The 43,956-nt window shown below is 70.6% G+C and carries 31 protein-coding genes and 9 pseudogenes; 18 read left to right on the top strand and 22 right to left on the bottom strand.

Annotation, left to right across the window (positions count from 1 at the left end; all coding sequences use genetic code 11):
* Positions 1–359: 359 nt before the first annotated feature.
* Entirely contained in the window at positions 360–908 is a 549-nt protein-coding gene (locus ACZ5DS_RS34670; RefSeq protein ID WP_468246516.1) for a ferritin-like domain-containing protein, read from the top strand.
* A 48-nt stretch (positions 909–956) separates the two neighbouring features.
* Here ACZ5DS_RS34670 and ACZ5DS_RS34665 read toward each other — a convergent pair whose 3' ends face one another.
* The 3 genes from ACZ5DS_RS34665 to ACZ5DS_RS34655 are packed head-to-tail and all read right to left on the bottom strand — an operon-like array spanning position 957 to position 6,976.
* Positions 957–2,066 carry an enolase C-terminal domain-like protein gene (locus tag ACZ5DS_RS34665; RefSeq protein ID WP_468246513.1) on the bottom strand — a complete coding sequence of 370 codons (1,110 nt, stop codon included), beginning with the start codon at positions 2,064–2,066 and terminating at the stop codon, positions 957–959.
* Positions 2,063–3,868 carry a thiamine pyrophosphate-requiring protein gene (locus ACZ5DS_RS34660; RefSeq protein WP_468246511.1) on the bottom strand — a complete coding sequence of 602 codons (1,806 nt, stop codon included), beginning with the start codon at positions 3,866–3,868 and terminating at the stop codon, positions 2,063–2,065. The genes ACZ5DS_RS34665 and ACZ5DS_RS34660 overlap by 4 nt, the downstream gene beginning before the upstream one ends.
* Before the next feature lie 42 nt (positions 3,869–3,910).
* Positions 3,911–6,976, bottom strand: coding sequence for an FAD-binding and (Fe-S)-binding domain-containing protein (locus tag ACZ5DS_RS34655; RefSeq protein ID WP_468246508.1), 3,066 nt, complete (start codon positions 6,974–6,976; stop codon positions 3,911–3,913).
* Between the two features lie 296 nt (positions 6,977–7,272).
* Here ACZ5DS_RS34655 and ACZ5DS_RS34650 point away from each other — a divergent pair, with 296 nt between their 5' ends.
* Positions 7,273–7,812 (top strand): DUF6328 family protein, encoded by a 540-nt coding sequence (locus ACZ5DS_RS34650; protein WP_468246506.1) that lies wholly within the window; start codon positions 7,273–7,275, stop codon positions 7,810–7,812.
* On the opposite strand, the gene ACZ5DS_RS34645 is transcribed toward ACZ5DS_RS34650, so the two are convergent.
* Positions 7,732–8,757, bottom strand: a complete 1,026-nt coding sequence (locus ACZ5DS_RS34645; RefSeq protein ID WP_468246504.1) for a cation diffusion facilitator family transporter — start codon at positions 8,755–8,757, stop codon at positions 7,732–7,734. The genes ACZ5DS_RS34650 and ACZ5DS_RS34645 overlap by 81 nt on opposite strands.
* Before the next feature lie 272 nt (positions 8,758–9,029).
* Between ACZ5DS_RS34645 and ACZ5DS_RS34640 the strand changes: the two genes are divergently transcribed.
* Positions 9,030–11,300, top strand: a complete 2,271-nt coding sequence (locus tag ACZ5DS_RS34640) for a SpoIIE family protein phosphatase (protein ID WP_468246501.1) — start codon at positions 9,030–9,032, stop codon at positions 11,298–11,300.
* A gap of 75 nt (positions 11,301–11,375) precedes the next feature.
* Here the strand turns inward: ACZ5DS_RS34640 and ACZ5DS_RS34635 are convergent.
* Positions 11,376–14,331 (bottom strand): annotated as a pseudogene (locus tag ACZ5DS_RS34635) (HAMP domain-containing protein).
* A 330-nt stretch (positions 14,332–14,661) separates the two neighbouring features.
* A pseudogene (locus tag ACZ5DS_RS34630) lies at positions 14,662–14,759 on the bottom strand (LLM class F420-dependent oxidoreductase); the annotation flags it as partial.
* A 990-nt stretch (positions 14,760–15,749) separates the two neighbouring features.
* On the opposite strand from ACZ5DS_RS34630, the gene ACZ5DS_RS34625 reads away from it, so the two are divergent.
* The 5 genes and pseudogenes from ACZ5DS_RS34625 to ACZ5DS_RS34605 all read left to right on the top strand — a co-directional run bounded on the left by ACZ5DS_RS34625 (position 15,750) and on the right by ACZ5DS_RS34605 (position 19,393).
* Complete coding sequence (locus tag ACZ5DS_RS34625) at positions 15,750–16,169, top strand: CBS domain-containing protein (RefSeq protein WP_468246499.1); 420 nt, start codon at positions 15,750–15,752, stop codon at positions 16,167–16,169.
* A gap of 121 nt (positions 16,170–16,290) precedes the next feature.
* Positions 16,291–17,079, top strand: coding sequence for an alpha/beta fold hydrolase (locus ACZ5DS_RS34620; RefSeq protein ID WP_468246497.1), 789 nt, complete (start codon positions 16,291–16,293; stop codon positions 17,077–17,079).
* Positions 17,076–18,470, top strand: coding sequence for a hypothetical protein (locus tag ACZ5DS_RS34615; protein WP_468246494.1), 1,395 nt, complete (start codon positions 17,076–17,078; stop codon positions 18,468–18,470). The genes ACZ5DS_RS34620 and ACZ5DS_RS34615 overlap by 4 nt, the downstream gene beginning before the upstream one ends.
* 159 nt (positions 18,471–18,629) lie before the next feature.
* Positions 18,630–19,028: pseudogene (locus ACZ5DS_RS34610) on the top strand (uracil-DNA glycosylase family protein); the annotation flags it as partial.
* A complete protein-coding gene (locus ACZ5DS_RS34605) occupies positions 19,025–19,393 on the top strand; it encodes a low affinity iron permease family protein (RefSeq protein ID WP_468246492.1) in 369 nt (122 codons plus the stop codon). The pseudogene ACZ5DS_RS34610 and the gene ACZ5DS_RS34605, both read left to right, overlap by 4 nt.
* 119 nt (positions 19,394–19,512) lie before the next feature.
* Here ACZ5DS_RS34605 and ACZ5DS_RS34600 read toward each other — a convergent pair whose 3' ends face one another.
* The 5 genes from ACZ5DS_RS34600 to ACZ5DS_RS34580 form a co-directional block, all read right to left on the bottom strand.
* The gene (locus tag ACZ5DS_RS34600) at positions 19,513–20,397 is read right to left on the bottom strand and encodes a universal stress protein (protein WP_468246490.1); all 885 of its coding nucleotides are present in this window, start codon (positions 20,395–20,397) and stop codon (positions 19,513–19,515) included.
* 107 nt (positions 20,398–20,504) lie between these two features.
* On the bottom strand, positions 20,505–20,714 hold the full coding sequence (locus ACZ5DS_RS34595) for a hypothetical protein (RefSeq protein WP_468246488.1): 210 nt from the start codon (positions 20,712–20,714) through the stop codon (positions 20,505–20,507).
* A 546-nt stretch (positions 20,715–21,260) separates the two neighbouring features.
* Entirely contained in the window at positions 21,261–21,416 is a 156-nt protein-coding gene (locus ACZ5DS_RS34590) for a hypothetical protein (protein WP_468246486.1), read from the bottom strand.
* Positions 21,417–21,612: 196 nt separating this feature from the next.
* The gene (locus ACZ5DS_RS34585) at positions 21,613–21,939 is read right to left on the bottom strand and encodes a zinc metalloprotease (protein ID WP_468246484.1); all 327 of its coding nucleotides are present in this window, start codon (positions 21,937–21,939) and stop codon (positions 21,613–21,615) included.
* Complete coding sequence (locus ACZ5DS_RS34580) at positions 21,933–22,160, bottom strand: hypothetical protein (protein ID WP_468246483.1); 228 nt, start codon at positions 22,158–22,160, stop codon at positions 21,933–21,935. Before ACZ5DS_RS34580 ends, ACZ5DS_RS34585 begins: the two co-directional genes overlap by 7 nt.
* A 228-nt stretch (positions 22,161–22,388) precedes the next feature.
* On the opposite strand from ACZ5DS_RS34580, the gene ACZ5DS_RS34575 reads away from it, so the two are divergent.
* From ACZ5DS_RS34575 to ACZ5DS_RS34545, 7 genes and pseudogenes are all read left to right on the top strand, one after another.
* The gene (locus tag ACZ5DS_RS34575; RefSeq protein ID WP_468246721.1) at positions 22,389–25,100 is read left to right on the top strand and encodes a SpoIIE family protein phosphatase; all 2,712 of its coding nucleotides are present in this window, start codon (positions 22,389–22,391) and stop codon (positions 25,098–25,100) included.
* 315 nt (positions 25,101–25,415) lie between these two features.
* Positions 25,416–26,555 carry an ABC transporter substrate-binding protein gene (locus ACZ5DS_RS34570; protein ID WP_468246480.1) on the top strand — a complete coding sequence of 380 codons (1,140 nt, stop codon included), beginning with the start codon at positions 25,416–25,418 and terminating at the stop codon, positions 26,553–26,555.
* A 497-nt stretch (positions 26,556–27,052) separates the two neighbouring features.
* Positions 27,053–27,811: a hypothetical protein gene (locus ACZ5DS_RS34565; protein WP_468246479.1), complete on the top strand. Its 759-nt coding sequence runs from the start codon at positions 27,053–27,055 to the stop codon at positions 27,809–27,811.
* Entirely contained in the window at positions 27,801–28,385 is a 585-nt protein-coding gene (locus ACZ5DS_RS34560) for a DinB family protein (RefSeq protein WP_468246478.1), read from the top strand. The genes ACZ5DS_RS34565 and ACZ5DS_RS34560 overlap by 11 nt, the downstream gene beginning before the upstream one ends.
* Positions 28,386–28,421: 36 nt before the next feature.
* Positions 28,422–29,229 (top strand): annotated as a pseudogene (locus tag ACZ5DS_RS34555) (IS5 family transposase); the annotation flags it as partial.
* 330 nt (positions 29,230–29,559) lie between these two features.
* A pseudogene (locus tag ACZ5DS_RS34550) lies at positions 29,560–29,805 on the top strand (ergot alkaloid biosynthesis protein); the annotation flags it as partial.
* 118 nt (positions 29,806–29,923) lie between these two features.
* Positions 29,924–30,344: pseudogene (locus ACZ5DS_RS34545) on the top strand (transposase); the annotation flags it as partial.
* 120 nt (positions 30,345–30,464) lie between these two features.
* Here ACZ5DS_RS34545 and ACZ5DS_RS34540 read toward each other — a convergent pair.
* From ACZ5DS_RS34540 to ACZ5DS_RS34525, 4 genes and pseudogenes are all read right to left on the bottom strand, one after another.
* A complete protein-coding gene (locus ACZ5DS_RS34540) occupies positions 30,465–31,370 on the bottom strand; it encodes a poly-gamma-glutamate hydrolase family protein (RefSeq protein ID WP_468246476.1) in 906 nt (301 codons plus the stop codon).
* Between the two features lie 81 nt (positions 31,371–31,451).
* A pseudogene (locus ACZ5DS_RS34535) lies at positions 31,452–31,989 on the bottom strand (GNAT family N-acetyltransferase); the annotation flags it as partial.
* 65 nt (positions 31,990–32,054) lie between these two features.
* Positions 32,055–32,633, bottom strand: a complete 579-nt coding sequence (locus ACZ5DS_RS34530) for a class F sortase (RefSeq protein WP_468246473.1) — start codon at positions 32,631–32,633, stop codon at positions 32,055–32,057.
* 220 nt (positions 32,634–32,853) lie between these two features.
* On the bottom strand, positions 32,854–33,345 hold the full coding sequence (locus tag ACZ5DS_RS34525) for a sortase (protein WP_468246471.1): 492 nt from the start codon (positions 33,343–33,345) through the stop codon (positions 32,854–32,856).
* A 686-nt stretch (positions 33,346–34,031) separates the two neighbouring features.
* On the opposite strand from ACZ5DS_RS34525, the pseudogene ACZ5DS_RS34520 reads away from it, so the two are divergent.
* Positions 34,032–34,379, top strand: a pseudogene (locus tag ACZ5DS_RS34520) (DDE-type integrase/transposase/recombinase); the annotation flags it as partial.
* A gap of 164 nt (positions 34,380–34,543) precedes the next feature.
* Here ACZ5DS_RS34520 and ACZ5DS_RS34515 read toward each other — a convergent pair.
* From ACZ5DS_RS34515 to ACZ5DS_RS34505, 3 genes are all read right to left on the bottom strand, one after another.
* A complete protein-coding gene (locus ACZ5DS_RS34515; RefSeq protein ID WP_468246468.1) occupies positions 34,544–35,062 on the bottom strand; it encodes an RICIN domain-containing protein in 519 nt (172 codons plus the stop codon).
* Positions 35,063–35,427: 365 nt separating this feature from the next.
* A complete protein-coding gene (locus ACZ5DS_RS34510) occupies positions 35,428–36,411 on the bottom strand; it encodes a TIGR01777 family oxidoreductase (RefSeq protein ID WP_468246718.1) in 984 nt (327 codons plus the stop codon).
* A gap of 1,197 nt (positions 36,412–37,608) precedes the next feature.
* Positions 37,609–38,544, bottom strand: coding sequence for a LysR family transcriptional regulator (locus ACZ5DS_RS34505; RefSeq protein WP_468246466.1), 936 nt, complete (start codon positions 38,542–38,544; stop codon positions 37,609–37,611).
* A gap of 140 nt (positions 38,545–38,684) precedes the next feature.
* Here ACZ5DS_RS34505 and ACZ5DS_RS34500 point away from each other — a divergent pair, with 140 nt between their 5' ends.
* Both ACZ5DS_RS34500 and ACZ5DS_RS34495 read left to right on the top strand, forming a co-directional pair.
* Positions 38,685–39,989: an MFS transporter gene (locus tag ACZ5DS_RS34500; protein ID WP_468246464.1), complete on the top strand. Its 1,305-nt coding sequence runs from the start codon at positions 38,685–38,687 to the stop codon at positions 39,987–39,989.
* Positions 39,990–40,149: 160 nt separating this feature from the next.
* The gene (locus ACZ5DS_RS34495) at positions 40,150–41,226 is read left to right on the top strand and encodes a hypothetical protein (RefSeq protein ID WP_468246461.1); all 1,077 of its coding nucleotides are present in this window, start codon (positions 40,150–40,152) and stop codon (positions 41,224–41,226) included.
* Positions 41,227–41,764: 538 nt separating this feature from the next.
* Here ACZ5DS_RS34495 and ACZ5DS_RS34490 read toward each other — a convergent pair.
* The 4 genes and pseudogenes from ACZ5DS_RS34490 to ACZ5DS_RS34475 form a co-directional block, all read right to left on the bottom strand.
* Positions 41,765–42,655, bottom strand: a complete 891-nt coding sequence (locus ACZ5DS_RS34490) for a hypothetical protein (RefSeq protein ID WP_468246459.1) — start codon at positions 42,653–42,655, stop codon at positions 41,765–41,767.
* 409 nt (positions 42,656–43,064) lie between these two features.
* The gene (locus ACZ5DS_RS34485; RefSeq protein WP_468246457.1) at positions 43,065–43,355 is read right to left on the bottom strand and encodes a hypothetical protein; all 291 of its coding nucleotides are present in this window, start codon (positions 43,353–43,355) and stop codon (positions 43,065–43,067) included.
* 89 nt (positions 43,356–43,444) lie between these two features.
* The gene (locus tag ACZ5DS_RS34480) at positions 43,445–43,798 is read right to left on the bottom strand and encodes a helicase associated domain-containing protein (RefSeq protein WP_468246455.1); all 354 of its coding nucleotides are present in this window, start codon (positions 43,796–43,798) and stop codon (positions 43,445–43,447) included.
* 80 nt (positions 43,799–43,878) lie between these two features.
* A pseudogene (locus ACZ5DS_RS34475) lies at positions 43,879–43,956 on the bottom strand (dihydroxy-acid dehydratase domain-containing protein); the annotation flags it as partial.

Raw genomic sequence — 43,956 nt, 5'->3', positions numbered from 1 at the left:
AGAGAGAGGGCGGCGTACCCCAGGGCCGGGTGGGACAACTTTGTGGGGGAGGAGAAGGGGAGCGGGGTCCCCCCCCCCCCCCCCCCTCCCCCACCCCCTCCCCCCCCCCCCCCCCCCCCCCCGCTCCCTCCGGGGCGACATGGTTCCGATCGTGTTCAGTATTTCGTGGCCGGCCCTGCTCACCATGCTGCCGCCAGGGACTTGCCGCACCACTGAGGCTGCCATCTGCAGGGGCACGGTGAGGGTCGAGGACGACTTCTGCTCAGCCATGGCCCGCATGCGCACCGAGGGCTGCATCGAACCGGTCATTTCCAGCCAGCGGCCGTGCCTTCGCGCGACAAGCAGGGCAGATCCTCCCCATGAGCGATTCATTCGTCCTGGACGTCACCAGGATTCGCGAAGAAGCCAAGCGCAAGATGGAGGAAGGACCGGTCACCGGTAGCTACGGACTCGACAAGGACCGTGTCATCGCTGTCCTCAACGATGTGATCGCGACCGAGGTGGTGTGCTGGCTGCGGTACACCCGTCACGCGATCTCCGCGATCGGCATCGACCGCGCCCAGGTGTCGGCGGAGTTCACCGAACACGCGGCCGCTGAGATGCACCATGCCATGTTGGCCGCGGAGCGGGTTTCTCAGCTTGGTGGCGACCCGGACTTCGACCCGGCGACCCTGGCCGAGCGCGCTCATACCGACTACACCGCACCGACCCCCGACGACCTCAAGGCGATGCTGGAGCACAACCTGCTCGCCGAACGGATCGTGATCGCCAGCTACCAGGAGATCATCCGCTGGCTCGGAGACCAGGACCCCACCACCCGCCGCATCATGGAGTCGATCCTGGAAGAGGAAGAAGAACACGCCGACGACATCATGGATCTGCTCGGCACACAGGCACCATCTCAGTGACACCGCGACGAGGGTGATGTCGGCACCACCCCGGGCGAACCGCTGCGGTCACTGGGTCCGGAAGGGCTGCCCGCGCTCGGTGTTGACGCTCAGCCCCAGTCCCGGTGGTGCATCGGTGCCCGGGGTGATGACGCCTCCGCCGGGATCAAGGGCGCCGTCGAAGAGGAGGCGTTCGATGCGGACGTGGTCGTGGAACCACTCCAGGTGCCGCAGGTTGGGGACGGCGGCCGCAGCGTGGGCATGGGCGTGCGGGGCGCAGTGTCCGGAGATGTCCAGGCCGTATGCCTGGGCGAGGGCTGCGACGCGCAGCCATACGGTGATGCCGCCACAGCGGGTGACGTCGGCCTGCAGACAGTCGACAGCACCGGCGGCCAGCATGTGCTGGAAGTAGGGCAGGGTGTAGCCGTACTCCCCGGCGGTGACGTCGGCGGTGATCTGGCTGCGTATCGCGGCGAGCGTGCGCAGGTGGTCGGAGGAAACGGGTTCCTCGAACCACGTCACGCCGTGATCGGCGAGCTCGGCGGCCACCCGGACGGCTTGGTGGGCGCTGTAGCCGCCGTTGGCGTCCACGTACAGCTCGGCGGCCTCGCCGATGCTGGCGCGGGCCCGTGCCACGCGTTGCAGGTCGCGGGTTTCCTGCCGGCCCCAGGATTCCCCGATCTTGATCTTGACGCGGGGAATGCCGTCCTTCTCGACCCAGCCCCGTAGTTGCCTGTCCTGCTGCTGGTCGTCGTACGTGGTGAAGCCGCCGCTGCCGTAGACGGGCACGTGGTCGCGTGCGGCGCCCAGGAGCTGGACGAGGGGCAGGCCGAGCAGGTGGGCCTTGGCGTCCCACAGGGCGATGTCGACGGCGGAGATCGCCTGTGCGCAGACGCCGGGCAGGCCGGCGTTGCGTACCGCGCGTTGCATGGCCTCGTTCTGGCGCGGCACGTCGAAGGCGGTCGTGCCGGTGACCACGTCGGCCAGCAGGTCGTCGATGACGTGGGCCGCCGCCGCGGGGGCATAGGTGTAGCCGAGCCCGGTGACGTCACCGCAGTGGACGGTGGCCAGGACGAGCGTGGTGCTGTCCCAGGCGAGGGTGCCGTCCGCTTCGGGTGCGTCGGTCGGAACGGTGTAGACGGCGCTGTCCACGCCATCCACCAGCTTCCCGTCGGTCACCGATGCTCCTCGCGGTGACGGCGGCCGGGCAGGAACTCCTGGACCTTGGCCCTGAACCCCTGCCGGACCATGGCGGCGCGGTCGCTGTCACCCTTGAGGACACTCGCCGCGGCGGCCTCGATCTGGTCGAGGGTGGCGTGCGGCGGGATGGGGGGCACCGCCGGGTCGGTGACGAAGTCGAGCACGCAGGGCCGGTCGGCGGCCAGCGCGGTCTCCCAGGCACCCTCCACGTCGACGGGCTTCTCGACACGCATGCCGTGCAGACCGAGCGAGCGGGCGAAGTCGGCGTAGGCGACATCGGGGATCGACTGGGAGGGCAGGAACTGAGGTGCGCCCTCCATGGCGCGCATCTCCCAGGTGACCTGGTTGAGGTCCTGGTTGTTGAAGACGGCGACGACCAGCCGCGGATCCTCCCACTCCTGCCAGTACTTGGCGACGGTGATCAGCTCGGCCATGCCGTTCATCTGCATCGCCCCGTCGCCCACGAGAGCGATGGCCGGCCGGTCGCCGTACGCGAACTTGGCGCCGATGGCATACGGGACCCCCGGTCCCATGGTGGCGAGCGTGCCCGACAGCGAGCCGCGCATCGCGCCGCGCAGCTTGAGGTGGCGGGCGTACCAGTTGGCGGCCGAGCCGGAATCCGCACTGAGGATCACGTTCTCGGGCAGCAGGTCGCCGAGCGCGTGGGTGACGTACTCCGGATTGATCGGGTCGGCCTCGACGGTGGCGCGTCGCTGCATGACCTCCCACCAGCGGGCGACGTTGTCCTCGATCGTCTGGCGCCAGCCGCGGCTTGTGCTCTGCTCCAGCAGCGGCAGCAGCCGGCGCAGCGTCCGGGCGGCGTCGCCGACGAGGTTGACCTCGAAGGGATAGCGCAGGCCGACCATGTGCGCGTCGATGTCGATCTGCACGGCCCGCGCCTTGCCGAACTCCGGCAGGAACTGGGTGTACGGGAAGGACGACCCGACGACGAGGAGGGTGTCGCAGTCGCGCATCATCTCGTACGAGGGCCGGGTACCCAGCAGACCGATGGCGCCGGTGACGTAGGGCAGGTCGTCGTCGAGGGCGTCCTTGCCCAGCAGTGCCTTGGCCACGCCGGCACCCAGCCGGTCGGCGGTGTCCATGACCTCCGGCCGGGCTCCTCGCGCGCCCTGACCGATGAGCAGGGCGACCTTCTCCCCGGCGTTGAGGACCTCGGCCGCCCGCGCGAGGTCCTCGTCGTCCGGCACCGGCGCGAAGTGCGGCATGCCGAGGCTGGAGGGCACCATCTTGAAGGCGTGCTCGGGCGGGGAGTAGTCCAGTTCCTGGACGTCGGCGGGGATGATGACGGCGGTGACCGAGCGCCTTGTCACGGCGGTGCGCAGGGCCCGGTCGAGCACGTTCGGGAGCTGTTCGGGGACGGTGACCATCGCGCAGAAGTCCGAGGCGACGTCCTTGTACAGGCTCAGCAGATCGACCTCTTGCTGGTAGGAGCCGCCCATGGCGCTGCGGTTGGTCTGGCCCACGATCGCGACCACGGGCACGTGGTCGAGCTTGGCGTCGTACAGCCCGTTGAGGAGGTGGATGGCGCCGGGTCCGGACGTCGCGGCACAGACGCCGACCCGACCCGAGAACTTGGCGTAGCCGACCGCTTCGAAGGCGGACATCTCCTCGTGCCGCGACTGGATGAACCGAGGGTCGTTCTCCGCGCGGCCCCAGGCGGCGAGCAGGCCGTTGATGCCGTCGCCCGGGTAGGCGAAGACCAGCCCCACCTCCCACTCGCGCAGCCGCTGGAGGACGTAGTCGGAGACCTTCGTCGACATGTCTTGGATCCTTTCCGGCGTGGGCTGACTGCCTGTGCCTGGTCAGGGATGGCGCAGGTGCCGTACGACGCCCAGCCCCGTGCCGGCCGTCAGGGCGGCGGCCCCCGCGGTCGCTGCCCATCGGGCCGCGGGGGAGGGGACGGCAGGTCGCCGGGCCAGGCGCTCGGGGTGTTCGCTCGGCAGCGGGCCGTCGAGACCGAGGGCCAGGGCCTCGGCGAGGTGCAGGGCGCGCCGCCCGGTGTCACCCTGCTCGATCTGGGTGCGGCAGCTGAAGCCGTCGGCGAGCAGCAGACTGTCGGGGGCGGCTGCGCGGACGGCGGGCAGGACGCCCTGTTCGGCCACGGCCATGGAGACCTCGTGATGACCGCGTTCGAAGCCGAAGTTGCCGGCGAGACCGCAGCAGCCCTCGTCGAGGACGTCGGCGGTCAGGTGAGCGCGGCGCATGAGCTCCCGGTCCGCGTCGAACTTCATGATCGCGTGCTGGTGGCAGTGAATCTGCACCGTCGCCCGCCGCGCCAGCCGGGGCGGCCGCCAGTCCTTGCGGGCGTGGTGGGCGAGTTGTTCGGCGAAGGTGCGCACCTGCCCGGCCAGCCGCCGCACATCCTCGTCGTCCGGCAGCAACTCGGGTGCGTCGGCGCGGAAGACGGCGGTGCAGGAGGGTTCCAGGCCGACAACGGGTGTGCCCGCGTCCAAGTAGGGACGCAGCACGCGCAGCGTACGGCGCACGACCCGCTGGGCGACGGTCAGCTGGCCGGTGGAGATCCACGTCAGGCCGCAGCAGACCGGCGCGTCGGGTACGGCGACTCGGAAGCCGGCGTCCTCCAGAACCCGTACGGCTGAGATCGCCACCGATGGGTGGAAGAAGGTGCTGAAGGTGTCCGGCCACAGCACCACCGCGGCCGGATCCACCGGATCCGGCTGCACGCTCCCGCGAGCGCGCCACCACTGGAGGAAGGACTCCCGGGCGAACACCGGCGCCGGCCGGGCGCCGTCCACCCCGGCCAGCCGCTTTCCCGCCCGAGCGAGGACCGGTGCATGCAGCACGCTGTTGACCAGCCCCGGTGCCGGACGCGACAGCCGCGCCCATACCGGCAGCCAGCCCATCGAGTAGTGGGCGGCAGGACGCAGCCGCCCCGCGTAGTGGTGGGCGAGGAACTCGGCCTTGTACGTGGCCATGTCCACCCCAGTCGGACAGTCCGACTTGCAGCCCTTGCACGCCAGGCAGAGGTCGAGCGCGTCGCGCACCTCGGTCGAGCGCCATCCGTCGGTGACCGGCGAGTCGGCGTGGCCGTCGAGCATCTCGAAGAGCAGCCGCGCGCGCCCGCGCGTGGAGTGCTCCTCCTCCTTCGTGGCCCGGTACGACGGACACATCACGCCTCCCCGGTGGCTACGGCAGTTTCCGATACCCACGCAGCGCAGCACCGCCCGGTCGAAGGAGTGGTCGTCCCCCGGGTAGCCGAAGTAGGTGTCGGATGCGGTCGGCCGCCACGTGGGGCCGAGCCGAAGTTGACCGTCGACCGGATTCGGGTCGACGACCTTGCCGGGGTTCATCCGGTTGCCCGGGTCGAACACCGCCTTCAGCTCGCCGAAGGCGGCCACAAGCCGCTCGCCGAACATTCGGGCCAGCAGCTCGCCCCGGGCCTGGCCGTCCCCGTGCTCGCCCGACAGCGAACCGCCGTAGGAGATGACGAGGTCCGCAGCCTGCTCCAGGAAGCGGCGGAAGTCCGCAAGCCCCTCCGCCGTCCTCAGCTCGAAGGGGATGCGTGTGTGCACACAGCCCTGTCCGAAATGGCCGTACAGCGAAGGGTGGTCGTAGTCGAACTCCACGAACAGCCGCTTGAGGTCGCGCAGATAGTCGCCCAGGCGCTCGGGCGGGACGGCGGAGTCCTCCCACCCTTCCCAGGTCTCCCGGTCGTCCGGCGGACGCGCGGTCACACCCAGCCCGGCCTCGCGGGCCCTGAGCATCGTGTGCTCCCGCTCGGGATCGTCGGAGAAGGCGACCGAAGCGTCCTTCTCGTCACGGCCGATCGACTTCAGCAGTTCGTGCGCCTGCTCGTCCACGTCCTCCTGACTGTCGCCGGCGAACGCCAGCAGCAGCCAACTGTCGCCCTCGGGAAGGGTGTTGAGGGAGTCGAGGTAGGCGTGCTCCTCGCGCATCAGCTGGGCCATACGCCCGTCCAGGGCCTCCAACTGGCCGGGGGAGCACCGTTCCAACAGCCGGGGTACGTCGTCGGCGGCGCGGCAGATGTCGTCGTATCCGAGGACCAGCAGTGACTGGCTGGGCGGCACCGCAACGAGGTCGAGTTCGGCACGCAGGACGGTCACCAGGGTGCCCTCGCTGCCGACCAGGGCCTTGGCGAGATCGAAGTCGTTCTCCGGCAGCAGGGAGTCGAGGTTGTAGCCGGACACCCTGCGTGGGATCTTGGGGTAGCCGCGCCGGATGTCCGCCAGATACTCGGTGACGATGCGATCCAGGCCTGCGTAGATCCCGGCCCGGCGGCCGCCCTCGGCGGCGATCCTCGCACGCTCGGCCCGGGACGTCGGCCCCACCCACATGCGCAGGCCGTCGTAGGTGAGGACCTCCAGCCGCCGCACGTTGTCCACCGTCTTGCCGTACGCCTGCGCGGACGCCCCGCACGAGTTGTTGCCGATCATGCCGCCCAGGGCGCAGTGGCTGTGGGTCGAGGGTTTCGGGCCGAACTGCAGGCCGTGGTCGGACAGCCGCCGGTTGAGTTCGTCCAGGACGATGCCCGGCTCCACCACACAGGTCCGGGTCTCCGGGGCGACCGAGACGAGGGCGTGGCAGTACTTGCTCCAGTCGACCACCACGGCCGCATTCGTCGTCTGGCCGGCCAGGCTCGTGCCTCCGCCTCGCGACAGGACAGGAGCCTGGAAGCGTGCACATACCTCGATCGCGTGGGCGCCGGCCTCGACACTGCGCGGAAGCACGACGCCGATCGGCACCTGCCGGTAGTTGGAGCCGTCCGTGGAGTAGGCGCCCCGGGTGCCCGGGTCGAAACGGACCTCGGCATCGGTCTCGTGCTGCAGAGCCGCGGCCAGACCAGCCGTGTCCACCGTGACCGTCCGTCGTGCAGGCGCGGTGGTCATCGACACGACCAGCCCGTCACTCCGGTGCATTCCTCGTCGGCACGCTTGCTCATCATCGGTCTCCAGTCCTCGTACCGGCGCCCCTCCGCCGACTCGGCCCTCGGGTACCCCGGCACCACGGAGGTAACAGCGATGAGCCGGTGTGCCGGGCGCGCGGACGAGGAGGGGGCCTTGCTCGACAGAACTCGACGGAAGCCGAGGAACCCCTTGGCAGCCGAGCCTGCGCGAGGTGTCCGCCCGCATACGCATGTTCGCCCGATGATGGTGTATGACGCGGGGACCAAGGAGGGAATGCGGTGGAGCGACGCACGGATTCCGTTGTACGGGGTCGCCATGAGACCGAGGAGGAGAGGGCGGACCGGCGGTGGGGCGAGCTGCTCCAGGAAGTGCGAGTGGCTCAGACCGGCGTCCAGATCCTCTTCGGCTTCCTGCTCACGGTGGTCTTCCAGTCGCGTTTCGCCGCGCTGTCGGACACCGACCGGACCGTCTATCTGGTGACGGTGGTGTGCGGAGCGGCCGCGACCGGCGCTCTCATCGGGCCGGTCGCCGTGCACCGCATCCTGGCCGGTCTGCATCTCAAGGCACAGACCGTGGACTGGGCCGCCCGGCTGGCCATGACGGGCCTGCTCCTGCTGCTGTGCACGATGGCGAGTGCCCTGCTCCTGATCCTTCGGGTGGCAGGCCTCGGCGCGGCGGCGGGCTGGATCGTCGCCGCGATGGTCCTCTGGTTCGTGCTGTGCTGGTTCGCCATCCCGCTATGGGCCCGGGCTCGCGCCGCCGCGACCGAGGATGCGGGAGAGCCGGCTGCCCGTGACAGGGGCGGTGACAGGGGATGAGGGTGGGCCCTCCTCAGGTCCGGGCGCCTCGGTGATGTCCAGGAACACGTGGTCGGCCTGCGGCCACCGCGCGGTGATCCGCCGCTTGAGCCGGACACAGACCAGCTCGACCTCCTCGCTGTCGAGCCCCGGCGTCAGGTCGACGCGGGCGGCGACCAGCATCGAGTCCAGTCCCAGTCGCATCGTCAGCAGCGCGGCGACCTTGTCGATCTCGTCCTGCGACGAGAGGAAGTCACCGATCCGGTCACGCAGCTCCGTCTCGACCGCCTCGCCGATCAGCTGGTCCCGCGCCTCCCAGGCCAGCCGATAGGCCACGCACACCAGCAGGAGTCCGATCCCCATGGAAGCGCCGGCCTCCCAGGCCACCTGCCCGGTCACCAGGTGCAGCGCGATACCGACCCCCGCGAGGAGCACACCGGCCACGGCTGTCGAGTCCTCCGCGATCACCGTGCGCAGAGCCGGGTCGGCCGCGCCTTCCCGGTGCCGATGCGCCTGGTGCAGGGCGCGGACCAGGGAGACACCGTCGGCCAGCAGCGCCACCCCGAGCACCGCGAGCCCCGCCAGGTAGCCCTTCAGCGACTCCTGCTGGTCCGTTCGCAAAGCGTGCACGCCCTGGTACACCGAGAAGCAGCCGCCCATGACGAAGATCCCCACCGCGGCCAGCAGCGCCCAGAAGTAGCGCTCCTTGCCGTAGCCGAACGGATGACGCTCGTCGGCGGGGAGCTTGCTGCGGCGTACCGCGATGAGCAGGAACACCTCGTTCAGGCTGTCCGCGACCGAGTGCGCCGCCTCCGAGAGCAGCGCGGGCGATCCCGTGAAGAGCCCGGCGACCGCTTTGGCCGCGGCGATCACGAGGTTGGCTGCGAGGGCGACGAGGACGGTGACCCGCGTGCGTACGTCCCGGGCCGTGGAGCCCCGAGCGCGCTGCCCTTCCGTGCCCGTCACCAGCGCAGCCCTCCAGCCTGCCGTGCGGTCCTCGGGTTCCGCGTCGCTCCAGGGACGTGGGGCGACCCGGCGGAGGTCCGGGCCCTCCGCTTCGGCGAGGATCCGGCGCCGGACGCCAGGGACCCGGCGTCGGCCTCTCGTCGGCGAGTGCCCCGGTGAGCGCCGGTCATGCGGGTCACGGAGCGCCTCGGTGGGCAGCTCGGGCGGGTAAAATCCGGAGACGTACGAGCGCCTGCTCCGGACGCCCGCGCGACGGCGGAACGGAGATCGCCGTGACCCTTTCTGCAAGGCCCCTCGGGGCGTCCGCCGACCGGGCCGATTCCGGATTCGCCGGCCTCGCCGCGGAGAACGAGCGGCTCCGGGCCGACTACGCGCGCCGCCACCTGATCGATCTGGCCACGGGCGTTCTCGCCGTCCAGCTCGGGGTCTCCACCGCCGACGCGTCCGCCCACCTCGAAGCGCTGGCCCAGGCGACCGGACTCTCGCCCGCGGATCTCGCCGCGGACGTCGTGAACTCGGTCGCGGCGCCGGGCGACCCGCCTGTCGTCCCGAGCCCTGTCCCGCCGTTCCAGGCCCGGCACCAGCGCCGCACCGTCGCGGCCGCCGAGGCGACGGACAGGGTCGGTGACGCGGCCCGCACGCTTCTGGAGGGAGCCCTCGGCCCGCTCGGGGCCGACAGCCTGTGGCTGTGGCGATCGGCCGCCTCCGGCAGCCTGAGCCTCGCCGGGCACGCCGGGGTCGGGGCCTCGGAGGCCGCGTCCTGGCGGTGGATCTCGCCGGCCTGTCCCGAGCCGTTTCGCACCGCCCTTGCCGACAGCGTTCCCCTGTGGCTGGAGAACGGGCCGGCCCAAGGCTGCCCGTTGCCCGGCGCACGGGCGGACGCGGCGAGGGCCTTGCTGCCCCTGAGACGGCAGGGCGAGACGGTCGGACTGGCGCTGGTGGGCTGGCCGGGGCCCACACCGCTCGACACGACGGTACGGCGCGCTGTAACCGACTTGATGGGCATGGCGGTCACCGTCCTGGACCGCCCGGACACCGCACTGCCGTCCGTGCCGGTGCTGGTCGATCTCCTCGACGCCCTCACCCACCCTGCGGCACTGCTGCGGACGAGCGACACGACCGGGGCCGTGATCGTCGAACACGTCAACGGGGAGGCCGTCGCCGCCGTCGGGGGTGCGCTCTCGGCCGACGAGAGGCACCTGTCGCATGTCTTTCCGCTGACCCACCAGGCCCTCACCCGGCTGGTCAGGCAGGCCCTGCGCAGCAGCCGTCCGCAGCAGGCCGCCCGGTTGCCCGCGATCGCCCGCACCGAGCCGGGCGAGGCGCCCGCACCGCTGGTGGACGTCCGGGTCCTGCCGGCCGGGAACGAGCGCTCCGTGCTTCTGTGGAACACCGTGACCGAATCCGGCCTCGCGACCGGTCGAGCGGTTTCCCGGCTGCAGAGCGTCGCCACCTTCCGTGACAGCCTGACCGGCGGCGGGACCGTGTGGTCCGAGCAGGCCTACGGCATGTTCGGCCTGGAACGGGGTGACGCCCCGGTGCCCCTGCTGGCGCTTCGGGGACGGATCCACCGAGAGGACGACGGCGCGCTCACGGAACTGCTTCGCTCCCTCATGGAAGGCAGGACGGGCGCGCAGTCCGTGCTGCGCATCGTGCGCCCGGACGGGTCCGTGCGACATGTCCGGGTGGCTGCGGAGCCGCTGCTCGACGGGACGATGGTCACCGGTTTCGTCGGGGTGTACCAGGACGAGTCGGCGATCCACCGCACGGAACTCGCGCTCAGTGCGACCTTCGACCGCCTGACCGTGGTCCGCGGCCAAGCGGAGCTGCGGCACCGCCTGGCTCTCCAGCTCCAGCAGGCCATCGTTCCCGAAGTGCCCGGTTTCCAGGAGCTGCCCGGTGGCCTGGTCGTCGCCGCTCGCTACCGTCCGGCGGCGGAGGAGTACCGGGTCGGAGGCGACTGGTACGACGTGCTGCCGCTGCCGGACGGCAAGGTGCTGCTGGCCGTCGGCGACATCGCCGGGCACGGGATCGACTCCGTCACCGGCATGGTCGCGCTGCGCAATGCCCAGCGGGCGCTCGCCTTCACCGGCCGGCCGCCCGGACAGCTGATGGGCTGGCTCAACGAGGTCACGCTGCACACGGGGGGCGGGATCACGGCGACAGCGGTGTGCGCCCTGTACGACCCGGACGCCAGGGACCTCGCCTGGTCGAGTGCCGGGCACCTTCCGCTCCTGCTGCTCCGGGACGGCCGGGCGCGACTGGTGGAGACCGCTCACGACACTCTGCTCGGCGCGGTGCCGTCGTTCCGCTATCAGGAGCGCCACATCGCGCTGCGGCGGGGGGACACGCTGCTTCTGTACACGGACGGACTGATCGAGCGGCGGCACGACGGGCTGGACTCCGGGCTCGCCCGCCTCGTCGAGGCGGTGGAGGAACTCGCGGCCGGCGGGCGTCTGGGGCTGCTGGTCGACGGACTGCTCGGGCTGGCCGTGGGGGACACGGACGACGACACGTGCATCGTCGCGGTCGGGGTGCGGTGACCCGCGGACGGTCCCGGGGGCGCGACCGGGCGCCGGAGAGCTCGAGGACGAGGGACCGCGCAGCCACGGGTGCCTTCACCTCGCCAGCCGGAGACGGACCATCGAGAGCAGTTCCGCCTCGTCGACCGGCTTGGCCAGGTAGTCGTCGGCGCCGGCCTCCAGAGCCCGGGCACGATCGCCGGGCATCGCCTTCGCGGTGACCACGATGACCGGGAGATTGGCCCGGCCCGGGAGCTTGCGGATCTTTTCGATCGCCTCGTACCCGTCCATCCCGGCCATCATGACGTCCATCAGCACGAGCGCGATCTCGTCGTGCTCGTTCAGCACCTCGATGGCCCGGCGTCCTCCGTCGGCGGTCAGGACCTGCAGTCCGTCGGTCTTCAGAACCTCTGTGAGAGCGAAGACGTTGCGGTGGTCGTCGTCCACGACCAGCACGGCCACGCCCGGGGGCGCCGCGGAGACGATGGGGCCGGCAGGCTCCGGGAGCATGCTCTCCCGGGCACGAGGGGCCTTGCTCGCGGCAGTCGTGGCCGGTGTGAGCAGTGGCTCCGTGCGCTCCGGGAGGTAGAGGGTGAAGCGGCTGCCGCGGCCCGGTGCGCTCTCGACCCCGATGGCGCCGCCGATGAGCGTGGCGACCTCCCGGCTGATGGAGAGACCCAGTCCGGTGCCGCCGTAGCGGCGCGCGGTGGTGCCGTCGCCCTGCTGGAAGGCCTCGAAGATGTGCCGGAGACGTTTCGCGGGGATGCCGATTCCGGTGTCGGTGACGCGGAAGGCGAGTACCGGTTCGGCACCGCGCAGATCGGCAGGCGTCTCGGTCGCGTCGGCGTGTTCGACCGTGAGCGTGACGCTCCCTTCGTCGGTGAACTTCAGCGCGTTGGAGAACAGGTTGCCCAGCACCTGACGCAGCCGCGCCTCGTCGGTGGTGAGGCGCTCGGGTACGTCTTGCGCCATGGAGACGGTGAAGTCGAGCCCGCGTTCCTCCGCGACGGGACCGAAGGTCGTCTTCAGATGCTCCAGGAGGTGGGACAGGGCGAACGGCTCTGGTCGGACCTCCATCTTGCCGGCTTCCACCTTGGACAGATCCAGGATGTCGTTGATCAGCTGGAGCAGATCGGAACCCGCCGAGTGGATGACCTGGGCGTAGTCGACCTGCTTCTGTGTCAGGTTGCCTTCGGGGTTGTGGGCGAGGAGACGTGCCAGGGTCAGCAGGCTGTTCAGTGGCGTCCGCAGTTCGTGACTCATGTTGGCCAGGAATTCGGACTTGTACATCGACGTACGCGACAACTGCTGGGCGCGGGCCTCCAGTTCCTGCCGGGCCTGCTCGATGACCTGGTTCTTCGCCTCGATGTCCTTGTTGCGTTCGGCGAGGAGCGCGGCCTGCTCCTGCAGTTCGGCGTTGGACCGCTGGAGTTCCTGCTGCCGGGCCTGCAACTCCTCGGTCTTGGAGCGGAGTTCGTCGGCGAGATTCCTCGACTGGGCGAGCAGTTCGTCGGTACGCAGATTGGCCACCAGTGAGCTGAGCACGGCTCCGGCACTGACGACGAACCGGTCGAGGAAGTCGCGGTGCAGGGCGGTGAAGCTGTGCAGGGCGGCGAGTTCGACGGCGCCGAGCACCAGGTCCTCGACCACGATCGGGAGCACGATGAGCGCCGTCGGCTCTGCCGAGCCGACGGCGGAGGAGACGGTGGCGTACCCAGGGGGCACCGGATCGACGAGGAGGGCTCGTCTGTCGTGGGCGGCCTGGCCCACCAGGCCCTGGCCGACGCGGAACCGTCGCGGCGAGCCGGAGCCGGGTGGCTCCGGGAGCCCGTACCCGGCTGCCATGACCAGTTCTGGTCCGTGCGCGCCCTCTTCGGCCACGTAGAAGGCGCCGTACTGGGCCGATACGAGCGGCGGCACCTCCGCCATGATCAGTTCGGCGATCTCGGGCAGGCTGCGGGTGCCCTGGAGCAGTCCTCGCCAGATTCGTCTGCAGCCATTGCTGCTCCTGGTTGGCGCGGGTCGTCGCGCGCAGCGACTCGACCATCGCGTTGATGTTGTCGCGCAGTTCGCCCACCTCGCCGGGGGCGTCGGCGGTGATGGAGCGGGTCAGATCCCCCTCGGCCACGGCGCTCGTGACCTCGGCGATGGCCCTGACCTGCCGGGTGAGATTGCCGGCCAGCCCGTTGACGTTGTCGGTGAGGTCCTTCCAGGTCCCGGACACCCCGTGGACGGTGGCCTGGCCGCCCAGTTTCCCCTCCGTGCCCACTTCGCGCGCCACGCGTGTCACCTCGGCGGCGAACGACGACAGCCGGTCCACCATGGTGTTGATCGTGGTCTTGAGCTCCAGGATCTCGCCGCGTGCGGCGACGTCGATGCGGCTGGTCAGGTCGCCCTGTGCGACGGACGTGGTGACCTGGGCGATGTTGCGTACCTGGTTGGTCAGGTTGTCGGCCATGAAGTTGACGTTGTCGGTGAGGTCCTTCCAGGTCCCGGACACCCCGCGGACGGTGGCCTGACCGCCCAGCTTGCCGTCCGTACCGACCTCGCGTGCCACGCGGGTGACCTCCTCCGCGAAGGACGAGAGCCGGTCGACCATGGTGTTGATCGTTTCCTTGAGCTCCAGGATCTCGCCGTGCGCGTCCACCCGGATCTTCTGGGTGAGATCGCCGCGGGCGACGGCGGTCGCCACCTGAGCGATGGAGCGCACCTGCAGGGTGAGGTTGTCGGCCATCGCGTTGACGCCGCTGATGAGCTCCTGCCAGGCCCCGTCCGCCCGCGGTTCCCGCACGCGGCTGCCGAGCAGTCCCTCGTCGCCCACCTCTCCGGCGACCCGCGTGAGCTCGGAGGTGAGGAGGGAGAGCCGGTCGACCATGTCGTTGTAGACCACGGCTATGTCGCCGAGGGTGCCTCCGCAGTCCTCGGGGAGATGAAGGGCGAGATCCCCGTCCCGTACCGCGGTGAGTCCGGTGAGCAGTCGGTGCAGGCCCTCCTCACCGGGGTCGGCGGCCGCCGGGGCCATGCCGAGGTGTGCAGATCTGCGCTTGGCCATGAGGCACCTCGTACGAGCGGGCGACGCGTGTGCGGACAGAGCTGATCCCGAGGTGGCCACGCACCGCGTCTCCACTCTAGGACCGGTCCGGAGCTCCGGCTTCCCGGACGATGTCCGCCTCCGAACCAGACGGTCTTGCCGCCGTGACCTCCGGGTACGTACCCCCAGCGCGACGCGAGCCGCCGGACCGGATACAGCCCGTGCCGTGCCGATCTGGTTGACGCAGACGGTGTCGAATCCGGCGTCCACGCAGGCGTCAACTGCCCGGGCATGCGTGTCCGGATCGTCCCTGCACGGTACGGACGTCGGCTAGGCATCCCCGAGGGTGTGCTCGGACAGGGCACCGATCACCGACCACACGAACGGCTCTGGCCCTGCTGGTCGTTCCACGGGTGGTAGTGGTCCAATATCCAGAGGCACTCGAAGCCTTCCGATGAGATCCAGCCGCCGCAATGGGCTCCTCCCCGAAGTGCGCTCCGGTGGGCGTCACCACCGCCGAGCGGCGAATCCCCTCCCAGTCGAAACCGCCCTCGAAGAACTCGGCAAGCTCGTCGTACCCGACCTCGTGCGCGGAGGTCGCCACCAGCAGCACGCCCGCGAACACCCCCTGGGGCTCGGGATCGTGCTCTCCAGGAAACGCAGCACATTCACGCCGCCGATGCTGTGCCCGACCAGCACGGGTACGGGAACCAGACGCTGTCGGCGCTCGCGCCCTAGCCGTGCGACACGACCCACCCAGGCTGCCGGCCACATCGACCAACTGCTGCACGGACTCCGTACGCGCGACGCGGAGTAGGCCGTCAGCGGCTGCCCGGCCCCGCCGCTGTCAACTCGCCCGGGTGGACAGCGAGCCGGCCAGCCAGGTGACGCGTGGCATCGGGGTGCCCGAACCGCCCGACGGGAGGGGGACGGCGTCCAAGCAGTGCTACTAGCCCGTACGCATAGCCCGTACGCAGTCGGCCGGGGAGGTTGCCGGAGGGTGGACGGCCGACAGGGCAAGTCGACACGAGAGAGTCTGGCCGGCGAGGGCGCGATCGTGGAGGTGCCGGCAGCGACGCACGGCACCGGGCCCACGGCCGACGGGAACCGTGCGCCGTCGACGCGGGCACTGGCGACCGTCGCGTGCGTCGGGAGTAGACGTGTTGTCGGCCCTGGAACCGGGGGGCGTGCGCCTGTCCTGCGCGTCGCACCGGGTGGTGGCCGGCCAAGGCGTGGTCACGGACGTCGCCCCGGACACCGCCGGCCCGGAGTTCACGCGGGCACTCGTGGCCGCCGTCGCGGCACACCGCCACCAGAGCCAGCGCCAGTGCGCTGCTGAACGGCCCGGCCGGTGCGGCGTCGCACAACAGTTGCCGGGGTACTCGGGGAGCGGGATGTCGGACAGGCGTCCTCCCGTACTCGACTTCGAGGGAGGAACCATGACCCAGCAGGTTCGCGAGATCATGACGACGGACCTCGTCACGGTGGACCCGCTGACATCGGTGGTGAACGTCGCCCAGCTGATGCGCCGTGACGACATCGGCGACGTGTTGGTGGTCGACGAGGGCCACCTCGTCGGAGTGGTGACCGACCGGGATCTGGTCATCCGCGTCATGGCGGAAGGCGGCAACACCGGCGACCGCACCGTGGGAAGCGCGTGCAGCAAGGACCTGGTCACCGTGGCCCCCGACGACGACGTCGACCAGGTCATCGGACTGATGCGTGAGCGGGCGGTGCGCCGGGTTCCGGTGGTCGAGGGCGACCACCCCGTCGGGATCGTCTCCTTGGGAGACCTGGCCATCGAACGCGACCCCGGCTCAGCGCTCGGCGACATCAGCGCGGCGCGGCCCAACGAGTGAATCGAGGCACTGACTCGAGCGGCGGGCCCTCCCTTGCGGGTGGCCCGCAACTCTCGGGCAGCCGCGCGCAAGGAGCCCGAGGCCGAGCCGGACGTCGAGACGGGCGTGAAGCATGCAGCGGATGACTCAGGAGGTACGAGGCACCCCGATGGTCGCGTGGCGGGAGCCCGGACGACGGCCGCCGGTCGTGTGCGTGCACGGCGCCGGTGTCTCCAGCCGGGAGTTCCGGCCCTTTCAGCAGGCGCTCGCTCCTCACCATGACGCATGGTCCGTCGACCTCCCGGGCTTCGGAGCCAGCGCAGGACCGAAGCGCCCGCTCGGACTGCGCGCACTCGCCGACTCACTGACCGAGTGGCTGACCGCCGCCGGTCTTGACCAGGTGGTGCTGCTCGGCTGCTCCTTCGGCTGTCAGGTCGCCGTCGATCTGGCCGTCCGACGTCCGGACCACATCACGGGCCTGGTACTGGTGGGGCCGACCGTCGACCCCGCAGCCCGCGGTTTCCTCCGTCAGGTGCTGCGATGGACACTCAACGCACCCCAGGAACGGGTCTCGATGGCGCCGCTCAACCTCGCGGACTACCGTGACGCCGGACCCCGCCGACTGGTCAGTGTGTTCAACGAGTCGCTGCGCGACCGCGTCGAGGACAAGCTGCCGTACGTTCCCATGCCCACCTTGGTGGTCCGGGGCGCCCGTGACCGGATGGTTCCTCAGGAGTGGGCCGAGGAGGTCACGCGGCTGCTGCCGGAGGGACGGCTGGCCGTCGTACCGGAGAGCGGCCACATGGTGCCCTATCGGCGGCCGCATGCGGTGGCCGGTCTCGTCAGGCACTTCCTTGCCGGGGATCAGTTCAGGGCGGCCGCCGCGCGGGCCGACGACGGACGGCCCGATCCAGGGAGGACTGCTGGGTGAAGGCAGCCAGAACCGTAGCGTCGTTCGACTCGGCCACCGGGATGCTGCGGGCGCTGTCCCGCTTTCTCGAGGGGCGGGACATCCCGGCCATCGGCCAGGTGCCTGCAGTCCTCGAGACGCCGCTGTCCGGGCTGCTGGGCGGCCTGAACCGGCTGCCGGCAGCGGTCCAGGAACGCGTCTACGCCGTGAGCGGCTGGGCCGAGGCCATCCCGTCCCGCCGGGCAGGCGAGGTGTGTTCGGAGGCACTGGCCGCATGGATCACCGGTCACTATCCCGGGCGCCGCTACCCGGTGATCTTCGTCGGGTCCGCCAACGGCGCCCTGGTCCATCTGGCCGCGGCACTCGACGCCGCGTGGCTGCCGCAGACGCTGCTCGTGCCCGTGCGTCGCCGTGGCGTGGCCCCGGACGACCCGCGCGGCGACCTCGACGCCGTCCGCGACGCCGGACGGGCCCTGCTCGCGGCAAACCCGGACCTCGTGCTGCACCACATGCACGATCCCAACCAGGACCGTCTGATGATCGCCGGCATGACCTACTTCCGGGTCAAGTGGGTCCGGCTGCCGCAAGCGTATCGACGCTTCATCCGCGACCACCTGGCGCCGGGCGGTCTTCTCGTCGCCGTCGACTGCACCCTGAGCTGGCCCACTACGACCGTCGACGAACGATACGTCTTCCAGTTCGGCGCCCTCGGCGACGCCACCCCCGAGGAGTACCACCAGGGTGGCCCACGCGTCGCCGACCTGCTCACCCGCTACGGCGCCCCGGTGCGCCGCTGGGACCCGCCGGCCCCCGACGGCGACAGTCCCGAAGCCGAGTGGGGTCTGCAACCCGCGCTCGTCGACGACATGTCGGCCTTCGCCCGGCGACACCGACTCCACCTGGACGTCCTGCGCTTCGACAGCCCCCAGCGGCTCAGCCCGGCCGTGGCCGACCTCTGCCGCAAGGCGTACGCCGAGCGCGGGGTGCCCACGGGCCGCCTTCTGGTCGAGTCGTTCCTGCTCCTCGATCCGCGGCAGACGCTGCGCACCGCCTCTGTGCCGTACTGGACCGTCTTCGGTACCGGGGCCTCCCGTGCCGGGCTCGAAAGGTACCTCGACACCACCGAGCCGTACGACGAGATCCGCGTCCTGCTCTTCAACCACGGAACCGAGTCCATCGGTCTGGCCGCGGCGAAGGACTGGCAGCGTACGGCCGCCCGCGCCCGCAAGATCGGAGTCCTGACCGGCGTGGATGCCGCCGCGTACCCCCGGGACTTCGCCAGTCTGGTCCGTTCACATCAGGAACTGAGCAGAATCCGTGCGCGGTGGCCGCTGCCGCTCCCCCTGGGAGTCGACGCGGTCGCGGAGGTTCTCACCGGACGCGAGGAGATCACCTGGCAGCATCTGGGGTGAACTGTCCGGGACGGAGGCGTTTCACCCATGAGGTGGGTCGGTCCAGCCGAGGCAGTCGTGCGGATGGCGCTGCGCCGTCCTCTGAGTTCGCTCTGCCCTGTGGGGGTACTCGCACGAGTAGTCCGTAGCCCCACCTGGTGACCGGCGCGGGCCTCACACCCCGGAGGCGGCAAGCGCCGAATCCACAAGCCGCCAACCCTGCGCGAGATGACCGCCTGCCGGCCCTGGCTCGTAGCCGAGCTGCGGGTCGTGCCACCGAAGGCGGTCGTCGCGCTGGGCGGGACGGCGGGCAAGGCCCTGCTCGGCTCGGGATTCCGGGTGACCGAGCAGCGCGGCGCCGTGCTGCCCTGGCCCGGCCTCGACGACAGCGGCGACGGAAACGGCACGGGCGTGGCCGACGAGGGGATCATCGGGCTGGTGGCGACGATCCACCCGTCCGCTGTCCTGCACGCCGACGACCGCTCGGCGGTCTACGACGGCCTCGTCGCCGATCTGCGGCTGGTCGCGGACATCCTCGCGGACGGCGACGGGCGCGCCCGGAGAGACGAGGGCCGATGACTTTCCCGCACCCCGCCGACCGGGGCGGCGACCGACGTCGCACGTTCGAACGATTCGCCGAGGGCGCGTCCATGTTCACCAGCTCCCCTGTGTTCTTCCTGCTGTGCCTGGTGCTGGTCACGTGGATGGTGATCGTCCATGCCGCCGGGCTCGGCACGGAGTGGCAGGTGCTCGCCGGGGACTGCATGACGGCCGTGACGCTGCTCCTGCTCGCCCTGCTGAAGAACTCGGAGCTACGGGCCGAGCGCGCCATCCAGCGCAAGCTGGACGCCATCGTCGCCGCCCTGCTCGAGGCACAGGAGGGCTCGCCGGGCAAGGCGCAGGAGGACCTCAGAGCCGCCATCCGCATGGAGGAGGAGATCTGACGAGAGGATCCCGGCCCCGAAGAGGCGCTGGACACCCTCGATGTCGTGGATCCCAAGGAATGCCGGGACCTGCCGTTTCGCGTTCCGGCGTGAGTCCCCTCCTTCCGGAGAGCCGCGGGCTATTGGTCGTGCTGGTAGGGCACGGTGATGACCGGGCAGTGCGCGTGGTGCAGTACGCCTTGACCGACGGAGCCCAGCAGCATGCCGGTGAAGCCACCGTGCCCGCGTGTGCCGACGACCAGGCCGAGGGTGTCTTCGGACGCCTTGGTGAGGACTTGTACCGGGTGGCCTCTCACGACCTCGTGGTGCAGTTCCACCTCCGGACGAGCGGCGGTACGCGCCGTAACCGTCTCCGACAGCAGCCTGCGGCACTCCTCGACGGCCGCGTCCTCGTCCAGGACTCCGAGCCGCGGAGGGTGCCACACGTACAGAGCCCGCAGGGCCGCGCTGCGCAACGCGGCCTCCTCGAGGGCGAAGTCGACGGCGCCGGCGGACTGAGGGCTGCCGTCTACCCCGACCACAAAGTGTGGCTGCAGCTGCCCGCTGTGTTCCGGCTCCGGTACGACCACCACGGGGCACGGCGCGTGGGCGATGAGCGGCACGCTGACGGCGGCGGAGGTGAAGAGTTCCTGGGCAGCACTCAGGTGCCAGGAACCGACCACGACCTCCGTGGCGTTCTGCGCCTGCTCCCGCAATACCCACGCTGGGTGCCCCTCCGCCAGCAGCCCGGACACCCGCACCTGCGGATGCCGGGACTCTACGAAGGCGACCGCCTCCTTCAGCACCCGATCCCCTGTCGCGTGCAGTGCCTCGTTCCACTCCTCCCAGGACGGCCGCCCGCCCGTCGGCCGGTACCCGGGGGTCGGCACGTTCTGCGCGAGGACCAGCAGCAGGGGCAGGCGGCGCCGGTGCGCCTCGTCGGCGGCCCAGGCGAGCGCCGTGCGTCCTCCCGGTTCGGGGTCGACGCCGACCACGATCGGTTTACGTCCCTGTACATGTGTCATCGACGACTCCCAGCGATCTCTTCGACGACGGCAGGCAACCCCGGTGTCGGCCGGTACTGGTGCCGGCCACAGCGGCCGACTCCGTCTCCTGAGGCGCGACTCTGCGGCTACAGGCCCTGGGAGAGGAGGAGTTCATGGGCGAGTCGCGCGCCGCGTTCCGCTTCCTCCGGCGGAACGTCCTCCGACGGGATGTTCTCCAACCCACGGGCGAGTACCCGAACTGCCTCGGCCAGGGTCGCGACCTGTGCCTCCAGTCGGCTCAATCGGGCCTCCGGCTCGGGCGCGGCACTGGGTTCAGGGGATCGGTTCTGCGTCATGCTGTGCTCCCTTACGGGGTGGGTGACGGGCCGGGCCGTTACTCGCCGGGGCGATCAGGCTGTAGCGCAAATGGCGACTGAGCACCGCACGGCATTGCCACTCTGAGCGACCGTCAGGTCACGGCCCGCGCGCCGTCGGGCCGCCGCCCTGCCTGCGCGTCTTCGGGCGGGCGGTGTTCGACACCGGGAGCGGTCGGCTCGATCGGAGGTGGCGAGAGGGCGTGGCCGGCACCTGCCCGGCCGCGTATCGCATGTGCTGCACGAGGTGCATGCGCCGGCTTCTCTTTCCTGCCCTTGGTCTCCATGCTAGGGCGGACCGAACTGGTTGGCAGCCGCGCCACAGCACGGCGCGCGAACACCACAGGCTGAGGACCACCTCCGGCGACACCCGCCGGGAGCAGCCGCCGATGGCCGCACAGGACGCGGTACGACGGCTGCGCACCACGCGCACAGGCTGCACATCGTGCCCGATGCGACCCACCTCTTCTGTGCAGCCGTGACACAAACCGGCGAGAGAGGACCGACCGGGAGGACACGATGCGGAACTCAGCGTGGTCCCGGCACCGTCCTGAGGCCCGCGCCCGGTGGTGCGGTCGAGGAGAGCCAGGTGATGACGACCCGGCTGACGTCGGAACCGGTGACGATGCCGACGACGCGGCCCTGCGCCAATACCAGGGCCCGGCGGGCCGGGCTCGCATCCAAGGTCGGCAGGAGCTGGACCTAGGAGCCGTCGGGACCCGGCGGTGGGGATGTCGGCGAGAGGCACCATCACGGTTTCGCACCGCCGGCAGGATGTCGATGCCCGCCAGCCAGGCCAGCGCCTCCACCAGCAGAACCGGGCCGCGCAGCGCGTGAGCCCACCAGGCGAACAGGGTGAAGACCCCGCCCGGCAGAAGGCTCACCAGCGGCCCGACACCGGCGATGCGCAGTCCGCCGCCGGGGTGGGTGCCTCGCCGAGCAGCCACAGCGTGATCTCGTCACCGCCGACCCCGTTGCGGCGGGCCACCATCACGTGGCTGATCTCGTGGGCCGGCAGGGACAGCAAGAACACCACGGCCGTCGCCAGACCTGTCACCCAGTAGGCCCAGGCCGGACTACCCGGGTGGGCACGGGGCAGGCGCCCCTCGGCCGACCCGAACGCGATCAGCGCGAAGATGACCAGGACACTCACGTGCACCCCGACGCGGATGCCCGCGACGCGGCCGAGCGAGAAGGTCTTCACCATGCGGCAGGCATGCGCCGCCGAATCCACGGCGACTCGGGCAGTGCGGGGGAGCGGGTGAACAGGAGGGACCCGGCCTGGGCACGCTGCAGGCCGGTGACGGCGGGCGAGACGCCTTCCGGCTTGTGCGGGTGGTGGGCCGTGTGGGCCTGGAACGTGTCGACGTGGCGCCGGCCCTCGGCGCTCGGCTGCCTGTCCAGGCGGGCCGGCAGATGGATCGGCATGTGTTGACCAGGACCGCAGCCGACCAGGAGTCCTCCGGTGCTCGCTCTGTTCGTCGTGCAGCAGATCGGCACCGAGGGAGGGGGAGCTACGGTCCCCCAAGAGCGACGGAAAAAGGGGGAATGTAGTGACTTTCAGGTCAAACTGGATGTGTGGTGTCCGATGCGCCCGGGAAGACCGGTCCCCCCGGTCGGCGAGAGACGTCACCTACGCTGTGGCGCCTGAGCTCCCTGCTGAGCGTGCGCAGCGTCGCCGGGCAGTTCTTCCTCCTGCAGCTGGTCCTCGTGCTGCTGCTCGCCGCCGCCGCGCTGCTGGGCCTCGTCGTGCAGGCCCGGCGCGACAGCGTGGCCGATGCCGAACACCGGACGCTGGCCGTGGCGCAGACGTTCGCACACTCCCCGGGGATCGTGGCGGCATTGGACAGCCCCGACCCGACGGCGGTGCTGCAGCCGCAGGCCGAGGCGGCTCGGAAGACAGCGGGCGTCGATGCCCTCGTCGTCTACCGGCTGGACGGGGTCACTCTCACGCACAGCGATCCGCGGCAGATCGGGAAACACGTCATCGGGCCCTACGCGGAGGCGGCAGCCGGCAAGCCGTTCACCAGCACCTTCCAAGGGTCCCTGGGGCTCTCCGTGGTCTCGGCGGTACCCGTCAGGGCCGCCGACGGATCGGTGGTCGCCATCGTCGCCGCTCCCGTCACGGTCGAGAGCGTGCAGCACACGGTGGACCGGCAGCTGCCCGTCCTGCTCGGCGGCACTGCCGGTGCCCTGGTCATCGCCGCAGGCGGGGCGGGCCTGGTGAGCCGCCGGCTGGGGCGGCAGACCCATGGCCTAGGCGCCACCGAGATGACCCGGATGTACGAGCACCACGACGCGGTGCTGCATGCCGTGCGGGAGGGAGTGCTGATCATCGACGCCGACGGCCGACTGCTTCTGGCCAACGGCGAGGCACGGCGGCTGCTGGACCTGCCTGCGGACGCGGAGCTGCGCCACGTCACTGATCTCGGGTTGGAGAAGGACCTCGCCGAGCTGCTGGCGTCCAACCGCCCGGTCACGGACGAGGTGTACTTGAGGGGCGACCGGTTCCTGGCGGTCAACAAGCGCCCCACCGCACCTCACGGACCGGAAGGCAGCGCTGTGACGCTGCGGGACACCACCGAGCTGCAGGCCCTGTCCGGCAGGGAAGAGGGGGCGCGCCAGCGGTTGAGTCTGCTCTACGAAGCCGGGATGCGGATCGGCGCCACGCTGGACGTGCAAGGCACTGCCGAGGAGCTGGCAGAGGTGGCAGGTCCCCCGTTCGCCGACGTCGTCACCGTCGAACTGCTCGACCCGGTGCTGCGCGGCGCTGAACCCCTCGGTGGGACCAGCCAGATGCGCCTTGTCGCGGTGACGGGTCTGGACGGCGACGGGCTCCTGCACTCATTGAGCGAACTGAGCCGGCTCGCAGCCGACCGCGCCGTCTCCACGGAGTCGGCGGACGGCCGAGCGGTTCTGATGAGGGACCTGGGCACCTTCGACGTCTGGCGGGCCCGGTACCCCGAAGACGCCCGGCGGGTCCTCGATCACGGCATCCACTGCCTGCTCGCAGTCCCGCTGCAGGCCCGAGGGGTGGTACTCGGGATGGCGGCTTTCTGGCGGACGAACGCCTCACCCTCGTTCGAGGGAGAGGACATGGCCGTCGCCGAGGAGCTGGCCGCTCGGACAGCGGCGTCGATCGACAATGCCCGCCGCTACACCCGTGAACATGCCAGGGCCGTCGCCCTGCAGCACAGTCTGCTGCCACGTGGACTGCCCGAGCAGCCCGCCCTGCAGGTGGCCTACCGCTATCTGCCGGCCCGGTCCGGGGTGGGCGGGGACTGGTTCGACGTCATCTCCCTGTCCGGTGCCCGGGTCGCGCTGGTGGTCGGTGACGTCGTCGGCCACGGCCTCCATGCCGCGGCGACCATGGGCCGGCTGCGCACCGCCGTGCAGAACTTCTCCGGCCTGGACATGCCCCCCGATGAGCTGCTGGCCCGGCTCGACGAGCTGGTGGCCCACATCGACGCCGAGGAAGCGGCCGCCGGAGAGGACGGGCCGGGGATCATCGGCGCGACCTGCCAGTACGCCGTCTACGATCCCGACTCGGGGCAGCTGAGCATCGCCACCGCGGGCCATCCGGGACCAGCGGTGGTCGCTCCCGACGGAACCGTGGACTTCCCCGAAGTGCCCGTTTCCCCGCCGCTGGGGCTGGGCGCCGGGCTTCCGTACGAGAACGCCGAGCTGATCGTGCCCGAGGGGTCCCGGCTGGTGCTGTACACGGACGGCCTGATCGAGGACCGCGAGCGCGACGTGGACGTCGGCCTGAGGGCCCTGCGCGCCGCCCTGACCGGGCCCGACCGTACTCCGGAGGACACCTGCGCGGTGGTGATGGCGGCCATGCTGTCCGCCCGGCCCAAGGATGACATCGCCTTGCTGGTGGCCCGCACGCGTCGACTCGATCCCGGCCGGGTCGCCGAGTGGCCGGTGCCCCGCGACCCGGCGGCGGTGGCCCCGGTGCGCAGCGCCTGTGCCCGTCGGCTGACGGAGTGGGGCCTGGAGGAGATCGTCTTCACCGCCGAACTCGTCCTCAGCGAGCTGATCACCAACGCCATCCGCTACGGCACCGAGCCCATCACCGTCCGGCTGCTCCACCTGGAGCCGGTTGACGGCTCCACCGCGGCCACCCTGATCTTCGAGGTCTCCGACGGCAGCAGCACCGCGCCCCGGCTGCGCCGGGCGAACGTCACCGACGAGGGGGGCCGCGGACTGTACCTGGTCGCCCAGTTCACCCAACGCTGGGGCACCCGCTACACACCTCATGGCAAGGTGATCTGGGCAGAGCAGTCCCTCGACCAGGGCGGCACGCCGGTGGCGGAGGCGCTCGGCGAGATCTCGTTCGACGAATGGGACGACACCGCGTCGTGAGGGGACCGCGCCGACGGCGTGGCAGCGCTGCCGGCAGGCGTTCTCGGCTGGGAACCGGCCATCGAAGCGTGCGGGTACCCTGACTTCGACGACCACTTCGTCGGGGAAGCAGACCCACGAAGTCCGGGAGGTCAGGCCGGGGGCCCGCAGTTCGGCCCGGACGTGCTGCGCAGCCGTACGCGCGGAGACGGCGGCGGCTCGACGCAGCGCGGCGCGGTGGCGCCGGTCGACCACTCCGGTGACGCCACCGGACCGCCGGCAACCGAACGGTCCCCCGGCGAGGCCACTCGTTCCCTGCGCATCCCTGGAGGCGCTGTGACCACACCCCGTGCCCGAGCAGCGGCGGTTCTCGGCTGCTCCGCACTCGTGGCACTGGGCTTGAGTGCCTGTGGGAGTGCTCCTGCCGCCCGGCCAGAGAAGCCGTCGCTGGCCACGTCCGCCGAGAGCGCCGGCGGCATGCGCACGCTGATCGCGGCAGCGCAGCAGGAGGGGGAGGTCACCACGATCGCGACTCCGCGTGACTGGGCGGGGTACGGCGGCCTGATCAAGGGCTTCGAGAAGAAGTACGGGATCAAGGTCACGCTCGACCGTCCGTTTGCCCACAGCGAGGACGAGCTCGATGCCATCAGGAGCGGCCGGAACCGTTCCAAGCCCCCCGACGTGATCGACGTGGGCGACACGTTCGCGCGGGCTGCGGCCAGGCAGCATCTGCTGGCGCCGTACAGGGTCGCCACCTGGGACTCGATCCCCGACAGTCAGAAGGACCCGCAGGCCCGTTGGTACAACAACTATGGGGGCTACATCTCCATCGGCTGCGACGCGAACCTCGTCAAGCCCTGTCCGCAGACCTTTGCCGATCTGCTGAAGCCCGTGTACAAGGGCAAAGTCGCGCTCGAGGGCCCCCCGCCCCGGTCGGAGGCCGGCTTCGCCGGCGTCTACGCGGCCGCGCTGGCGAACAACGGGTCGTTCGGCAACATCGCGCCGGGTCTCGACTTCTTCGCCGAGCTGAGGAAGACGGGCAACTTCACCCCCGTCGACTCCACCTCGGCGGCGGTCGCGGACGGGCGGACACCCATCAGCATCAACTGGGACTACGCCAACCTCGGCTACGCGGACCGGCTCCGCGACAAGGGCGTGGACTGGCGGGTCTCGATCCCCTTCGACGGCAGCTTCGCCCAGTACTACGCGCAGGCGATCAACAAGAACGCCCCGCACCCGGCGGCCGCCCGCCTGTGGGAGGAGTACCTCTTCAGCCCGGAGGGCCAGAACCTCCGGCTCCACGGTTATGCCCGCCCGGTGCTCATGGATGCCATGAAGCAGGACGGCACCCTCGACGAGGCTGCCGCTGCACGGCTGCCGACGGTTGAAGGGACACCGCAGTTCCCGTCCGACGCGGAAGTGGAGAAGGCGAAGGAGACGGTCATCAAGGACTGGCCGAAGACCGACTCCGGCTGACAGGCCGGTCACCGGACGCCCACAGCGAAGCTGTGAACGACACGCAGGCGAGAACCCTCCGAGGGCCTTCGAGCGGAGCCGCTCAGTCTGCTCTGGAATTCCGGAGTCTGCCCGATGCCGCTCCCGTAGGTCAGTACGAGCGGCGCTCCTGCGGGCCCGCGCCTGCTCGGGCAGCCGCAGCGACCTCACCCTCGCCCCGGTCGGAGGACGAGTACCGCCGTGGCAGGCCCCTTACGCCGGCGCCGAGGTCGTTTGATTCATCAACTTGCGGACATCGGTCCTGCCGGCCGGCACTGGATGGAGTCTTCCACGCAAGAACCTGACTACCTGTCAGTGGGGCGGCAGGTTCAGCGCACCCGGCCCCGCGGTTTCAGCGGTACAGCCGGCAGCTCGGGCGCAGGCAACGGATCCACCCCTACAAGATCCGGTACCGGTCGGCGGCCGGCAAGCAGGTGGAGGAGTCGGGGTTCACGGACCGCGACAAGGTCATTGGGCGTTTGACAGAGATCTACAACGAGAAGAAGGCGGCACCGCAGGCTCAGTCGAAGGCGGAGCGCATCCAGACGCACGGCACGATGCGGTTCGACGAGTACGTCGAGGAGTGGAAGGCCGGCCAACGTCATCTGGCTGTCGCGTCGGTTCGGCACGTCGACTCGCTCTTGGAGCACCACCTCTACCCGGCGCTCGCCAGCCGACGGATGAACCCCCTCGATCACAAGGTCGTTGACGGCTTCATCCGCACCATGAAACGCAACGGCGTCGGTCTGGCTACCCGGTCCAACGCCTTCGGCAAGCTGCGCTCGGTCCTCCTGGACGCACATCGGCTAGGGATCTTTCCCGATAACCCGGTGGCCGGCGTCAAGCCGCCGCAGTACGACCCGGCGCGCGCCGTGATCCCGTCCCCCGAACAGGTCATCCCGTCCACCCACTGGGGCATGGACAATCAGTGGCGGCGAATCAGGGCAGCGGGCAAGGTGGACATGCCCGAAGGGATGGTGCTCTACGGGAACCGTCACTTCTTCGCGTCGAACTGCCTGAGCAACGGCATTCCGATCACGGACGTCGCCGAGTGGATGGGGCACAAAAGCCTCGACGTCACGTTCAAGATCTATAGGCACCTGATGCCAGGATCGATCAGCACGGCCGCCAGGGCGGCGGCCATGGCCAGGCCTCGGCTCTGCCAGTCGTTGCGGACCACGTGCGGGATCTTGAGACCACGAGCAGCCCATGGCAGGCTCATGCCGCATGATCGATGAATTCGCGAAAGACAACCTGCACGGGAGACTGCGGCGGGACCGCAAGGCGCTGCTCTGGAAACTCGACGGCTTGTCCGAATACGACGCCCGCCGACCTTTGACAGCGACCGGGACCAACCTCCTCGGCCTGGTCAAACATGTGGCCACCGTCGAGGCCAGGTACTTCGGCGAGGTCTTCGACCGCCCTTCCCCGGAACCGCTGCCCCGGTGGCAGGACTCCGACGGCAGCGATCTTTGGGCGACCGAGGACGAGACCCGCGATCAGATCATCGGGTTCTACCGGTGTACGTGGGAACACTCGGACGCGACGATCAACGAGCTTCCCCTCGACGCCCCCGGCCACGTGCCGTGGTGGCCGGAGCCTTATGCCGACACGAACCTGTTCGCCGTCATGGTCCATGTCCTTGGCGAGTCCATCCGGCATGCCGGGCACGCCGACATCCTGCGCGAGGGCCTCGACGGCCGGACCGGGTTGCGCGCCGAACACGAGAAGCAGATCGACGAGGAAGCCCGTGCAGCCTACTGCGCGAAGATCGAGCAGGCCGCCAGGTCGGCCGCACCAATCAAGGCTTAGAGGTTGTCTCACGTGACGTGATGTTCGTGCGGCATGATGCCGGTCGTTGGTGCTGATCTATCGAAGCGTCTGGTTCCTGATGAACTCTGGGAGCTGGCCGCCCCGTTGCTGCCGTCGTTCGCTGCCCGTCCGCAAGGTGGTGGGACCGCTCCATGTGACGAGCGGGCCGTGTTCACGGCAGTGGTGTACGCGCTGACCAGCGGCTGTGCCTGGCGGCATCTGCCGCCGACGTTCGGCACGTCGCCCGCCACCGCGCATCGCCGCTTCACGGTATGGACCGAGGGCGGCCTGTGGCGTCGGCTGCACCGGGCGGTGCTGGACGAACTCGGGGCCCGGGGCGAGGTGGACTGGACCTCGGCGATCGTCGACGCGGCCTCCGCTCGCGCCGAAAGGGGGGATCGCCGACCGTGCCGAACCCGGTCGATCGCCGCAAGAAGGGCAGCAGGCTGCACGTGCTGTCCGATGCCCAGGGCATCCCGCTCGCCGTCGCCGTGTCCGGCGCGAACATGCACGAGAGCCTCGCCCTCAAGCCGCTCATCCGCGGCATACCCGCCGTCCGGTCCCGCCGGGGACCACGGCGGCGCCGACCCGTCAAACTCCGCGCGGACAAGGCGTGCTTCTCCGCCGAACACCTGGCCTGGCTGCGCGAGCGCGGGCTCGTCGCGCGCGTCGCGCGGCCCGGCATCGAGTCCGGCGAACGCCTCGGTCGGCACAGCTGGAAGATCGAACGGTCGATCGCCCGGCTCTTCGGCTACCGCCGCCTCACCGTCCGATACGAACGAAAGGGCTCCACTTCCTCGCCTTCCTCGGCCTGGCCGCCGCCCTGACCTGCTACAAGAAGCTCGCGAAACTTGCCACGTGTGTTCCCCATCGCCTCGACGGCTGGCCCCGGCAGGTTGTGGGCAAGGAAGCGATCGCCGCCTGCATGCGCGACTATGCCGACCACATTGACCTGCACGACTTCCCCGACCTGCACATCCACCAGACCGCCGACCCGCAGACCATCGTGGTCGAGATGCGCGGCGTCGGCCGCTTGGCGGGCTCCGGCCGTCCCTTCGACATGACCTACATCGCCGTCGCGACTGTGCGGGACGGGTGTTTCACCTCCTACCGCGACTACTGGAATCCCCCTCGCGGTCCCCGGCGGCGACCTCGACTTCGCCAGGAGCATCCGATGACCGCAACCGGCACGACGCTGGTCATCGGCGCGACCGGGGCTACGGGTAGCCGTACGGCCGTGGGGCTGGCGGCCGCCGGCCACCGTTTCAGAGCGGCGAGCCGGCGAGCGACGCCCGTCCCCGGCACGGTGCCGGTCCCTGTCGACTGGTACGACCCGGCCGGTCATGGCGCCACTCTCGACGGTGTCGGCCGCGTCTACCTCGTTCCGCCTGTGGGGGACTGCGACCCCGGGGTGGTCATGCGGCTGGGCATGCGTGATGGCCGTCGACCCGAAGGAGATCGCACGGCCTGCCACCACGCAGCGGTACCAGCCCGGCTATGGCGGGCAGAGGGTCGATGTCGGCACCCGGCTTGAGGAGGTCGGCTGGCGGCAGGGCATCAAGGGGGCGATGACCTCGCACGTCACCGTGCTCCAGGTGCGGCCGCCGGGCAAGGAAGCCTGCCGCACCGCCCAGGAACAGGCCGGCGGACGCAGTCGGTGGAACGGGGTGCTGCCGCTGCGGACCCTGCTCGTGGAGCAGCCCTGAAGAGGCAGCTGAACCGACCGGCTGCTGAATGACGAATCCGCCCGTCACCACCCCGATCGCCGACCTGGTCCGGTGGGCGAAGATGCGCTGGCGGATCGAACACGACTACCGCGAGCTCAAGCACGGCCTGGGTCTGGACCATTTGGAAGGCCGCACCTGGCGCGGCTGGCACCACCACGTCACCCTTGGCGCCGCCGCCCAGGCCTTCCTCACCCTGCGGCGGCTGGACCCCGAAGCACACACGCCGGCCTGACTCGCCACCAGGTCCTGGACGTCCTCCAGGACCTGCCGCGGTGCTGGACCGGCACCTGCACCATCTGCGGCCGCCCCCTCACCGCCAGCAGGACCAGAGCCAGAACCTGAGGAAGCACTCCTAGAGGGAGTCGAGGCCGAGCTCGTGGTTCTTGATCGCCTCGCGGACGGCGTTCACGAAACCGTTCCAGAAGTGGTCGGCGTAGGGGCTGTCGGTGCTCGGCACGCCGGCCGTAGTCCTGCGCTTGGCCGCGCCGGAGAAGTCACCGAACATCGCCGAGCGCAGCGCCGTGGACAGCTCCATCTGGGCGCCGGCGCCGGTGCGGGTGCGGTTGACGATGTTGGCCGGGTCGTCACCGTTGATGGGGTCGCTGGTGCCCGCGAAGACCACGGTCACGTTCCAGTCGGCTTTGCTCGCGGGGGAGGTCAGATCGTACTTCGTGAAGGCTGCCATCAGGTTGCGCTTGAGCCGCTCGTCCCGACCGCCGATGATGATCTTCTTCACGGCCGTGTCGTCGAAGCCGTGCAGGGAGACGGCGTACAGGTTGTTGGCGCAGACGGCGAGGGCGGCCGGGTCGTCGCAGTGGGTGGAGGTGACGTGCTGCGCGGCCGAGTTGGCCAGGGCCTCGAACATCCAGTAGTCCCGCTGCGGCTCTCCCGTCACCGCCGCGCTCGCCGGGTCGGTGTTGGCGTCGAAGGGCGTGTAACCGGAGATGGCCATGCACAGCTCGCTCGTACCCGCCTCGATCCCGCCGCCGTGCGGCGCGATCACCGCCGTGCTGCTGACGGGGCTGCTCGTGGCCTTGGCATTGTCCGTGACCTGCACCGGCGCGCCGATGCGGAACCGGCGCATCCAGTCGGTGCCCTCCTTGGCGGCGGTACGGGTGTACAGCTCGGTGTTGGACCCGTACAGGTCGGCTGCCGCGGCCGGCGTGGCGCCGCTGCCCATCACGGCATTGAGGGTGGGCAGGCCGGCGGCGACGGCGGCGACGGAGGCGAGGACGGTGCGTCTGCTGGTGTTGGTCATGGGGTGATCTTGCATCACGGCCCGACGGCGCTCTCCGGCGGGTCCCCAATCCCCGGCGTCGGGAGGCGGTGGCTATGCCTGTCATGTTCCCAGTTCCTCACCGGCTTCCGGTTGGGCATACGAGAAGTCGTACGGGGCCCAGTCGGTGACCTGGCAGTACCCGAGGCGCTGGTAGAGGGCGTTGCTGGTGGGGTTGGCCGCGTTCGTGTACAGCACGACCTCGGTGGCGCCCGCGGCGAGCGCGGTCCGGCTCACCTCGGCGGTCACGGCGGCCGCGTAGCCGCGGCCACGGACGTGGGCCGGGGTGTAGACGGGGTCCACCCGGACCATCCCGGCGACCAGTGGGCTCACGCCCGCCATGGAGACGGGGGGTGCCGTCCGGGGTCTCCCACAAGGTGTAGCGCTTCTCGGCGAAGCGGGTGCCGGCCCAGGAGCCTGGGTTGATGATGACGGTCTCCCCGAGGTCCGTGGCGAGTTCACGGCACCAGCGCATGAGGTGCTCGTGGTCCTGCTCGCCTACGAGGCGGCTCCGGCCGTCCGGGTGCGGCTGCGGCGGGGTGAGGGTGCCGAGACAGTACAGGTGCATCCGGACGCGGAGTGTGGCTGTCGCGCCGGTGTGCAGGCGACGTTGTGGTTACGCAGTGGTCGGCGTCCGCGTCCAGCGGTCAGCGCCCGTTCGGCCGGTTACGTCACCGCGGTCAGCGTCGCGTAGACCACGACGTTGCTCAGGTAGCCGGTGCGCTTGGTGTAGCCGCCACCGCAGGTGATCAACCGGAGTTCGGGCCGGCCGGAACTGCCGTAGACCTTCTTACTGGGGAACTTCTTCCTGTCGTAAAGCTCGACGGCGCGGACGGCGAACACCGCTGTCCGCCGGTCCGCCCGGCTGATCTCGATGGTGGCGCCCTCGGTGAGGGCGCCGAGGTTGTAGAAGACACCGGGGCCGCCGGTGGGTGTGTCCACATGCCCGGTGGCGATGGCGGTTCCTGCCGAGCCGGGAGCCGTGCCGTCGCCGTACCAGCCGGCGAGGCCGGGTTTGCCAGGTGGTGGAGTCCGTAGCGCCCCTGCCGCATCGAGGCCCACTCGTATCATCGGGGCGTTCACGCCGATGGCGGAGATCCGGAGCCGGACCGGATCCGCGGGGGGCAGCGGCTGGACCGTGGGGCGGGAGGGGGCTGCAGAGGTTGAGAAGGCCTGAGCCGCCGATGGCCGTGGTGGCTCCTCGTCGTGCACCCCGCTGATCAGCAGCACCGCACCTGCCGTCATTGCGCAGGCCAGAAGGAGCACTGCAGGGATGAACGGATCGCGGGAAGCGCTGGTGTGGTGTCTGGGTGCCATCGCGGTTGGGCCTTTGCTTCACGGCGGGTGCGTTGTAGCGGGTGGTGCGGGCCTCGCGGTGGGCGGGTCTCGCGGTCACCGGATCGATTCCGTTTCGGGGGCCGGTTACCGGCTGAAGTGGACGGGGCTGGCCGGCAGAGTCGGACGGTCAGGTTCGGTTGTCGTTCGGGCGGCGGCGCATCCAGACCACACCACCGGCGGCGGCCGTGACGAGCAGCCCACCGCCCATGGCGAGCCCCATACCTGTGTCTTCGGCCGGTCCGAAGCCGGCGCTGACTGAGCCGCTCGGAGGGCGGCCGGTGACCTGGTACGTTTCCGTGACCATGGTCAGTGGCGGACACTTCAGGGTGACTGTGTCGCTGCCCGGCCTGGTTCCTTCCGGGATCTGGAACTGGCCGGTGAGGACCCCCTTCTGGTCGCCTTCGAAGAGGTGGAACTCTCCTGCCACCTCCGACCAGCCCTTGCCGTAGTCCGCGTCAGGGTCGCAGGCCCTCGTACTGACCGTGACCGTGGAACCCGGGTAGGCATTCCACGGGTCGATACGGACATCTGAGTCATCAGCGGCGGCAGCGGCCGGGATCTGCATTCCGAGGGCAATGAGAGCCAGTCCGATACCTGCACCCATGTGTGTGTAACGCATGCGAATCCTCCAACGGAACAGTGTCCGGCCTGTCTGCGCGGCGCCTCTCCTGTGTTCCGCTCACGAGGCAACCGACAGTCCGTCAGTTCCGCAACCTGACGAGTCGCCAAATGTGTCACCCAGTCAGGTGCCACGGCGTTCCCGCCTGATGCTTACGGCAGGTCACCGACGCGAAGATCATCAATACCGATCACCCACCACCCCGCCCCCATAATGGTGAAAGTCGACCGGACGGTCTTGCGCGGCGTGGTCTGCCTCAGGCAGCCGTGTCGGGGGCGGCGTGACCTTCCTGCGGGCCGGATGTTGTGCACGGCACGCGTGCCGACGTCACCCCCCTGCGGACGCGTATGCAAACGAGGAGCCCGGACCGTGCCCGGCCTTCGGACTCCTCCCGCGACCGTGTCGGTGCTCCGGCCGCCACATGGTGAACCGGCGCCGGGAGCAGCCCACACGCAACTTGCTCAGCATCGCTCGCGCCCTCGCTGACGCTTGCGGCGCTCCCAGTGCAGCACCCATCCCAAGCTCAGTGCGCTCCCGGCGCGCCTGTGTCGACGATCAAGCTTTTCCCCAACTTGGACGGTGTGAGTGTCATGTAATTCCCCATCCCAAATTCTCCTAATTGGCCAGATGTAGCGCGGAGGGCGGGATCGAGGGACCTGGTCGTCGCGGAGCTGCTTATGTTCCTGAAGGTCGGCCGGATCCCCGACGGCGGCGGCCACGGGACGCTGGGCCGGCAGGCGGGCCGGGCAACCCCGCCCGGCGAAGCAGCGTGGGCTTCGACTACGTCCACTCCGCCGTCGACGACCACTCCCGCCTCGCCTACAGCGAGATCCACGGCGACGAGAAGGCCGCCACCTGCGCGGCCTTCCTGCCGGGCCGCGGCCTTCTTCGCCGCATCAGGAATCGACCGCGTCGAGCGGGTCCTGACCGACAAAGCCTGGCCCTACCGCAAGAGCTTTGCCTGGCGGCAGGCTCTGGCCGACCTCGGCGCCACCGGCAAGCTCACCCGCGCCTACCGGCCGCAGACCACCGGCACAGGACGATTTCGAGGGGATGCCCGAGGTGAGGACCGACATGTCGAAGACCCCGAGCCGGCAGCCGCCGGCCATGGCCACCCGCATGATCTGAGCAAGCCTGATCGATGCGCCACGGCCGTGCGCACCACCAACGGCGCGCAAGGCCGTGGCCGGCTAGTCTGTCAGCCGACGAACGTGAACCTCTGGTAGGACAGCGCGTTGTACCCGAACGCGCGCAGACCGAAGTCGAGGCTGTCGTCGATCACGCGGCCGGTATTCTGATTCTTCAACGTCTTCGTGCCATCGGACTGGTAGACGATCGTCCACCGCTGGTACGAAAGGTAGTTGCAGCTGAACGCGCGCAGACCGTAGTCGGTGCTGTCGTCGATGCAACGGCCGGTGTTCTGGTTCTGGATGACCCAGGTGCCGTCGGTCTGCTTGTACCAGTTGAAGTTCTGGTAGTTGAGCCCGTTACAGGTGAACGCCCGCAGACCGTAGTCCCAGGAGTCGTCCACGCAGCGACCAGTGTTCTGATTCTGGAGCGCGTAGTAGTAGATCTGGCCGTCGGCGATGGCCGGACCCTTGGGCTTGGGTGTGAGGGCGTGCGCGGCCGTGGTGCCGGTCAGCAGCAGCGCTGCAGTGGCCAACACGGCTGCCGCCGATCTCGCGGTGCGGGTGGCAAGGGCAGTACGCAGGCTCATGATGGTCCTCCCGTTGGTGGTGGCCCGCTTGGTCGAAGGGCAGGCACGGGCGTGCGGCCGTGTGCTGTGATGCGGGGCATCACCCAGCCGCGCATGCCTCGCACACGCTATGGGGCAGGCATGGACACTTCAATCCGATGTGCGGTGCACTATCCGATATGGCCGGTTCCGTATGGTCTGATGGCCAGGGCCACAGGCGAATGTCAATGAGAGCGCTGTCCTCCCGACGGTCACCGTGTTCGAAGAGCCCGTCACTGGGCAGCAGCTGGGCATCCAGCCTGCGCGTGATCAGGCCACGCCGCCCCTCGTTTGTAAGGCTTGACTCTGTTCACGAGTTGTGGCTCTGGTCCGCTTCTTGTGCTCGTCTACACAGCGTGGCTCGATTCACGGGCCCGCCTCGATGCCGCACGAACCAGCCTGGCCCGCTGCACGAGGGACGTAGCGGCCCTCTCCCACTCGGGATATGCGAAAGCGAAACCGGCTGCGCGCAGCCGACCCGGCACCACCCGACGGCTCTTGAGCAGCAGCTCCGTGTCCGAGCGCAGCGCGAACGCCCCCAACTCGGCCATCCAGCGCGTCGCCGGCAGCCCCACCGGGACGCCCCAGGCCGTGCGCAGCGCCCGCATGAAGTCGCGGTGCGGAAGGGGGCCGGGCGAGGCAAGGTTCACCGGCCCCTCGAGGTCGTCCCGAGCGATGAGGAACTCCACCGCTCGCACGAAGTCCTCGTCATGGATCCAGGAGACGTACTGCGCACCGCCGGCCACCGGACCGCCCAGCCCGAGTCGCGCCAGCCGCGACAGTACGTCGAACACACCGCCGCGGTCCGGGCTCATGACCATCGCCGAGCGCAGCGCCACCTTGCGGGTCGCGGGAGTCGGCGCCTCGGCCTGCGCGCGCTCCCAGCTCTTCGCGATCTCGACGCTGTACGCCCAGTAGCCCGGCACCCCGGTCTCCGAGCCTCCGATCACCCCGGTCGCCTCGTCGTGTGCCGCGTCGAAGCGGTGGGCGTAGACCGTCGCCGTACTCATCTGCAGCCAGACGCGCGGTGGCCGCGCAGCGGCGGCGATCGCCTCACCGACCACCCGCGCCGAATCCACCCGCGAATCCATCATCGCTTGCAGGTTCTCGGCGGTATAGCGGCAGGAGACGCTGCGCCCCGCCAGGTTGATCACGACATCGCAGCCGTCGATCGCCGCGGCCCAACGGCCCAGCGTGGCCCCGTCCCATCCGATGTCATGCGCCCGCACGGGACGCCGGGTCACCACCGTGACCTCGTGGCCGGCCGCCGTCAGCGCACGGTCGAGAATCGTGCCCACCTGTCCGGTTCCCCCGGGCAGCACTACCTTCATCGAACCCCCTCGGCTTCGCTCGACATCAGCGTAGCCTTTCTTTTTGAACGCGTTCAACTTGGGGATCCGGTGCACGTCAGGGCGAGGAGGCCGACACAGGCGGGCGGATCGGCGTTCACTCCCTACAGGGCCGTGACGCTCGCCCACGCCAACAGGACTCGTTTGCGGAGAAGTTCGAATCTCGCGCGGCCGAACATTTGGCGTTTGAGCATCTTGATCCGGTTGACATGGCCCTCCACGACGCCGGAGTTCCAAGGCTGTGACAACCTGAAGCCCCGGGCACCGGCATCCACGGAGGTATTCAGCAACACCGGTCGTTGACCCGCTCCTCGGCGAGGTGAGTCGCGCTCGTGGTCCTCATGCTCAGGGGCATCATTGTCGGCGTCCCATCCCACGCGAGCTCATCGCACGCGAAAGGCACACCATTCAGAGAGCAGTCCCACACGCACGAGGCGCACGGGGGCGGGCACGAGTCACGTCGCCACCGACGAGGTGGGGAATTACGTGACCAAACGGCTGGGGAAATACGTGTACTGAGCGGTGGACGGCTCGGGCGTCTTTAGGACTGGTGAGGAGTTGGCGTGCGAGCCGTACGCGGAGGCGGTGGCGGGAGCGGTCTGCTCTGCTTCGTACGACCGTGCCGGTGCCGCCTCCCGGCTGGCCTGCCGCGCGGCTCGGCATGGCTTGGGCCTCACGGAGCTGTCCCTGCCATGGGGTCCGTGGCGGGTCACGGTCGGCGGCAGCGCGAATCGTCGTGTGCAGGACGACGGGCAGGGTGTGGGTCCTGGCCGCCCCGGGCGGCGAGGTGAAGTGCCACCGTCGGGTACGGCTGAGTGCCCTGCCGGCCGCCTTCCGGCATCCGTAGGGGTTCAGCACGGCATCGAGGTGAGGGCGGTCTGTGGAAGCCGGCCGCCCCTCTGTCCGGAGGTGACATCGCACCTGCTCACTGGATTCTCCCCGCCCGCAGGGCACCTGACCTGGCCCGCAGGGCACCTGGACTGCGATCGTCCCCAGCTTGCGCCCGGTACCCGGCGCCTGTTCTTGTCCGGGGTTGCTGAGCTGGATCGGCGGTTCACAGCCTTGATCACGGTTGAGGCGTGTGAGGCGTATGCAGGGGGGCGGAGTGTGCCGGTGGCTGCTCCCCCCGGGGGGCGGTGTCCGTTGGTCGGGTCATGGTGATCGCGGACGCGGTGGCGTTCAGCGTGGCATCGTCCAGCCTGGTGTCCAGGTCCCGGTGTGGTCGTGGCGGGCCGCTGTGGCGGCGAGGTGGGTGCGCAGCGCGGTCAGTGCTGGGTGGGGGTTGTCGCGGTGCCACAGGAGCGAGTGCGGGTAGACGGGCGTCGGGTCGGTCACGGGGATGCGGCGCAGGCCGTGGCTGCCGGGCCAGACGAGGCGGGTGTGTTCGCCCATGAAGGTGGCCAGGGCCGGGGTGTCGGCGACGGTGTCCAGGAGGGCGTCGGAGCCGAAGTTGGGGCCGGTTGCCTCGATGGTGAGGCCGAACTCGGCGACGAGGTCGTCGTAGTAGGCGGCCCACTCGGTGCCGGGGACGATGCCGGGCATCCAGATCCGGTGCCCGGCGAGCTGGGCGAGGGTCACCGACCGGGCGCCCGCCAGCGCGTGGGCGGGGCCGGTGAGGAGCTGGAGCGGCTCGTCGAGCACCCGGACGGAGGCGATGTCCTCGGGCAGGGGCCGGCCGGGGGCGGCGACGGCGCGGAAGGAGGCGTCGATCGCACCGGAGCGGATGGCGGCGACGGCCGTCTCGATCTCAAGCAGCCACACCACGTCGAGGTCGGTCTCGGGGTGAGCGCGGTTGAAGCCGCGCATCAGGCCCGACGCCGCGCCGCGTGAGGCGATCACGTCGACGCGCAGCGGACGGCGGCCGGTGCGCACGGACGCTTCCGCGCGCTCGGCGACGCGCAGCAGCTCGCGCGCGTGGGGCAGGAACGCCTGGCCGTCGATGGTGAGCTCGGCGCCGCGCGCGGTGCGGGTGAACAGCCGCACGCCGAGGTTGCGCTCCAGTGCGGCGATGCGCTTGGAGACGGCCTGCTGGGTGACGGCCAGTTCGGCGGCGGCCTCCTGGAACTGCCCCGCCTCGGCGGCGGCGACGAAGGTCCGGACGGTGACGAGGTCCATCCCGACACCCTATGGCCACAACCGCTGGTTGTGGCCGGTGGCCCTGCGGTTGTTTGATCCCCAGGCAGGACGCTCGCTTTGATAATTCCGAACGCGGATCGGTTGTGCAGGCGAGGGGCGAGGGGCGAGGGGCGTCGGGCATGAGCAGCGGGCACCGGCTGGGACATCTGCTCGGACGTCGGCTTGGACGTCGGCTGGGACAGCTGCCCGGGCATCGGCTGGGGCGGCAGTTCGGGTGGCTGTGGGCAGCGTACGGGACCAGCGCGCTGGGCACCTGGCTCGCCTACGGCGCCCTCCCGCTGATCGCCATCCGGGTGCTGCACGCCGGACCGGCCCGCCTCGCCGCGCTCTCCTGCGTGGGGGCTGCGGTGGGCGCGGCCGTGGCTGTGCCGCTCGGAGGGTGGGTGGAGTTCCGCCGCAAGCGGCCGGTGCTGATCGCGATGGACCTGGTGCGGTGCGCGGCGCTGCTGACGATCCCCGCCGCGTTCGCGCTCGGCGTGCTCACCTTCCTTCAGCTTCTGCTGGTCTCGGTCGTCGTCGCGGCGGCCGACATCACCTTCCGCGCCGCCTCCGGCGCGTACCTCAAAGCGCTGCTGCCGGCCGAGGACCTGCTCGTCGCAGGCGCCCGGTTCGAGTCCACGGCCTGGACGACCACGATCATCGGACCGCCGCTGGGCGGCGCGGCGATCGGGCTCCTCACCCCGGTGGCGACGGTGGTGGCCGACGCGGTCAGCTACCTGCTCTCGGCCTTGGGCATCCGCGCGACGGGCGGGCATGAGCCGCGGCCCGAGCGCCGGGAGGGCAGGCGCATGCGGGCCGGGGACCTGCTCGACGGCTGGCGGTACATCCTCGCCGACGCAGGCCTGCGTCCGCTGTTGTTCAACACCGCCTTGTTCAACGGCCTGGTGATGGCCGCCGAGCCGCTGCTGGCCGTCCTGATGCTCGGCCGGCTCGGCTTCGCACCGTGGCAGTACGGCCTCGCCTTCGCCGCGCCCTCGATCGGCGGGCTGCTCGGCTCACGGCTGGCCCGGCCGCTGGTCACCCGGTTCGGGCAGCACCAGGTCCTCATCACGGCCGGGGCGCTGCGCGCGCTCTGGCCCGTCGGCCTGGCCTTCCTGGCGCCGGGCACCGCAGGCCTGCTGCTGGTCATCGGCGTCGAGCTCGGCCTCATCTTCTGCTGCGGGGTCTTCAACCCCGTCTGCGCCGCCTACCGCCTTGAGCGCACCGCGGCCGACCGGGTCACCCGTACTCTGTCCGCCTGGGCGGTGACGACCAAGGCCTCGACCGCGCTCCTGACGGCCGTCTGGGGCGTGCTGGGCGGCCTGCTCGGCCCGCGTACGGCCATCGGCCTGGCCGGCGTGCTCCTGCTGGCGACTCCGCTGCTGCTGCCCCGCCGCGCGGCAGCGCTTCCCTCCGAGGCGGAGCCGGCACCGAGCCGCACCTGACGGGCCGCCACAGCCGTCACCGCGACTGGGCTGCACCGCCCTTCTGCGACAGCGGTCCGCCCTCCTTTTCGCGTACAGCCCGCAGACGAGCGCGACCGCTTGCGCCGTAAACCCGCCTGCGCCCCGACCGCCTGCACCGTGACCGGCGGGGTCGCGGCGCGTGGCGCAGGCTGCCGTGGTCGGCCGGCCCAGTGATGTCACCGGCGAGGAGGTCTGCGCTTTCCTGGTACCGGCCCCGGGGTGGGCCCCGGACCGCGCCGTGGCCTGGCAGGCTTGCCACGTGGTGGCCCAGGCGCTGGCCCGGCGCACCAACCGACGACTGTCTTCTGGGAATCGTCCCTTCCGCGGACGGCCCACGGGAAACCGGACGAACGGGCGCTGCGACGGCGGGCGGCTGCCTGCAGAGGAACGCGCCGGGCGACGACAGACATGCCATGAGCGGCAGTCCGACCGATGGAGCCGCCCGGCCCCCGCCCAGCCATGCCGGCGACGCCCTGATCGCCGATCACCCCTACCTATCGCATCCTGCACGGCCCATCTGCTGTACTCGGCCTCGGTTGCCTCGTGCGCTGGCGGGGAGACGCTGAGCGTTGCCGTTCACAGGCAAGCCGCGCCACAGCCGGACACCCGACGTGAAGACCACCCTGCCTCGCAGGCCAGACCGGAGGGTAAGCGCCGCCCAGGCAGGCCACAGAGCGGCTCCACGGTGCCGGGAGGCGACCACCAGAGTCGGCCCAGATGCCAAGACCGACGCCCACCGGTGCCGCCGAAGCCGCCCAGCCCGCAGGCCCGCCCCCACAACGCCGCCATCAAGCCCCTGTCCTGCGACCACGACAGGCACCCACCGTGGCGCAGCCGCGGCGGGTACACCCGTGATGTGGCAGAGCAGGAACACCGATCGCGGCGCGAGGCGGCCGCCATCGCGGGCACGGTGACCCCGGGTGCGGCACTCTACGGCGTAGCGGCAGCCTGTGCCGATGACCGTCCGGGAGCATGGCCGGGCCCGGGCCCTTTGCCGGCAGGGACTGCTCCTGCCGGCGCCACGCCGCTGCTACGCGCCGCCTACGCGGCAGGGAAAGCGACGCCCACCAACCGAAGCGGCCTGGCCGCTTCGCGAGTTGACGCAATAGCTGCCGGCCCGCCGCCGGACCATACGAGCGCTGGCTGCCGGCCTGGTCGCGCGCTGTCCACCCCGGCGCCCGGGGGGCCGTTGTACAGATGGAGGCTGAGCCTGTGAAGACGCACGCCCAGAACCCGACCGGCGCCACACCCTGTGCATGCATCCTGGTCCTTGGCGGCGTGGTCACGTTGCCGGTAGCCGCCGTCCAGGCACCAGCCGCGATCGGCCTGCGCCGCAAGGCGCGCCGTCTCGCCGCGCCGCTGTTCACGCCGAGCGGCACCGATCAACCGGCAGCGCTCTCTGGAGCGCGCCGAACGGCCCGCGAAACTTCGAGCAACTGCCTGGCGCTGAGGCGGGCCCGTTCACCGACCTCCAGGCGGGCCCCGCGGCCCCCACCCCGCTGCCGGCCAGCGCCGCCGCCGCGGTCCGGCTGCCGCCCGGCCTCCGCGGAAGGCGGCGGGGCCGGGCAGGGCGGTCCTGCCCGGCCCCGCCGCCGGTCGGCGGGCCGGCTCGTGGAGCACCGGCATGCTGCCTTCAGCGGTTGCCGAGCCTGCGGCGAGGGCCCGGCTGACGATCCGGTGATCTGAAACAAACGCCCTGGCAGCAGGACGCGTTCGCCGGAGCCGGGCAGACCCACCGGCAGCTGACGGGCGCCTTACGGGCGCCAGTCCGCCTCCAGGTCATGGGAGTCGGTCTTGGTGAGCTGGGTCAGCCCGGTCCCGTCGGCCCGCACCAGGCAGAGGTGTTCGGGGTCCGCGTCGTCCACGCCGCCTCGAGTGAAGACCAGGCGCCTGCCGTCCGGAGACCACGAGGGGTTCTTGTCGTTGAGGCGAGCCGCCGTGATGCGGTGCAGTCCCGTGCCGTCCGGGCGTACGACGTAGAGGTGGGCGAAACCCGAGGAGTCCACACGGCTGAAGGCGATCCGGCCGCTGCGCGACCAGTCGGGCGTCCAGTCGTGGGAGCCGGCCCCGGTGATGGCCGTCTGGGCCAGGGTGGACAGCCGGATCCGCATCACCCGGCTGTGTCCGCCCGCGTCCGCGCGGTTGAACGCCAGGTACTTGCCGTCCGGCGACCACGTCGGATGGAGATCGTCCGCCGTAGTGTGGGTGAGCCGGGTGGCGGGGGTGCCGTCGATGTCGGCCACGTAGATCTCGCGCTGGGTGCCGACCGGCTTGGCGTAGGCGATCCGCTTGCCGTCCGGGGACCACGCCGGGTCCGAGGCGCCCTTGGTGCCGGGAACGGCCTTCAGATCGCCGCCCGCGGCCTTCATCGTCCAGATGCCGTCGATGGCGCCACCGGATCCAAAGCGGACGAAGGCCACCCGCTTGCCGTCCGGGGACCAGCTCGGCATCACGTCACTGACGGTGGAGGTGTGGGTGAGCTGGATGGGCGTGCCGCCACCGGAGGAAACCGCGTACAGGTCCTCGATAGACGCTGTGGCGGTGTAGCGGGCGAAGACGATCGCGTGATCCCCCGCCGCCCCCGCGTCTCCTGCAGCACCGAGAGTCAGCGGCACGGCCATGGCGAGCGCCGCGGCGATCACCACCGCCCTGCCCCGCCGCAATGTGCCGCTTCCGCCCGTCCTGCCGACTCTCCGAGTCCCTCCGGCGGTTCTGCCGCTGCCGGTGCGGTGTTGTTGGTGCGTCACGATGTCCACCCCGATCCCTCCCTGCGGCCCCCCAAGGGCCGCTCAGGCCGGTAAACATCCCACCCGACGGGACTCTAAGGGAAGCGGCGGCACCTGCCGGTACGAGCCCTGTGACATGTTCCGTACACCACTGTCACAGGCAATGCGCCGCGAACACGCGGCAGCCGTGGACCAGGGCGCCGGCGGGAACCTCCCCCCGAGGGAGGGCGCCGTGTCGCCGCCCCCCGGCTCTCCTCACCGCGGACACCATCCCCAAGGTGCTCCGCAGCGGACCGCTTTCCCGGCCGCCCTGCCGATGCCGCGTGCGTCACCCGATGTGCCTGGGCATCACGATTCCGGCCGCCCACCCCGGCCCGGCGATCACACACCAAGTGCCGCGGCCAAGCATGCAGCTGCACTTCCCTCTGGCGGTGAGGACCGGCGGCAGGACGACCCCGCGCTCCAGCGGACCGAAGCCGAGCGGGAGGGCCAGCCCGCAGATACAGCCGCCGCCCCGCCCGCGTTCGAACCCCTTGCATCCCTCCGCGTACCGGCTGGCGTGCGCGAGCAGCAGCCCGACCACAAGCAACAGGTTCCGGCAGCCCTCAAGGCCATCCATGCCACCCGGCTCGATCCGGATCACTCATCCGTACCCTCCCAGCCCCGCATGCCGAAGAACCCGCCGGCCCCAGCTGTTCGACCGCACGGCTACGCCCAGCGCATCCCGATCGCGGACAGCTGCTCCCCCCGCTCCGCAGACAGCGTCCCGGCCCGGGAGCGCTGATTGCCGATCCAGGCACCGAGCTTGATGTCCCACCCCTCCTGCTCCTCGCCGTCGCCGCCGACCGCGATCCTCCGCGGCCACCGTCGGCTACGCTCCCTACACCGCCCGCGCCAACTACACCCCCGCCTCTGGATCGGTCGCCCGCCGGGGCCTGCTGTCCCAGCGGCCCGTCCGTGCAGCCAGGCCGGCGGAGCGCGCCGGTCCGCCAGATGCAGCTGGCTAGCATCGCACCCATGCCGTCCCCTGCCAGCCTCCTGCCACCGCCGTGCCGCGCCCACCGCGGCATCGCAGCTGTCCCGGGGGGGGGGGGGGGGGGGGGGGGGGAGGGGAGGAGGGGGGGGGGGGGGGGGGGGGGGGGCGCCAGCAGCATGCCAGGGGTGATCTTGTCGCAGTTGGAGATGCAGAACAGGGCGTCGGCGCAGTGGGCCTCGACCAC

The sequence above is a fragment of the Streptomyces sp. NPDC031100 genome, assembly GCF_055570785.1.
Note: the sequence above shows the minus strand (reverse complement) of the source record. Positions and strands in the feature narration are given on the sequence as shown.

Coding starts and splice junctions, on each gene's coding strand:
- ACZ5DS_RS34670 (WP_468246516.1), top strand. CDS start 360: ATGAGCGATTCATTCGTCCTGGACGTCACCAGGATTCGCGAAGAAGCC.
- ACZ5DS_RS34660 (WP_468246511.1), bottom strand. CDS start 3,868: ATGTCGACGAAGGTCTCCGACTACGTCCTCCAGCGGCTGCGCGAGTGG.
- ACZ5DS_RS34655 (WP_468246508.1), bottom strand. CDS start 6,976: ATGACCACCGCGCCTGCACGACGGACGGTCACGGTGGACACGGCTGGT.
- ACZ5DS_RS34625 (WP_468246499.1), top strand. CDS start 15,750: ATGACCCAGCAGGTTCGCGAGATCATGACGACGGACCTCGTCACGGTG.
- ACZ5DS_RS34620 (WP_468246497.1), top strand. CDS start 16,291: ATGACTCAGGAGGTACGAGGCACCCCGATGGTCGCGTGGCGGGAGCCC.
- ACZ5DS_RS34605 (WP_468246492.1), top strand. CDS start 19,025: ATGACTTTCCCGCACCCCGCCGACCGGGGCGGCGACCGACGTCGCACG.
- ACZ5DS_RS34600 (WP_468246490.1), bottom strand. CDS start 20,397: ATGACACATGTACAGGGACGTAAACCGATCGTGGTCGGCGTCGACCCC.
- ACZ5DS_RS34595 (WP_468246488.1), bottom strand. CDS start 20,714: ATGACGCAGAACCGATCCCCTGAACCCAGTGCCGCGCCCGAGCCGGAG.
- ACZ5DS_RS34585 (WP_468246484.1), bottom strand. CDS start 21,939: ATGGTGAAGACCTTCTCGCTCGGCCGCGTCGCGGGCATCCGCGTCGGG.
- ACZ5DS_RS34580 (WP_468246483.1), bottom strand. CDS start 22,160: ATGCCGATCCATCTGCCGGCCCGCCTGGACAGGCAGCCGAGCGCCGAG.
- ACZ5DS_RS34560 (WP_468246478.1), top strand. CDS start 27,801: ATGATCGATGAATTCGCGAAAGACAACCTGCACGGGAGACTGCGGCGG.
- ACZ5DS_RS34540 (WP_468246476.1), bottom strand. CDS start 31,370: ATGACCAACACCAGCAGACGCACCGTCCTCGCCTCCGTCGCCGCCGTC.
- ACZ5DS_RS34530 (WP_468246473.1), bottom strand. CDS start 32,633: ATGACGGCAGGTGCGGTGCTGCTGATCAGCGGGGTGCACGACGAGGAG.
- ACZ5DS_RS34525 (WP_468246471.1), bottom strand. CDS start 33,345: ATGCGTTACACACACATGGGTGCAGGTATCGGACTGGCTCTCATTGCC.
- ACZ5DS_RS34515 (WP_468246468.1), bottom strand. CDS start 35,062: ATGAGCCTGCGTACTGCCCTTGCCACCCGCACCGCGAGATCGGCGGCA.
- ACZ5DS_RS34510 (WP_468246718.1), bottom strand. CDS start 36,411: ATGAAGGTAGTGCTGCCCGGGGGAACCGGACAGGTGGGCACGATTCTC.
- ACZ5DS_RS34505 (WP_468246466.1), bottom strand. CDS start 38,544: ATGGACCTCGTCACCGTCCGGACCTTCGTCGCCGCCGCCGAGGCGGGG.
- ACZ5DS_RS34500 (WP_468246464.1), top strand. CDS start 38,685: ATGAGCAGCGGGCACCGGCTGGGACATCTGCTCGGACGTCGGCTTGGA.
- ACZ5DS_RS34485 (WP_468246457.1), bottom strand. CDS start 43,355: ATGGATGGCCTTGAGGGCTGCCGGAACCTGTTGCTTGTGGTCGGGCTG.